Consider the following 57,671-nt stretch of genomic DNA (forward strand, 5'->3'; position numbering starts at 1 on the left):
ACTTTTCTTTTCCCATATCAGGTAAATTTTAAAACATTCATTTTTGTTTACATGACACAGTTTGTTGAACACTCTCCTTTTTTGTGTTAGGAAACTCAAAAACGGCTCTTTCTACCAACTTTAATTGGTAAATGGGTTTACCAGAGCGGTAAATGACCTTACCAGACAGGTAAATGTGTCTACCAGAGAGGTAAATGAGGCTACCAGAGAGGTAAATGAGGCTACCAGACAGGTAAATGGGTCTACCAGATAGGTAAATGTGTTTACCAGAGCGGTAAATGACCTTACCAGAGGGGTTGGCATGCCTACCAACGAGGTTTTTGACCCAACCAAGCCATTTTGGGCGGAACTGTTCAAAAAGCGGTGTCAGTTGTATCTTTTTTGGCTGAAAATGTGCAAAAAATGGTGTCCATGGTATGGACGTGCGTGTTTTTTGTTTAGAACGAAAATAAAAAGGCGCTTACGGACGCATACATTTTGTAAAGTTTTGTAACTTGATCAGCCAAACCTAAAAAAGAAAAAACCAATGACAGTACTAACCAACGGACACCCACCGCACACAAGCAGCGTTTTAATCAGTAAAAACACATCCAGCTAAAGCGAATATATCCACAAGACTGTGGGTATATAAGTGTTACCTGCAAGGTTGAAAAAGAGAAAGACTGAACTGTAAATTGACTAAAACTAAAACGAATAAAAAACTAATGAGTGCTTCGATTAAGATTTTGTTTTGCCGACGCGCTTTTGCCCTAAGGGGCAATTTAGGAAGCCTACGCACATTGCACACATTTGCAAATCACACAAGCCAACACACAAACCAAAATTTGCAAAAAAGTGCAATTTTTGCCAACGCTAGATTAAGAATATTTTAACAAATATAATGCACAAAATACTAAATAAATATTGCTCAGACAACATTGGAGAAACAGGTTTATTCTTGTTTAATCCACCTACTGGCTCAGGGAAAACATACAAGGTTCTTGAATACATTTTTAATAATTATAAATCTTTTTGTAAGGATGGACGAAAGATATTTTTTATTACAAACCTTAAGAAAAACCTACCATTTGAGGAATTGAGAGATAATTTCTTCAAACCAAACAAGAAACTTGCAGACTTTGATAATCATGTTTTGTTCATTGATTCTAACCAAGATTTTATATTAAAAAACCTACTTGAAATTGAAGATGAAGTTGAAGAATACTTTAACACTTCGGACTTTAGAAACCTAAAACGATTGTGTAGGAGCATTAAAAAACTTGAACAGAATCAAGGAATGCAAGATGTTGTTGATGAATTTAAAAGGCAAATACGAGAAAAGTATGAACCTAACTTCCGAAAACGCATATCGGAATATTTATCGAAGCATTTCCCAAACAAGCAGGATAGAATAAAAGCGATAAAGAATAATAAAAGTCTTAATTGGATTGGGAAATTATACCCAACAGTGTACACAGATAAAAGAAAGATTTACTTTTTAAGCATAGACAAGTTTTTTGCTAAGAATGCAACATTAGTAGAACCATCATATTATTTCCACGAGAATAAAATATCCAAGAGGTCTCTCTTTTTCATTGATGAATTTGATTCGACGAAAAATAACATTCTATCCAATATTATTGATAAGGGAATAAATCAAAAAATTGATTTTATTCAATTGTTTAATGGAATTCATTTGTCTTTACTCAACAATGTTTTCCCACAACAAATTCTTTCTGTTTCAGACAAGTTAGAAAAGAAAATTGAAAGCAATGGAAGAATCTTAACTCCTAAAAATCAACTTGAATCTTTTCAAAAGAAAGCTGATAGCATTTGTGATGAATTCAAACTAAAGGTAAGTTACAAAACAGTTGAATCAGGAGAAAAACAGGACTCCAGAAGTCTTCTTTTTCATGATTTCCGTTATCATGCAGTTTTGAAAGGTGATAAGAAATTTATACGCATTGACACAGAACCTTCTGTCGGGTTAAATAATATTAGGTTTGTTGATGAAAAACCCCCATCAAATCAGAAGTCTATCATTGCATTGCTAAATAGCATTAAGGGGTTTATTAATTACTTTCAAACGGGCATAAAGCATTTAGCAACCAATTATTATGATTTAAAAAAGGAAAATGATTCTGATATCGAATATTCATATGAATCGGCACTTCTTACAATCTTGGAGGAATTCTCGTTGGAGACAAAACATAAAAATTTCCTAGTTGATAATATTCTAGCCGAGAGAAGTTTGGCAAATCATTCAGAAGAAAAATTACATTACGATTTAAGCGTTTATCAAAATGGATTTAGATATTATGATTTTGTAGATAGCGAAGAACATGATACTGTAACAAAAACCTTTATTTATTCATTTCAGAATTCTCCCGAGAAATTTATTCTCAAACTTTCGGAGAAAGGCAAAGTTGTAGGAATTTCAGCTACTTCAACAATTGATACTGTTACAGGGAACTACGATATTAATTACTTGTCAAATCAATTAGGTGAAAAATATTTTTCTTTATCCGATTCAGAAATTGCCAAGCTTAGAAATGACTTTCATTCTCAATATCCAGATTATGATAAAAGAATTAATATAAAGCCAGAATGGATTGAGCTTGAAACAGAATCACAATTAAAAGATTGGACAGTACTTTTTGGAGATGAAGAAATTGCAAAAGAAATTTTTAATAAAATAACTCCAGACTCTTTTTATAAAAACAGAATTTTAAAGGTTGCTATCGTTTTTAAGCAGTTCCTCATTAAAAATGATATTCAATCCTTTTTGTGTCTTTTGAATGCTTTTCCAAAACCTTTCAATTATTCATTTGATGAAAACCATTTGAAAGAAATATTTGAGTTTTTGATTGAAATTACAAAGTCAAAAGAAGATTTTATTTATGATGGAAAGTTTGATGTAAAAAACTCATACTTAATTATAAAAAGTAAAGATTTTGATGCTCAAAAAGAAGGTTTAATTGACAGATTAGAAAGTGGTAAAAAAGTATTTATTATTTCAACATACCAAACTTTGGGTGCAGGCCAGAATTTACAATTTAAAGCCCCCTCAACTAAAGGATTGGTTAAGTTTAAGCAAGGTTCATTAGATTGGAATAAGGACAATAAAACAGATATAAATGCAATATATCTTGACGAACCTACACATTTGCTTATTAATGCCAATAATAGAAACCTGAAAGAGTCCGAATTTGCAACATATCTATTTCAGCTTGAATTTTTACAAGAGCATGGTGATATTTCAATGTATCATCTAAATCAGGAAGTTAAATTTGCTTTTAAGAACCTAATTAGTTCAATTCACTCAAAGACAATTATTCAAAGAAATTTCAAAGTAGACAGTCTGTATCAAAAATACAATTATAGCCAGCATGTTTCAAAAATGGTAATTCAGGCGATAGGTAGATTGTGCCGAACAAATTTAAAAAGTAGGAACATTTATATTTTTGCTGACAAAAAAATATATCCACACATACTAACCGTTGATACTGAAAAGCAGATTTGTTTATGGGAGTTTTTGAAGTTGAAAGAGACAAAACCAAAGCTTCATTCTACAGAAACTAACAATGATTTCATTCAAAATCATGTTAATACAGCAAATACCATAAGCAGAAAAACAACAAATCTTATTCGAAGATTTCTTGATACAAACTGGACAACAAGAAGTATTGAGGAATGGAAAATGCTTAGAGAAATGACTTTGCATTTTCCGACACTAACACAAGAAGAAGCAAAAAAGCATGCACGTTTTTGTCAATTATATGTTCATCTTCCATCAGCGAATAATCAGTATTCCTATGAAAGGGAGGGTGACTTTGAAGACGTTTCTATAGATTTTACAGATAAATCTAAGTATAGTGTTTCAGAACAAAGCTGTAGGTTGAGTGAACTAATGCAGATTCCTGGAGTAAATGATTTATTTACCTCAAATAATTGGGCGACAGCTTTCAAGATTGGTGACTACATGTTAACACCACCACTTTTTAATAATATTTACAAGGGAGCTCTTGGTGAGGAAGTTGGACAGTTTATTTTTAAGAAGCACTTAGGAATTGACTTGAAGGAGATTGAGAATGAAAATTACTTCGAATTTTTTGATTTTGAATTGGGGGATAATGTTTATGTTGATTTTAAACATTGGCAAGAATACTCAAGCTTCCCAGCTGATGAAGCGAAAGAAAAAATTCTGGAAAAGCTTAATAAAATTAATGGAGACAAGGTTTTTGTTGTAAATATTTTATCTGAGCAGGATTATAAAAATGTGATTTCGCATGATGGTCGAATCATTGAAATTCCTTTTTTATTTAATACAAAAACAAAGAAATTCAATAAAACAGCAGTTACAACAATTTTAAGCGAAATAGAATATGCATCCCATAAAAATAAATAGTGTTAGCATTTTATTCAACTATGATAGAATCATTAATGATTTTTCAATCTTCAAGCTAACTACTTCTGAAAAATATATAAAGTTTGGTAGCTTGATATTAGACGAAGCATTGACTGGATTAAAATCTCAATCAGTTGTATTTGAAAAAGGAAGTTGTTTTTATTGTTTATATATTGATGGGGCTTTAAATACAAATAATATTTCCCAAAAACTCAAAAGTGTAAATGATGGTGAAAATTTTTCAATTGAAAAAATGGAATCAATAGATTCATTAAAAAGCATTCCACAACATCTTTTAGCCCAACTATTTCTTAATTCTTTAGCCGCACCTAAAAACTCATTACTTGCTTTCAATAATCTTGCTGGATATTTATTTAGTATAAACTCTCGACTGTTTGTAAAAAGAAAATCCAACAATGGTGAGTTAATCCTAAAAATACCTTCTATAAAAATTAGAATAGACAAAGCGTTGCAATTGCAACTTGAAGTAAAAACATTTTCAAGTCTAGTTTTAATAAAGAAATTAAACTTAACTAAATCAATAAAAGAGTATTCTAAATATTCTATTTCTCATTCAACTCAGAAATTGAGAAGAGTTTTACCTAATGAGAAACTAGCTGCGAGTGATGTATTTATTGAAAAGCAGGAGTTAGGAAAGAAAACATCAATTCCATTTTTAAGTTTTGAAAATCAGGAATCGTTTTCGGTATCAAAGATGGGATTTCTGTATTCTTTGTATAATGAGATTAATAGCAAATTATCTGAGTACATAACATTAAATTTTAAGGATATCATTCCAGAACATAGTTTAAGGTATAACAAGAGACTTCAAATTGAAAAGAATGAGGTAATTGATACTACTGTCTCAAACAACAGTTTTCATATAGTTGACAAAATCAATGACGAGGATTCGGCAGATTTTTGTGAGGATTTAATTAAAAGCTTTAGGGCTGAATATCCTGATGCAAAAATAACTATAGGGAAAAAAGAAAAAACAAAATGCTTCAACCTAATTGTTATTCACAACTCTGACTACTATTCAAGATATAATATTGAAGACCCATATAAAAAGAGTATTAATTCCAATACATCTCAACACATTACAATCGAAGATTTTAAACACTCTATTAAATCTGTTGTGAAAAATACTGTTAAAGAATTATGTATCAAACTAGATATCAAGAAAGGATTTATTTCCCTTATTGATTGGCAAAAATATAACTTTAAAACACATTGGAAATTCGGAATAAAGCACGAATCATTATTTTACTTTCTTGACATTTCGCCCCAAGGGCAATTAACATTCTCAGAATTTGAGAATACTTTATTTACTCAAAATGAATATTCGGAATACTGCGATATTTATGAAAATGTATTAAGTGAAAACAAAAATGAGAATGTTGAAGGTATTATAGTATCAGGGGAGAATGACATTAATGTTATAAAGAGTTCAGGAGAATATACACTTCCAGATTTTATAAGTATTGGACAGACCTTTGATTTAGCAAATCAACCATTTAAAATCAAGCAGACAGAACTTGTACAAATCTTTGAAGATTTTGAAAAACACTTTTCGCATGAAAAAAATGAGGTTTATAAAAATCTCATTAACGAATCTACTGAGTCAGTATTTGACAGAAAATCGATTCTTAAGATTATTAATCATAGAACAATACGTAAGGAATTTACAGAGTTCTTTTTTAATAAAACAGGCAATTTATTGCACTATTATTTCAAAGATTCATTGACTAGATATAAGTTGATGGACTCAAATTTAGATATTAAATATCTGACAAAAGAGAATCAAGGAATTTACTTTGTTGGAACCAAAGGAGAAGGAATACAATCAAACTTTCCACGTGCTTCAAAAATTAGGAAAATAGTTCCGCATAATTCAAGTAAACTGTTATTCGATGAATTATTACCTACAATGAATGTTGACTTTGTTAAACATGAAAATATTACAGTTTTACCGTTCCCTTTTAAATATTTAAGAGAATATGTACACCAATCGCTCAAAGCCAAGCACATTTGCAATTCGCACAAGCCATAACACAGCCCAAAATTGCAAAAGAGCTTGTCTTTCTGCCAAAGCATCTTGCCCGACGCTTAAAACAAAATCGGGACAGTGCTAAAGTTGAAAATGAATTAGTTTTATGAAAGAAATAGAAAACCCAGCAGGTAACATTTTGTATAAGTAATGGTAGGAAAAGTAGCAAATATCAAGGTTTGTAGCCCGCTCAAACTGAGTAGCGGTTTGACAGGAAAGAAGCCCGCAATCTGCCACTACTCATACAATTTACCGTTAACTAAAATCTAAACGTAATGAAAATCAGAATTCTAATGGCCTTATTGTTCGTGCTACATGTTGGATGCCAAAAGGAGGAGGTACAAAATACGGAGGCTTCAATTGTAAGCATGCGTTTTGACTTTGGAGAAGTTAGCTTTGAGGATCGTGAAGGCGTTATTAAAGCACCGGCATCGGTGGAGCTGGAAAAACTGATGCCAACGATCGAGCTGTCGGAAGGGGCCGTAGTCTATCCTCCGTCGAAGGCTATGACCGACTTTACCCAGCCTGTGGATTATACGGTTACTTCCGAAGACGGGGAAAATGTCAATTATTATACGGTTTCTGTTTGGCTTCCCATTGTCAAGTTTACGGTTTATGATTGCACCAACTGGTCTATTGAAAACCCGGTTCCGGAATTGGTATCGAATGCAAAAATCTCCATCTTTCAGGATGAATCCGGAGAGAAAGAATTGCTTGAGGTGCTCACAACCGATGACAATGGAGAAGCTTTTTTATATGGTCATGGCGAAATGGAGTATTGGTACTTAGTCCAAAAGGGTGAGGCCGTCAACTTAATTGATGGATATATTGTAAACGGGGTCTTTCAAAATCAGGAAGATATTGACAATTCTGCCGTGCAACCCCAACCTTCGGCGATTGGCGACCTGAAATTTATGGATGCCGATGGCGATGGACGTGTCAATGAGAATGACAAAGTGGATTACAGAAGAATCTGGAATTTGCCAGAAAATGGAATAAAAGCGTTTACCGTTTACATCGCCAAACCATAAAATGGCTTGCCCGGTGCGACGAATAGAGTGGGGCGGTGGTACACCAGTCGCAGATTTCTGAATCGGAGCTGGCTCAACAAACAATTAAAAAACTCGAACTAAATACCAATAAACGACCAAACTAAAACGATGAAAAGAACAATTCAACTTCTACTGCTTGTTTTAATCCTGACGGCTTGTTCGGCTGTAAAACAGGAAAAAGTCACCAGCCAAACGATAACGATTGAGCGAGGCAGCCTCCTTAAATCAGAAGACTTTCAAAGTCAGTCAACACTATCGTCAGTTGCTTTAAATGACAAGGACGCAGAGGTGAGAAAACAGGCGGTTGAAAAACTGACCCTCCAGTCGACATTGTCCTCGGTGGCATTAAACGATAAGGATGCAGAGGTGAGAGCGTTGGCAGTTCGTAAGTTGACGCTTCAGTCTTCGCTCTCTACCATAGCACTGAATGATAAGGACAGCGAAGTTCGAAAACTGGCAGTTGAAAAACTGAACCTCCAGTCGACACTATCCTCGGTGGCATTAAACGATAAGGACGCAGAAGTGAGAGCGTTGGCAGTTCGTAAGTTGACGCTTCAATCTTCGCTCTCGGCCATAGCACTGAATGATAAGGACAGCGAAGTTCGAAAACTGGCAGTTGAAAAACTGACCCTCCAGTCGACATTGTCCTCGGTGGCATTAAACGATAAGGATGCAGAGGTGAGAGCGTTGGCAATTCGTAAGTTGACGCTTCAGTCTTCACTCTCTGCCATAGCACTGAATGATAAGGACAGCGAAGTTCGAAAACTGGCAGTTGAAAAACTGAACCTCCAGTCGACACTGTCCTCGGTGGCTTTAAACGATAAGGATGCAGAGGTGAGAGCGTTGGCAATTCGTAAGTTGACGCTTCAGTCTTCACTCTCTGCCATAGCCATGAATGATAAGGACAGCGAAGTTCGAAAACTGGCAGTTGAAAAACTGACCCTTCAGTCGACACTATCCTCGGTGGCATTAAATGATAAGGACGCAAAAGTGAGAGCGTTGGCAGTTCGTAAGTTGACGCTACAGTCCACGCTCTCAGACGTGGCATTGAATGACAGGGACCGGGAGGTTCGAAAGTCAGCCGTTGATAAAGTAACGATTCAATCCACTTTAAAATCAGTAGCCCTCAATGACGAGGATGCTGAAATCAGGAAACTAGCCTTAAAAAGATTGGAGTAAGGAAATAATTGATGCGATTTCCTTTATGCTGATACAGGATAATCAAACTGAAAAATAGAGACTATGCGAATTGTGAATGATACGATGCTATTGCTTGGCGTTTTCTTTTTCTGGAGTTCCTGCCAGCAACTGGAAACGCCGGAACCGGTGCAGACTCAGGTTTTATGGAGCCAGGCCGACAGCAGTCACAACAACTACCGCATTCCTGCGCTGGTGGTCAGTACGAAACAAACGCTACTGGCCTTTGCCGAGGGACGCGAAAGCGGAGATTCGGGCGATATTGACATTTTATTGCGCCGCTCAACCGACCAGGGGCGCAGCTGGGACGAGCAGCAGGTGGTGTGGGACGATGGCCCCAATACCTGCGGCAACCCGTGTCCGGTAGTTGATCAGACCAGCGGGCGTATTTATCTGTTTATGACCTGGAATCTGGGCAGCGATTCGGAAGACGCTATTATCCGCAAGCAAAGCCAGGATACGCGAATTCCTTATTTCTGCTATTCGGATGATGATGGCCTGAGCTGGTCGGAGCCTGTTTCGCTGGCTGAAAGCGGCAAAGTACCCGACTGGGGCTGGTATGCCACCGGACCGGGAGTGGGGATTCAGCTGCAAGCGGAGCCCTACAAAAACCGGCTGGTTATTCCTTGCAACAACAGCTATACGGTGGAGCAGGAGGGCGAGGCAGTTAAAGGCGCTTATGGCTATGGTGCGCATGTGCTGCTGAGTGATGATGGCGGTCAAAGCTGGCGAATGAGTGAGCTGATCAGTCCGAAAGTGAACGAGAGCCAGGTGGTTGAGCTGGCTGATGGAAGCCTGATGATGAATATGCGTTCGTATCAGGGCAAAGCTTGTCGCGCGGTGTCTTTCAGTCGGGATGGTGGCAAGAGTTGGTCGGAGCCGGAACCTGCACCTCAGTTGGTGGAATCGGTTTGCCAGGGAAGCATTATCCGGCTGGAAGGGCATGCGGAGCGTCCCCTGCTTTTTTCCAATCCGGCTGTTCCGGTTGGCCGCACGCACATGACTGTTCGGTGTAGTTTTGACGAGGCAAAAAGCTGGTCTAATTCAAAATTGATTTATGCGGGGCCTTCGGCCTATTCGTGTCTGGCAGCTTTGCCGGGTGGTCGTATTGGTCTGTTTTTCGAGGCCGGAGAGCACCATCCGTACGAAAAAATGGTCTTTATTTCTTTTGCTCCGGAAGAGCTGTTTTCTTTTAACCTGTTAGCAAATGATAAGCTGTCAGAAAGCAATTTGTCAGGGTTTTTGCCTTAAAATACAATAGTTTATACGTTTTTTGTAACGACCGGACCTCAATAGCGTCAGAATCATATAACATTTAAACCAAAAACTTATTTGTATATGAAGTATTTAATTGCCGTACTTACTGTCGCTATTTTGACAAGCTGTTCTGTTAAAAACAACAGGACAACAGAAAATATTCTCGACTCCTCGTTTAGGATTTACCAAATATCGGGATACCAAGGCCCCAAAATCAACATCAAAAAAGATAGTCTTGCTCAATTCCTGACTGCTTTGCATTACAGGATTCCGCTTTCTGAAATTGAAAATGCATTGAATTGGAGTCCTGAGACAAGGCAGAAAAATATCAATACTCTTATTAAAAATAAAGTGCTTAAAAAAGAGGGAGAGTATTATCAACCAACCCTTGGAATACTCACATTGGAACGTGGGCATTTATTAGAAGAAAAAGCCCAAAAGGTGGCTAATGAAATTGCCGACAGTATATGCAACTGGCTGTCGGAAATAAAAGAAATACATGACGAAACGAATATTTCAGAGCAACATGATTTTCGAGAATTGTCTCTCTTTTATCTGAGCAATGTCGTGCTCGATAATTTTCAAATCGAACGGATGGAAGAAGAGTTTTTAAACCAAAAGCGGCCTTTAAGAAATGGAAGCCGGTATTATCTGGCCATTGTTGAAGATGATCCTGCCAACACAACTGAACCTTTCGGAATTTACGGTAACCGGGGGCTGCTTTGGAATGACTCTATTGGCATTTGCGTATATGGTAATAAGCGAATTAAGTCAAATGTTGGTTGGGAAAATTATAAAGACAAGAAAATTCATGTCTTTGATGAAAATGATACAGAGTTGATAACCCAAAAAATGCCTGATCTATTTTTTCCATGCCTACTCGATATCTTGAACAGAAACAAACCCTATTTTCAAACGATTTATAACGAACTGAATTTTGACAAAGAGGTTTCTTTTGAAGAATTCTTTATCTTTTGGTACCATTTTATTTATACCGAAACGACCGATATTCTCATTGCAAAAAACATTGTTCAGAAACCGCAAGACGAAATGTTTTATTATCAGGTTGCGGTAAATTTTTAAACAAAAGAGGATCAAATTATGGGAAAAGGTACACTGGATATGCAACCAAACCCGGTACTTGCCCCCAAAGTCACTTTAACAAGTGAAACCGTCATTGGGAATGAAACGAAGCAATCTGTTATTCAGGAGATTGCTTCCGTCGTTCCTCCTTCGCAAGGACGAAGCATTATACTTTTAGATACCTTCTTTTAATCTTCCATTTCTTTCAGAATGTTCTCTACTTCCTCTTCGGTTTTGTGCAATTTGTCTTTGCACAGTTTAATCAGACTTGAAACCCGTTTGACTTGGGTCGACAGCTGATCAACGTCCAATTCTTCGTTTTCAATTTTTGCCAGAATTTCATCAATCTCATTGACTGCTTCCTGGTAGCTTGGTTTCTTTGTTGCCATTATCTGTTCGTTTATTTTTTGATCAATTTACTTCTTACTTTTCCGTCAGCCAGCTGGGTTACCAGCTCGTCATCCGGCTTCAGTTGCCCAACCGACTTAATTAACTGGCCGTTTTGGTAGGTGAGGCTGTAGCCTCGTTTTAGCACCTTCTCCGGATCAACCAGTCGCATTTGTCCTTCAAAATGACGCAATTTATTGTGCTGAACTTTCAGGCTGTTGTGAAGCCTGATTTTCAGTTCCTGCTGCGACTGGTTCAGCAGGTTGCGCTTGATGCGAAACTGACGTTGCATGAAAAAATGCAGGTTGTCCAGTTTGCGATCCAGCTGATGTTTTTGCTCGCTCAGTTGGCTGGTGCCCAGCTTTTCTATTTGGTAGCGGTGTTGTTTCAGCGCTTGTTTTTTGCTTGACAGAAAGGCCGGAACGGCTCGCTCCAGTTTCAGGCTGGTCAGTTCGAAATACTTGCTTTCTTCGCGCACCAGCTCCCGAACATCTTGCTTAAAGTTCTGAAGTACGCGTTGCAGGTATTCTTTTTCGGTCTGCAAGCGCTTTTCAACTTCTTCCACAAACTGCTCTTTTCGTTCATCCAGAAGTTGCTCAAAAGTTGCCGCACCACTAATCAGGAACTCGGCCACCGCGGTGGGGGTTTTCAGTTTGGTGTGTGCCACCAGGTCCACGGCAGTTTCATCCTTGTCGTGTCCAATGCCGGTAAGCACCGGAATGGGCAGCTGGGTGATGTGATAGGCTAATTCGTAATGATCGAAACTGGCCAGGTCAACCTGGGCGCCTCCCCCTCGTATGATGACCACCACATCAAAAAAATCTTCGTAGTGAAAAACCTGCTCCAGCGCCTGCATGATGGAGGTAGCTGCATCTTTCCCTTGCATGATAGCCGGAAATAGCTTGGTGTAAAAACGGATGTCGTACTCGTTGTTGAGCAGCTGGTTCTGAAAATCCTGCAAGCCTGCTGCGGTGGGCGACGAAATGATGGCCACCCGTTGCGGAACGAGTGGAAGGGGCAGTTCCTTGTTCATGTCGAGTACCCCGTCGGCTTCCAGTTGCAGAATAATCTCACGGCGCTTGCGTGCCATGTCGCCCATGGTATAGCTGGGGTCAATATCCCGGATGTTGAGGCTCAGCCCGTAAACCGGATGATATTCAACTTTGGCCTGCACCAGCACTTTCAGACCTTCGGAAAACGCTTGTCCGGTGGTGGTTTCAAAATAGGGTTTCAACATGCGGAACGAGTAGCTCCAGATTGTAGCACGGCAGCGGGCAACGACCTCTTTGGTGGCTTCGTCAATTTCCACCAGCTCCAGGTAGCAATGGCCGGTCCGGTTGCTGTTCAGCTCACTGATTTCAGCTTTGATCCACAGCATGCCCGGAAAAGCATCGTCCAGCTGTGCTTTGATCTGCTTGGTCAGTTCCGATAGTGAAAGTTGCGAGATTCCCATCTTGTTTGATTTACGGTGCGCTTGTCCTCGTTTTTAAGTCTTTTGTACTTGCCGGTTTTATTGGCGAAGCATCTTGTTTTTGATCATGTATTGCAAGGGATCATCCATGAACTTCTCCGGATCGATCAGTTTATCTTTGTTTTGTTCCAGTTCCTGAAACTGAATTTGCTGGATGCTGTCCAGAACCTGCGGATTGGTTAAGCTGCCCATGTCGTAGTGTAGGCTGTGCGAAAAACTTCCATCCGGATTCGAATAGTTCCATTGGCCGTGGCGCAGGCCTTTCACATAGAAGGCATCGAGCTCCAGCTGGCCGTTTTCGAAATAAACCTGACAGGCTCCGTCGCGTGTTCCATCCTTCATCATACATTCCATATAGGGTTTGCCGTTTTTGAAGTAAGCGCGGTAGATGCCATTTTTGACATCATCTTTCCAATTGATTTCTTCAAACAGCTCTCCGCTGGGATAGTAGGTTTTTGAGATGCCTTGCTTGCGATTTTGCTCAAACTGCTCTTCTGAAACCAGCTGACCTTGTTGAAAGAAAAGCCATAAGCCGGTTTTCTGTTGATTCAGGTACCGGCCTTTGGCCATTAATTTTCCACGGGTGTCAAACAGTTCAGCCGGAATGGTATCCGTGCCTTGCTCATAAACCAGCCGCGCCTTTAGAAGCCCGTTGGTATGATAGCGTTTGAATTCACCAACAGGCTTATCGTTGACAAAATGCCCCTCGTAGGCCAGGTTGCCATTGGCTTGTTTCTTTTGCCAGAATCCTTGTTTTAGGCCGTCTTGATCTGTTTGGTTGAGCTGTTCTTGCGCATGAGTTGTGTGCAGAGTCAGCACCAACAGAAAGAGGAATAAATATCTGATCATCGTATCTTTTTTTCTGAGGCCCAAAACTATTATTTTTTCCTGAAAAGAAGGAGCCAGGCTAACGGCTTAGTTTTTTCCCAGCTCTTTTAACAGGTTACGCACACTTTTTACGGACTCTACTTTGTAGGCGGCTTCTGTTTTTTTCATGCCCACCTTAATGGTATAAGCCGACTTGGGCAGTTCCCGGAACATGTACTCATCAGTCCAGTCATCGCCCAGGGCAATGATGGAGTCGTATTGGGTGTCGCTGAGAAAACGCATGGCAGCAACGCCTTTGTTGATTCCTCCGGCTTTGACTTCAATCACCTTGTTACCCTCCATAATTTCGAGGTTGTGGTTGGCCGTCATTTCGCGGAGCTCATCTTTCAGCTCATTGGCCCGCAGCTCGCCTTGTTCCGGTTCCGAATTGCGGTAATGCCATACCAGCGAGTAGTTTTTTTCTTCGATGAAGGTTCCGGGTGTCCGGTCTACAAAGCTTTCCAGAATGGGGCGAATAGTGGGTTTCCACGAGCTTGAAATATTGTGAAGCATTTGCCAGTCTTCGCCAATCTTTTTCAGCCACACGCCGTGCTCTACAATCAGGTTGACTTTGTGATCACCCAGCCAGCGCTCAAGAGTTTCGCGGTCACGTCCGCTAATGATGGTAACCGTGTTTTTTTCGTTCTTTTCAAGGGCTGTAATGAGTTTATGCAGCTCGGCATCGGGGCTTGCAGCCTGCGGATCGTTTTTGAAATCGACCAGCGTACCATCATAATCCAGGAAGATTGCCCGCTTTTTGGCTTTTGAAAAGTGCTCGACCAACTCGCGACTAACAGTCGGGGTGATCCGTTTGGCCAGCAGGTTGTGCTGAAGCTTTTCAACCTTTTTCATGCCTTTAATGAATTCACGCGACCATTTAAACACATCGTAGCGTCGTATGCGGTCTTGCAGGTAGCGCATCCGGCGTTTTTGTTCTTCCATCGACATGGTTAAAGCCTGGTGAATGCTGTCGGCAATTTCGGCTTCGTTGTTCGGGTTGATGATAATGGCTTCGCCCATTTCTTTGACGGCTCCGGCCATTTCGCTAATAATAAGCACACCACTTTGGTTGATGCGGGAAGCAATGTATTCTTTGGCAACCAGGTTCATCCCGTCGCGCACCGGGGTGATCAGGGCCACATCGGAGGTGCTGTAAAGCTCAATGAGGTTTTCGAAAGGCAGCGAACGGTAGAAATACCAAACCGGCGTGTAGTTTACTCCGCCATATTGGCCATTGATGCGTCCAACCAGTTCGTCCACTTCACTTTTCAATAGCTTGTATTGTTCCACTTCGTCGCGCGACGGAACCACCAGCATGATGAGTGACACCTTGTTGCGAAATTCCGGGTACTTGATCAGGAATTTCTCGAAAGCATGCAGCCGGTTCGGAATTCCTTTGGTATAGTCGAGCCGGTCAATGGACAGGATCAGTTTCCGATCGGGCGACACCAGGAAGTACTTCTCCAGCTCGCGGTGAAGGTCAGAGCGTTCGCTTAGCGGTTTGTGCGCAATTTCCTTGGCCATGTTTTCAAACTTGTCGTAGTCAATTCCCATGGGGAACGCATCAGCCAAAATAATCCGGTCTTCGAGGTGGATTTCGTTGAACGAGATTTCGTAACCGAGCAAACGTCTGACAGAACTGAAAAAGTGACGCTCATAGTCGTAGGTGTGGAAGCCAATGAGGTCGGCTCCGAGCATGCCTTTAATCAGCTCATTGCGCCAAGGCAGGATGCGGAATACTTCGAATGAAGGGAAAGGAATATGCAGGAAAAAACCGATGGTTACATTGGGCTTGACCGACTTGATCAGCTCCGGAACCAGCAGGAGTTGGTAGTCGTGAATCCAGACAATGTCGCCATCATCAACAACTTCCAGAACTTTTTGCGCAAACTTGTGGTTGACCTTTTTGTAGGCTTCCCAGTAGTCGTGGTTATAGTCAATAAACTGGGCAAAGTAGTGAAACAAAGGCCAGATGACATTGTTGCTAAAGCCTTCGTAGTACAGGTTGATTTCCTCCTTGCTTAAATGAACGGCCAGGCAATCTTCATCAACCAGCTTGTCGTCAATCTCAAGAATTTCGTCTTCGGTTAAATCATCCTTGGCTAGTCCCGGCCATCCAATCCATTTTCCGCCATACTCTTTATAGATTGAACGCATTCCGGTAGCTAAGCCACCAACGCTGGGGGCCAGACTGAATGAATTTTCTTCTTGTTGTATACTTAAGGGTAATCGGTTGGAAACAATATGGATTTTGCTCATAACTAGTTGTATTTTAGCCTATTTGTATTTTGAGTTATTGGGGTGTTTCTCCTTGTACAACACCCTCTTGATTGAATTGTTGATCAAGGAGAGTTTTGCGTTGATCAATTCCGGTAATGTGTTGTTTTCTTTAAATATACTTCATATTGAAAGTTTATTGGTTCATTATTGAAGTTTCAGGGCAATTATTTGTTGTTTTGGACTTCAGTATAACTTGTTTAATTTTCTAAAATTACCAAAAATATAGCGGATTAAAAGTCCCTTGGTTTAAAAGATGTTTAAGATTGGTATATGAAGAATTTGAATTATGGAATAATTGGGAATTGCCGAAGTGCGGCATTGGTGTCGGAAACCGGCGCAATTGACTGGTTGTGTTTGCCACAATTTAACAGTTCGTCGGTGTTTGCCAGCTTGCTGGATGAACAAAAAGGAGGAAGTTTTAAAATTATTCCGGAACACCTGAAGAAGATTACGCAGAGCTATATTCCGCGAACCAATATTTTGAAGACTCGTTTTGAGTGCGAGGATGGCACGTTTGAGGTTCAGGATTTTATGCCTCGATACAAAAATCCGGACAACGGGGGCTATTACATCCCGCCGGATGTGGTTCGCTATTTTAAGTGGATTGAAGGCCAGCCCGAACTGCGTATCAGCTACGAGCCAAAGCTGGAGTATGCCAAGCATGAAACAGCTAGTTTTATGGAGCAAGGTTGTTTCACCAATGTGGAGCAAGGCTGCTACATCAAGTCCAATACGAAAGCGGGACCTTACGATTCGCTGTACTTGTATTCCAGCTTCGACTACAATGATATTCTGGAAAGCAATGTCCTGGTGTTGACCCAAGATGAGTTTTGCCTGCTGAGTTACAACCAGAAACTGTTGCCACAAGATACCCGTCGTTCCAAGCTGAAACTGGAACGCACCAAAGTCTATTGGCTGAATTGGGCGGAACGAACCACTGCCTATAAAGTATACAACGAAGAAATTATCCGAAGTGCCTTAACCCTGAAAATGCTAAGCTTTGATAAGAGCGGCGCTATTTTAGCGGCACTAACCACTTCGCTTCCCGAAACCATTGGCGAAGAGCGGAACTGGGATTACCGCTTCTGCTGGATTCGTGACGCCTCGATGGTGGTGAAAATTATGACATCGCTGGGGCACTACCGGATGGCCAAAAAGTACCTGAGCTTCATCCTCGATATTTTGCCCGATAAGGATGAGAAGATGCAGATTATGTATGGCATCAATGGGGAAAAGAAACTGAAAGAAATAGAGCTTTCGCATTTGTCTGGTTATGAAAATTCGACTCCGGTGCGTATTGGTAACGCGGCTTACAAGCAAAAGCAGAACGACATTTACGGAATTCTGCTGGATGTGATTTACCAGCAGTTGGAGATTTATGACATCAGCCTGGAATACAGCGAAGAGCTCTGGACCATTGTCCGGAACATCATTAAGGTGGTGGAAAATAACTGGAAAAAGCCTGATCGGGGTATCTGGGAAATTCGGAACGAAAACAAGCACTTCACCTTTAGCAAGGTTTTGTGCTGGACTGCTGTGGACCGGGCAGTGAAAATTGCCAAGCTGTTGCAGCGGGACATTTATACTGAAAAGTGGACCAAACTTCGGGATAAAATTCATCGGGACATTCATAAGCATGCCTGGTCGGAGAAAAAGCAGGCTTTTACTCAGGCTTATGGCTCCGAAGATTTGGATGCTTCCGTATTGCTGATGGAATCCTATGGATTCATTAATGCCACCGATCAGAAATATGTGAATACGGTGCTGGCCATTCAGCAAGACCTGGAGCAGGATGGACTGATGTTTCGTTACAAAAACAAGGACGATTTTGGCATTCCGCAGTCGGCCTTTACCATTTGCTCGTTTTGGCTTACCAATGCCTTGTTTAAAATTGGGCGCAAGGAAGAAGCCATCCAGAAGTTTCATCAATTGATGAGCTACTCGAACCATTTGGGTCTTTTTAGCGAAGATCTGGATTTTAAAACCAAACGCATGTTGGGGAACTTCCCGCAAGCCTATTCGCATTTGGCCTTAATTGAAACAGCGATCAATGTGTCCGAGTCACAGTTATCGGAAGAAGAACTTTTAATGGATTATATTCACGAAAAAAAGGGACTGTACTAGTCCCTTTTTTTGATTTTTGGTTCTTTCCCTTAGCTGAGGAATGTCTTTAGCATCCAGATTTGTTTTTCGGTTTCTCCAATCATATCGCTGAATAGCGTTGTACTTGCCTCGTCGTCGATTGTTGCAGCTGTATCTTTCAGTGCATTCATCTTTTTGAGCAGAATTTCTGATTGTTGAATGACAAGCTCAACGGCTTTTCGGCCTTCATGTACATCGGTTACTTCCGGAATATCGGCCACTGCAAGGTATTGACTGAATGCGTGCAACGGCTGTCCTCCTATGGTTAGAATGCGTTCTGCCACTTCATCGGCACGTTCTGAAACTTCATTGTAGTACTCTTCAAATTTGGCATGCAAGACAAAAAACAAGCTGCCTTTAACATTCCAGTGAAAACCTCTAAGGTTTTGATAGTAGATCTGCAGGTCAGCTAAAAATTCGTTCATGTCTTTTACCAATACATCGTTGGATACTTGTGTTTTTTCCAGTGTTTTCATTGTGTCTATTTTTTAGTTTGTTTTTCCTTGTTTTTTTATTCTGATTCAAAGATACTATTAGTGATATTTATTAATTTTATACCACCATAAGAATAGGTTATGAATATCAATCAACTCAAGTATTTTGTGAGCTTGTATCGGCTTCGGAATTTTTCGAAAGCAGCCAGCGAACTTCAGATTAGTCAACCAGCCCTGAGTCTACAGATTCAGAAGTTGGAGGAGGAGTTTGGCTATCATTTGGTGGAGCGCCATGTAAAACCTTTGGGAATTACGCCGGAAGGTGAGTTGTTTTTTGAGAAGGCCGTACAGATTATTCAGATGGTGAATGAGCTGGATCAGTTGAGTCTGGAGCTGGAAGAGGAAATTGAAGGGCAAATCCGGATTGGGATCATTCCAACTTTATCGCCCTATCTGACGCCTTTGGTCATTCAGCAGGCGCAACAACAATACCCAGGGCTGAAAATTGAAATTGTGGAGCTGGTTACCGAGGACATTCTTAAAAAGCTAACCTTTAATGAATTGGATGCCGGTATTGTTTCTACGCCAATCAAGGCCAGCAATGTTGGATTCAAGCCCTTGTTTTACGAGCAATTCTATTTATATGTGGCCGAAAATCATCCGCTGTACTCGCAAGCCCGAATTAAGCAGCATGAAGTTCCAGCAGACCAGTTGTGGTACCTTACAGAAGGAAACTGTTTTCAGAATCAGGTGAATTCACTTTGTACCATTCCTTCTTTTGATGCGGTGTCGTACCCGTTTCGGTATGTCTCCAGTTCCATCGAATCCCTGAAACGAATTGTAGAAAGTCAGGGGGGACTGACTTTTATTCCGGAACTGGCTACCTTGAATGTCCCTTCGGAATACGAAGATTTGGTCAAGCGACTGGAAGCACCCGTTCCGTACCGTGAGATTAGTCTGGTTTATTTGAAGTCAACCGGGGAGAAGAAATTGGTTAAGGCTTTTACGGAGGTTATTTTAGACACTATTCCCAAGCGCATGAAAAAGAAACCGTCAGTAACGGCTCCGCTTGATACGAAACTATAGGGCAAAAAAAATCCCCGAAGCTTGTGCTCCGGGGATTTTTATATCATGAGGGTGAAGCTTACTTCACTTCTTCAAAGTCTACATCAGTTACTTCGCCGTCTTGGCCAGCTGACTGCGTATCTCCACCTTGAGCTCCTCCTGCATTCGCATTAGGACCGGCTTGCTCACCGCCTGCCTGGGCCTGTGCGTTATACATTTCCTGAGAAGCTGCCTGGAATACTTGGTTCAACTCAGCTGTTGCTGCGTCAATGGCATCCAAGTCTTCTGCTTTGTGGGCTTCTTTCAGCTTGTTTAAAGCAGCTTCAATCGGACCTTTTTTGTCAGCTGGAAGTTTATCGCCAAACTCTTTCAGTTGTTTTTCAGTTTGGAAGATTAATCCGTCAGCCTGGTTCATCTTGTCTACTTTCTCACGAGCTTTTTGGTCCGCATCAGCATTGGCTTCTGCTTCCGTTTTCATCTTTTGGATTTCATCATCGCTCAAGCCCGAAGATGCTTCAATTCGAATGGATTGTGATTTTCCAGTCGCTTTATCCTTGGCATGAACGTGAAGGATACCGTTGGCATCAATGTCGAATGATACTTCAATTTGAGGTACTCCGCGTGGTGCTGGTGGTATTCCGTCCAGGTGGAACCGTCCGATGGTTTTGTTGCCATTGGCCATTGGGCGCTCGCCTTGCAGAACATGAATCTCAACAGATGGCTGGTTGTCAGCAGCTGTTGTAAATGTTTCTGCTTTTTTGGTTGGAATGGTTGTGTTGGATTCAATCAGTTTGGTCATCACACCACCCATGGTTTCAATACCCAATGAAAGCGGAGTTACGTCAAGAAGCAATACATCTTTAACTTCTCCTGTCAGTACTCCACCCTGAATGGCAGCACCTACAGCAACAACTTCATCAGGATTCACCCCTTTTGAAGGCGCTTTGCCAAAGAACTGCTGTACTTTTTCCTGAATGGCAGGAATACGTGTTGATCCACCAACCAATAGAATTTCATCAATATCGGATGCTGCCAAGCCAGCGTTTTTCAAGGCTTTTTTACAAGGCTCGATTGTGGCATTGATCAGGCTGTCAGCTAATTGTTCGAATTTGGCACGTGTCAGTGTTTTTACCAAGTGTTTTGGCACACCGTCAACCGGCATAATGTAAGGCAGGTTGATTTCTGTTTGTGTTGAACTTGACAACTCAATTTTAGCTTTTTCTGCTGCTTCTTTTAAGCGTTGCAGAGCCATTGGGTCTTTGCGAAGGTCAATGCCTTCATTGCTTTTGAAGTCTTCTGCCAGCCAGTCAATCAAAACCTGGTCGAAGTCATCACCTCCAAGGTGAGTGTCACCATCGGTTGATTTTACTTCAAAAACACCGTCACCCAATTCCAGGATAGAGATATCGAACGTACCACCACCCAAGTCAAAAACGGCTACTTTCATGTCACGGTCCATTTTGTCTAAACCGTAAGCCAAAGAGGCAGCTGTAGGCTCGTTGATGATCCGGCGTACTTGCAGACCTGCAATTTCTCCGGCTTCTTTGGTAGCCTGGCGCTGAGCGTCGTTAAAATAAGCAGGAACAGTAATTACTGCTTCTGTTACTTCTTGTCCTAAGTAATCTTCAGCTGTTTTCTTCATTTTTTGAAGAACCATTGCTGAAATTTCCTGTGGCGAATATTTACGGTCATCAATCTGTACCCGTGGTGTATTGTTGTCTCCTTTAACTACTTTATAAGGAACGCGTGCCACTTCTTTGCTCAAGTTGTCATAGCCTTCACCCATGAATCGTTTGATGGATGAAATGGTTTTTTCAGGGTTGGTAATGGCCTGACGTTTGGCAGGATCACCAATTTTGCGCTCACCGTTTTCTACAAAAGCAACGGTTGATGGGGTTGTTCTTTTTCCTTCGCTGTTAGGAATAACAACAGGCTCGTTTCCTTCCATTACAGAAACGCATGAGTTTGTTGTTCCTAAGTCAATTCCAATTATTTTTCCCATGGTAATTGTATTTTTATTTTTAATGATTTCAAGTTGAATTTAAAATTCACGATCAAGAGGAATCAATGATTATGCCAAGAGAAAATCTTCTTGTTGAAATGCAATAATGGCACAAAGGATGGCCTGAGAAAAAATCATGCTGACATATTTGGTGACAAAAAGACAGCGGTTGTGGTTTTTTTTCTATTTTAGGCTTCAAATCAATTAAACGTAATTTATCAATGAAATCAAACGCGATCAGAACGGGTAAGAAAGAGCGACTGCTTTCGCTTGATGCCCTGAGGGGATTTGACATGTTTTGGATTACCGGCGGAAGCATGTTAGCTGTTTTTTTTGCAGAAGTAACCGGTTTTGACTGGTTGTCGAACCAAATGCATCATGTTGAGTGGGCTGGCCTGCGCATGTATGATTTAATTTTCCCCTTGTTCATGTTTATTTCGGGGGTGGCCATTCCGTATGCCCTGATTTCGAAACTTGAAAAAAATGTTCCTCAAAAAACATTACTGGCCAAAGTCACCAAGCGTATGGTTACTTTGGTGGTGCTTGGAGTTATTTACAATGGTGCCTTGCAGGGCAACCTGACCAATATTCGTTTTGCCAGTGTGCTGGGACAAATCGGTCTGGCTTATTTTTTCGCAGCCGTTATTGTTATTTATACCAAATCATTTGCAAGCCGTTTGTATTGGCTGGCGGGTATGCTGGTGGGCTATGCCTTCATTCAGCTTTTTGTTCCTGTTCCGGGATTTGGTGCCGGGGTGCTAACACCGGAAGGATGCATCAATGGGTATATTGATCGTTTGTTTCTTCCCGGACGTTTGCACGGAAAGGTGTTTGATCCTGAAGGCTTATTGTGCATTATTTCGGCTGCCGGCATCACCTTGATGGGCTCAGTGGCTGGTCACTTTTTACGTGAGCAAAGCCGGACACCATGGCAGAAAATTACGATCCTTTCCGGTATTGGTGCAGGCTTGCTTGTACTGGGACTGGCTTTACATCCGGTTTACCCAATTATTAAATCGGCATGGACTACTTCTTTTAACCTGGCAGCAGGTGGAATCAGCTTTTTGCTGATGGCCTTTTTCTACCTGATTATCGATGTGCTGAAATGGCAAAAATGGTCTTTCTACTTCCGAGTCATTGGAATGAACTCCATTTTTGTGTATTTATTTGTCCGGTTTATTGATGTGTCAACATTAACCGGCTTCTTGTTTGGTTGGTCGCCTGAGCTTCTGGGAGACTTTGGTCAACTGATCTGGATTATTGGTTATCTGGGGATTATCTGGTCGGTGTTGTATTACATGTATCGCAAACAAATTTTCTTACGAGTATAAACAACAAAGGGCTGCAATTGGCAGCCCTTTGTTGTTATTTAGAAGATGGCATAGCTAAAGCCAAGGTTAAGGGAAAGTCGGATGCTGTTATCCTGGGTAAGATAGGATGTGCGCATGGGTTTGTCGGAGTAATAAGCCTGAAGCTGGCCGTTAATTTGAAGCTGTGGCGATAGGTAGTAAGAAATGCTGCCATTCAGTGCCAGCGTATTTTTCCAATATTTCTGCTCCTCCTCAGTCGCAGAATACTTCGGTTCTTCAATTCCATAATATCCTACCCCAAACCTGGCAATTGTTCTGAAATTGGGGGTGTAATTCCATCCAATGGAGGAAGATAGATTGAGTATATTGGATGGATAGCCCAAGTCCTCATCGCTTAGACGTATTTTCTCGGATAAGTTTAGGTTGAAGATTCGATCCCAATAAAGATTGATGGGCCGTACACAGCGATAATTTAATTGTGCGATTAACAGTGTGAGGTCATTTTCCCATTGATCAGTGTCATTGTTTTTTTGCATGTTGTGCGAGTAGTGGGGACTTACAGTTGCTGTCAGCTTTCTTCCGGCATAGCGATCAGGAACAGAAGCAAAACTCCAGTAATCATTCATGGTCGTAAAGTAGGAGATTGTACTTTCGGTAACCAATTCTTGCTTGTGTAGCAAAGAGTCTAGTGCTTCCAGTTCGGCAATTTTGCGAATGCGATAGTCGAAAAAGCGCTTGTTTTTAAGCTTGGTGGCTGTTTGGGCAAATTCAAAAATATCATCATCGGTTAATTCCCGGTTGAGCAATCCATCTTTTTCAAGCGACTGTAAAATGTAATACGCCTGCCAGTAGTCACTGATGGGTTCGATACGCCCATAACCTCCGCCCAGACCCAGCTGTAAGACGTAATTGTTGTTTGTGGTCTTATTGGTATTTGAATTGGAAGTCAGCTTATCTTTATGGGTGCTATAGAAAATGGATGGAGCTACCGTTAAAAAGAATTTGTCTTCCTGTAGGTAGTAGTCCTGATTTCCGCTAAACTGAAGGTGTAGCTGAGCATCGGTTGACTTCGTTGTATTGGGGCCTTCTTTATCCTTTTTGGATTGGTAGTTGGGCGTGAGTGTGGCCGAAATGAACGTGACTTTCTTTCGCGAGTTAAAATTAAACTGATATTGCAATTCAGCTGCTGTGTGGAATTGGGATTTTTCAAAATCCACGGCATCCAGCCAAAGGTTTCCGGAGGCTTCCTGTTGTTCAAAAGTAGAACGACTTCCTGATAAACTGAAGGTGCTGGTTAATTCGTGACGTTTGTATTCGGGTGTTTTGTACCTGGAAAGATCAAAATTCTTATCCTGTGCAGGGAGTGTAAACGTAGCAAGCAGGAAAAGGCTAAGTAACAGGTTTGTTTTCATGGAGTTATTTTTAGCGTTTCGCTTAAAAATACAAAATGTTTTTAATATAAAAAATGTTAATAGTTACTGTATGTCTTGCAGGATACCTTATCTGAGAAATCAGTCTGGATAGGTTTTTTACAAAGCTTAAAAGCAACTTATAAATTTGTACTTTTGTAGTTTAATAGAATTTGAAAAGTTATGTCAGTACATAAAGAAGTTAAACGAGTAACAACTCATGTCCTTTCAGAAATGAAATTGAAAGGCGAAAAAATATCCATGCTGACCAGCTATGATTATAGTATGGCCAAGCTGGTGGATGAAGCCGGCATTGATGTTATTTTGGTGGGTGATTCAGCCTCCAATGTGATGTCGGGAAATGAAACAACGCTTCCGATTACTTTGGACCAGATGATTTACCACGGAACCTCGGTCGTGAAAGCTGCCAACCGTGCCTTGGTTGTTGTTGATCTTCCTTTTGGAACCTATCAGGGTAACAGCAAGGAAGCTTTAAGTTCGGCTATTCGAATTATGAAAGAAACGGCTGCTGATGCCGTGAAGCTGGAAGGCGGTCGCGAAGTTATTGAGTCGGTGACTCGTATTTTATCGGCTGGCATCCCAGTTATGGGGCACTTGGGCTTAATGCCACAGTCTATTCATAAGTACGGTACTTATACGGTGCGTGCCAAGCAAGAAGAAGAAGCCGAAAAACTGATTGAAGATGCCAAGTTGTTGGAAGAAGCCGGCTGTTTCGCTATCGTGCTGGAAAAAATTCCGGCTGCGTTGGGAACAAAGGTTGCTGAATCCGTTAAGATCCCGATCATCGGAATTGGTGCTGGTAGCGGTGTAGATGGTCAGGTGCTGGTGATTCACGATATGTTGGGAATTACCCAGGAATTTTCGCCACGTTTCTTGCGTCGTTATCACAACTTGGCAACCGAGATAAAAGGTGCCGTTGGCAGTTATATTGAAGATGTTAAATCGGTCAATTTCCCGAATGAGCGGGAACAATATTAAGCGGAGTATTGGAAGACAATAGTCCGTGAAAGGGGCTGCAAGCAAATGGTAGCGTTTGTTTGCAGCCCCACAAGTATCAAACTATAGCAACTCTTTTTTCAGTTATTTAATTCCCAAATCATGCAAGTTATCTACGAAGACAACCACATTATTGCAGTCAATAAAGCCTGTGGCGAAATTGTGCAAGGCGATAAGACCGGAGATGAAACATTGATTGATCAGGTGAAAGCCTACATCAAGAAAAAGTACAACAAGCCCGGTGATGTTTTCCTGGGGTCGCCTCACCGGCTGGACCGCCCAACCAGTGGTGTGGTTTTGTTTGCGCGAACCAGTAAAGCGTTAACCCGGCTGAGTGACATGTTTCAGGATAAAGAAGCCATTAAGAAAACTTACTGGGCGGTAGTAGACGTGTTGCCTGAGGAGATGGAAGACACGCTTGAGCATTATCTTTGGAAAGATGAAGGCAAAAATAAAAGTTATGCCTCAGCTACTCCAAAGCCTAAGAAAGGCGCTCGTTTTTGCAGCCTGAGTTATAAGCATCGGGCCAGTCTGAATCGTTTTCACTTGCTGGAAGTTGACTTGCAAACCGGTCGTCATCATCAGATTCGGGTGCAGTTGGCCAAAATTGGATGCCACATTAAAGGCGATTTGAAATACGGAGCTGCCCGAAGCAACCAAAATGGAGGAATTCATTTGCATGCCCGCAAGTTGGAATTCATTCACCCGGTAAGTAAGAAGGCATTGAAGATTGTGGCTCAGCCGCCTAAGGGAGATCCGATTTGGAACGAGTTGATTCAAATTAAAGAATTACAGGATTAGCCTGTCAGACAATCGACTTCAGCGAATTGCCATTAAAGCTTAAGGGCAATAAGCCATTGACATTGTCAAGCACTTCGATTTTGTTGGAACTATCCAGGATAATTCGCATGGGTTTTTTAAACCGGTGCTGGCTTTCCAGCATCACTTGCCGGCAGGCTCCGCAGGGGCTGACATTGGCAGCTGGCTGGCCGTTTTGGTCAATGGCCGTAACAACAAGGGTTTCAATAGCCAAACCCGGGTAGTTTCCATTGGCCCAAAAAATGGCGGCCCGTTCGGCGCAGGTTCCCAGTGGGCTGGATGCATTCTCCTGATTGTTTCCTGTTACAATTGTTCCATCTTCAAGACGAAGCGAACTGCCAACAAGGTAGTTGGAGTAGGGGGCATAAGCCTGCAAAGCCGAAGCGCGTGCCTGCAGGATCAATTCCTGATCTGAAGTCGACAATTCTTCCAGTTTTTCAAACTCGGAGATACTAATTATAATTTCTTTCGTTTTCATAGGGAGGCTTTGTTCAAAATTACATTTTTTTGTTTAGTTATGCCAATGCTTTAAAAACAGCCTGCTTTTTTTATTTTTGCTAAAAATCTTTGGTTTATGATCCGAAAAGTTTTGTTCAGTATTTGTTTCTTGTTGGTTGCTTTGGTTGGTTTTAGCCAGCGCAAGTACACCCGGGAAGAGTACATTGAGAAATATGCCGAACTGGCCGTTAGTGAAATGATGCGAAGTGGGATTCCGGCAAGTATTACCTTAGCACAAGCTTGTTTGGAATCAGGTAATGGAAACTCCATGCTGAGTGTGAAAAGTAACAATCATTTTGGTATCAAATGTAAGAGTAGTTGGAGTGGGAAACGGGTTTATCACGATGATGATGAAAAGGGAGAATGCTTTCGGCGCTATAACTCGGTTGAAGAATCCTTTCTGGATCATTCCGATTTTCTGATGCTGAATCCGCGTTATGCATCGCTGTTTAAGCTTAAAATTACGGATTATAAAGGTTGGGCCAGAGGATTGAAAAAGGCCGGTTATGCTACCAATCCACATTATGCCAATCATTTGATTCGAATTATTGAAGATCACAAACTTTACCTTTACGATGAAGGTTTAAAGAAATCGCAAATTGCCAGAATCCGACACCGTCATCGGCCGGCTGATGGAAAAAATCTTATAAATCCTTATCAAACCCGCAAGGTAGTTATGCGCAACGGATTGAAATCCATTGTGGTAAAAGAAGGGGATACTTTTCAGCGCATAGCCCAGGAATTTGGCATGAAAGAATGGGAGGTTTATACCTACAACGATTATCCCAGAGGGCATAAGCCTCAGGTAAATGAAATCTTATACATTGAACCCAAACAACGCAAAGCAGCCAAAAAGCATCGGACACATCATTTTGAAGCAGATGATACGATGCACTTCATTGCGCAACGCTATGGGATCAAACTGAAACGGCTCTATCGGTTGAATCGTCTGAAGCCCAGCGAGCGGCCTGAGACAGGAGCTACCATTTACTTACGAAGCAAAAAGCCTAAAAATTAATTGAACGATTATAGACCGTGGTGTATTTCTTTCGGGCAAGTACAAAAAAAAGATAGTCTCTAATCCAGGACTATCTTTTTTTTGTGGCTTTTAATTTGTTTTAAGCTTGTTGATGCCGTGGTAGCCGCGCAAAAAATCTTCTGTTTTCATCCGCTTTTTACCCGACAGTTGAAGGTCGGTAATGTGAAGCCAGCTATCGGCTGATGCAATTTTTAAGTATGTTTTTTCATCCGACTCAATGGTTCCCGGAATAAGCTTGTCTGCTTTTTCAAGCTCTGCAAAGAAAATTTTCAAGGTTAGTGGTTGGCCTTTTTCATCGAGCAGTTCGGTCCATGCGGCCGGATAGGGGGATAGTCCGCGAATCAGGTTGCGGATTTGCTCACCTTCTTGGGACCAGTTGATTCGACAATCCTCTTTAAAAATTTTAGGGGCAGGCTTTAGTTTTGTGGTTTGAATTTTATCCTGTGCGATGGCACTGTAATTTCCTTCGCCCAAAGCATCCACGGTTTTCACCACCAGTTGAGCTCCAATGCCCATTAAGCGGTCGTGAATATCGCCTACGGTATCGTTTTCCTGAATCGGTGTTTTTTCATGAAAAAGAATGGCTCCGGTGTCAATTTCATGGGACAACAGGAAGGTGGTGACTCCGGTTTCCTTTTCACCATTAATAACTGCCCAGTTTAAAGGGGCGGCCCCACGGTATTGCGGCAGCAACGAACCATGCAGGTTAAACGTTCCCAGGCGCGGCATGCGCCATACAACTTCCGGCAACATCCGAAAAGCCACAACAACTTGCAAATCGGCTTTCAGGCTTTCCAATTCTTCAATGAAGGCCGGATTTTTGAGTTTTTCGGGTTGTAAAAGGCGCAAGCCTTTTTCTGAAGCATACTTCTTTACGGCTGATTCCTGGAGTCTCCGCCCTCTGCCTGCAGGTTTATCCGGGGCAGTAATGACACCAACAACCTGGTAGCCATTTTCAACTAAAGCCGCTAAGCTGGCAACAGCAAAATCGGGGGTTCCCATAAAAACGATGCGTAAATCTTTTCCGGTCATATGTTTTCTGATTTTGTACAAAGATACCTTTTAAGCCGAAGAAATTCCAAGTTCCAGCGGCAGTTTTCAGGCATGAAAAAAGCCGGCTGTAAGCAGCCGGCTAGTATTTATATTTTCGAGCCACATCGGGCCTGAGTTTGCGATTTCCCTTTTGGGCTTTGGGATCGTAAGGGCAATGCCGGCATCCGTTGGCACAACAATAGCCCCTTTTTACCAGGAAGCTTTCCGTCATTACCCGATAGCCTTCTTTGCTCAGGTAATAGTCTTCTCCTTCCACGCTGTCGTCATATCCGTCGGAAAACAGGTGATCAAACATTCCCATGGCGGCTGGCTAGTCGTATTTAAACTTTTGCAGGTAATGGCCCATGCGGTCGCGTTTGGTTTTCAGGTACCGCTGGTTGTACTCGTTTGGAGCAACTTCAACCGGAATGGTTTCGGTAACCGTTAGACCGTACCCTTCAATTCCAACCCGTTTGACAGGATTGTTGGTTAACAGCTTCATTTTGTGAACGCCAACTTTACGCAGGATTTGTGCTCCAACCCCGTAGTCGCGTTCGTCAGCCTGAAATCCCAAATGAATATTCGCATCAATGGTGTCTAAGCCTTCATCCTGAAGTTTGTAAGCTGCAATTTTATTCATCAGTCCAATGCCACGACCTTCTTGCATCATATAAACAATGACTCCTTTTCCGGCTTTTTCAATCATCTCCATCGATTTATGCAGCTGCTCGCCACATTCGCATCGCATGGATCCGAAGATATCACCGGTCATGCAGGAAGAATGCATTCGTACCAGGATCTCCTCGTTTTCTTCCCAGCTTCCTTTAATTAAGGCCACATGCTCTGCTCCGTTTGATTTTTGGCGGAAAGGAATAATCCGGAAATCGCCGTATTTAGTTGGCATGCTTACTTCTTCTCCCTGATCAATCAGGCTTTCTGTTTTTAGCAGGTAAGCAATGAGGTCTTCAATCGAAATAATTTTAAGATCGAATTTTTGAGCCACTTCCATCAATTCGGGCAGGCGGGCCATGGTTCCATCTTCGTTCATAATTTCAACCAGCACACCTGCAGGTTTCAATCCGGCCAAACGAGCCAGGTCAACGGCTGCTTCGGTGTGTCCGGTACGACGAAGAACACCACGATCTTTTGCTTTTAGCGGGAAAATATGTCCCGGGCGTCCGAGTTCTTCCGGATCGGTATCTTCGTTGGCCAGGGCTTGTATGGTTTTGGCGCGGTCGCTGGCCGAAATGCCTGTAGTGCATCCGTGCCCAATTAAATCAACCGATACGGTAAAAGGGGTTTGATGCGATGAGGTATTTTTGCCCACCATGAGTTCCAGTTCCAGTTCTTCACATCGGCTTTCAGTCAGTGGCACGCAAATTAATCCCCGGCCATGGGTGGCCATAAAGTTCACTTTTTCAGGAGTAATCAGTTCTGCTGCAGCAATAAAGTCCCCTTCGTTCTCACGATCTTCATCGTCAATAACGATGATCAGATCACCTTTCCTGATGGCCTCAATAGCCTCCGGTATCGTATTTAATTTGAACTCGCTCATTATAATTATCTGGTTTTCAAAATGCAGGTGCAAAATTAAGGAAAAATATCGGTTTATAGATGATAAAATTACACCTTCGAACGTTTTGCCTTTTCCCAAAGGGGAGATTGCCTGCCCCTGAAATAGCGAATGATGCCCAGAATGGACGCCAGATTCATGGCAACAAAGTAGTAAGGGATAAATAGGGCTTTATGGTGAATTCGCCGGTTTTCAAGCAAAAAGCCGACCAAGGCCAAGAGGTAGAGAATGGCTTGAGTACAAAAGAATAAGACGTAGAAGTTGATGCCGGAGCTGGATGGACTTTCGGATAAAATTAAAAAATTGATAAAAAAGAGCAGGAAAAGGGCAAAGGGAGCTATGGTCCAGCGCAAAACCTTGTGCGAGAAATACTGAAAGCTCAACCAGCCAAAGCGAAAGGGATTGAGCAGTTGAGGAAACCGGAAAAGGGATTGAATGCCCCCGGCCGCAATTCTTGTTTTGCGTTTTAGTTCTTCTTTGACGCTGGCTGAGGCGGTTTCCAGCGCATAGGCTTCCGAAGTGTAAGCGACTTTATAATCTTGGGCTGCAATACGAATTGAAATCATAAAATCATCAAGCAGGGTGTCGTTGGGCAGTTTGTGGTATAGTGAAGTGCGAATGGCAAAAAGCTCACCGGCTGCACCTACCGTTGAGTTGAACCGGGCGTCCATTTGTTTGATGAAAGACTCCAGTTTCCAGTAGAAGCCCTCGCCAGAGGCTGCCGCATTGTCCTGTTCTTTTTCGCAAATGCGTTTTTCTCCTGCTACACAGCCGACTTGGGGATCCTGAAATGCAAGCACGATTTTGCGAATGGCTTCTTGGTTGAGCAGGGTATTGCTGTCGGAAAAGATGACAAAAGGAGCTTCTACAAACTGCATTCCCCGGTTCATGGCATGTATTTTTCCCCGTCTTTCCGGCAAGTGCTCCACCTGAATTTCAGGATAATTTTTTAGCTGCTCTTTTGTTCCGTCATTGGAGCCGTCGGTTAACCACAGATACTGAATTTTTTCTTTGGGATAATTGAGCTTGAGGGAGTTTTGCACTTTAAGGTCGACCATGTCTGCCTCGTTGTACGCTGTTACGAACAGGCAAATTTCGGGGCAGGTCTTGGGAGGCGGCTCCTGAGTTTTAGCCGACTTTCGAAAGCTCTGCTTCAGGGTTGCCAGCACCCAGATTACAAGGGCATAGCCAATGTAGGTGTACGCCACAATGAAAAGTGCGGTCCAAAAGAGAATGTTAGCCATGAAGGTGTTGCTTGTAAAAGTCGGTTAAAGACTCGGCAATGGCTAAGTTATCAAATTTTTCGTGAATAAAGTCGATGGCATTTTTACACAGCTGATCGTAATCGATTCGGTTGTCGATAAGCTGACTGATGGCCTCAATAAACTCATTGGCATCGTTGACCAGCAAGAGGTGTTTGCCTTTTTCCACGGCTATTCCTTCAGCACCAATGGTGGTTGACACAATGGCTTTACCCAGGGCGAGCCCCTCAATCACTTTCACACGCATGCCGCTTCCCGACAGCAAGGGAACCACCATAATTGCTTTGGAATTCATAAACGCATAAGCATCTTCAACTTCACCCAGAAAAACAACATTCTTGCGGTTCAGTTTTGCTTGCAGCCATTCTGGAGCATTTCGCCCGGCAACATAGAATTTGAGGGTGGGATATTTCTTTCGAAGCTTTTTCCAAGCATGTTTCATAAACCACAGCAAACCTTCCTGGTTGGGTGCCCAGTCCAGGGCTCCAAGGTGAAAAAGAGACGGGTATTCCAGCTGGCCGGCTTTAGGAACCAGGGTGGCCAGGTCAATTCCTGTCTGTGTCGTGTGTTTGGGTTTGGTATTGCCCAGTTTATCCAAAAAATCACCATCCCGATCGGTTATCGGAACCAGTAAATCATATTTGTTTAATTGGTTGCGCTCAAACTGTTTAATACGCTGGGCTAGTATTTTCAGGTAAATGCGTTTGATCCCGGGGGTTACCATTGCCGTACGCTCCCATATTTCGTGCTCTACATTATGAGCCCGGTAGGCAATCAGTGCCTTGGAATGTTCACGGATGGTTGGGATGTAAGAACAAAGATAAAGTCCTTCAAGCTGAACCAGATCGAACTCATTGTTTTTAAGAATTCGGACTAACTGCCTGTTGAAGTCTGCTTCGATAAAACGTGTTGCCTGGTAGGGAAGCTTTGAAAAAAGTAAATTGGAAACAGCACCGAACAGGGTGATTTTTGCAGGCACATTGGCCAGTTCAAAATGCATCTTCTCTTTCAGGTCATCCGGAATTTCGTCCAGCCGGGTCTGATGCTTGCGGGTGTTCATGGCCAGCACATGAACATCGTGACCTAAAAGCGAAAATCCTTTTGCCATCGTAAGCATGGCAATTGCGCCCCCATCCTTGGGAGGCCATGGGCTTTTATGACATAACTGAAGTATTCTCATGCCTTCACGAGCTTGCTGGGTGTTCGGGGCATTCTTTTTTGAATGATCGGGCTTGTATGGTTTTGTTCGTATGTCAGTATTGTCATGGTTGATTCAGTTCTAATTCTTTTCGGGTTTTTCTTTCTTTTTGAACAGGAAGCTAAACAGGCGTTTTAAATTGTGTTGATAAGTTTCCAGGTTTAACAGCGCCGAGTCGTTAGCCGATTTGTAGGTCAGGAAAATACCTAAAGGCAAAAACAGGAAAGTCGAAAACCACATGCCATTGGTCATATTCCACATGTCTTCGCGGGCAAACTTTTCGCCTGAGATAGAAACCATGTAGTAGGTAATAAACATCAGTATGGAGACCACAACGGGCATTCCGAGTCCTCCTTTTCGAATGATTGCGCCAAGGGGAGCTCCAATAAAAAAGAAGATAAGACAAGCTACCGACCAGGTAAACTTGCGGTGTTTTTCCATTGTGACTTTGTTGATGAAATTTTTTCGACTATAAAGTTCATTCAGGTTTTGGTTGATGGTTTGCTGGTTGGAGCGTGCCACCCCAAGTGCTGTGCTTATGAGTTCGCTTTGCGCGTGCGAATCCAGCGATTGGAACAGATCCTCGAAGTTGGCCAGGGTATCGGCCTGAACCCGATAGTCTCTTTTGAGCGAATCAATGGGTTGTGTCATGCTGAGAACTGCTTTGGACAGTGTCTGCGGATAATTCATTGAAACGGCAAATCGTCTAACCCGAGAGCTGTATTCATTATACAAGGAATCTTCCTGGTTGTTGAGTTGCGACAGGTTCATCATTTTGTAGGCACTTCTTAGGCGGTTTTCGTCCGTTCGTTGAAAGTCAAACCCTTCAAGTGGTATGGTCACAACCTCTTTCCCAAAGCTCTCCCTACGGAAAGCGTAGGTACGGTTTTTTCCTCGTTTGTTAGGTTCCAAGTCTGTTGCCGACTGCCCCGAATACAAGGTCATAACCATGTATTTTTTATCTTCTGAAATTTTCATGGACCCGGAATCAGCAATGGTTACCTTGATGTTGCCTTTGTTCTCCTTGTGGTCATAAATCATCAAGCCATAAAGCATGTTGGTCTTGTTGTTTTTCTTGTCAACCTTAATGCTATAGCCGTCAATTTCATTGGTAAATACGCCTTCCGGAATAATCATCTCCGGTTTTTGCTTTTTTACACTGACCAATAAGGCTCCGAACTTGAGGTTGGTTTTCGGGAGGACATTATTGGAGAAATAAAAGGCAAATAAACTTAAGGCTACCGCAACAACTATTAAAGGGCGCATGATGCGAAACAAAGAAATGCCGGAAGCTTTTATGGCAACCAATTCGTAGTTTTCGCCCAAGTTACCAAAGGTCATGATGGAGGCCAGAAGCATGGCTAAAGGGAATGCCATGGGAATGAGCGCAAAAGAGGCATATAGCAAGAGCTCGGCCACAATGTTCCACTCCAATCCTTTACCAACCATGTCATCAATGTACTTCCACAGGAATTGCATCAACAGGACAAATACAACGATGAAAAAAGTCATCAGGAAAGGCCCGAAAAAGGTCCTTAAAATAAATAAGTGCAGTCGTTTCATATTCTATTCTTGGAAACGAATACAAAGCTAAGGTATTTTAGAGAAATTGAAAGTTAAAAAAATGCTTAACAGCCCAGGATGTGTTTTAGGTCTGCAATCTGAGAATTCCAGAGGTTTGCAGTTTCTTCTGTTTCGTCCTCATCGGAAAAATCAATGACAATAAGGGAAACATCTCCTGTAAGTTCATCTTTGGAAATCCGAAATTCAAAGTAGCTGTCTTCTTCATCAACCCAGTTGAAGCGAACAAGTCGGTCTTCCTTGTGTTGCGTTTTTTCAGCTTGCTGCTCAGCGCCTTCCCAAATAAAAGTGAAAAAGTTGCCTTTTACCTTAACATCATCAGCAAACCATTCAGTCAGCCCTGAAGCTGAACTTAACCGATTGAATAACACCTTGGGAGAACAGTTTATCGGGAACTCTAGCCGTATTTTCGTTTTTTCAGTCATTGGGTTTTCGTTTTTTGCAATATAGGTATTATGGCTCAATATAACAATCAGTTAAACATGGAAGAACTAAAAATCGTTCTTGCCCGGTCTGTTTTTCGAACCATTGAAAAAACAGCACAATTTTTTCGATAGGTTTAATACATTGAATAGCTGAGTTAAACAGCATAGTTTGGGCTTTTGTTTGAAATTTCATGTAAAAAAAAGTTGCATTGTGTTTACGGCGACAGAAAATAAATACTATATTTGCAACCGCTAAAACGGAATGGCGAGGTAGCTCAGCTGGTTAGAGCGCATGATTCATAATCATGAGGTCGGCGGTTCAAGCCCGCCTCTCGCTACGGAAGCAAGGCAGTTAAGAGATTCTCTTAACTGCCTTTTTTTATTTTCCTACGTACCATTTGCATACAGAATGGCTTGTGCTAATTCCTGCTTTTTTAGAGTAATTTTCACCTTGTTCGAAAATTAAACCAAAGCTTTATTGGATAGTTTTCATCTCCTTTGTGTCCTGCAAATCTGCCTTTTTGACTCTTGGGGCCCAATTGTTCTGCTTGTTTGAATTTGGTGCCAATGGCAGGAATTTCATACAAAAAGGAAATATCTCCTTTCGGAAATGGTGGAAATGTTCCGCCGGCAACGTGTTTGGGGCGGGCTGGGGTAAACAGTTGGAAAAACAAGTTGGGTGTTTCTGAAACTACGGTAAAATCTGTTTCTGTTGTTTCCAGTGTAGCCCAATACAAATTCCCGTGATATCCTTTAAATTCAGGGTAGATGAGCTTGTTAAAGCTTTCACCGGTAATGGTGTTGTTATAGCTTTTCTCCCATACTCCCAAATTGCTTCCTTTTAGTCGGTTTTTCCAAACACGATAAGGCCCGCGCCCCATCCATTTTACACCGGTACATTTTTCTTCGGGATAGTTGAATGAAATGCCCAGAAAGTCAATGTTGTTTAAGCGACTTGCAGGAGGGCTGGCTTGTAGCATCAACAGTCCGTTTTTCTGTAGCTCCCACGTCACTTTTTCAGGATAAGATTCGGAATGGATTTCAAACACGAAATTGCCATCTGCATTCTTGGCCCATTGGGTTGATTTTACACTTGTGTTAGTTCCTGCCGGAAGAGGCCCGCCGGAAAGGGAAAGCGTTCCTTTTTTGTTTTTTACCGAAAGCAGGTGCCCGTTTTGTTTGTTGAAGGAGATTTCAATCTCTTGAGTCAAGGCGGTAACGGTTTTTTCGGTTTCTGTAATGCGGATCTCTTCGTTGATGGAAGGGCGGGAGTGAATCAGGTCTGTTGCTTTTTCGTTGGGCTGGATGACTGGCCAGGTCCAGGTATAGAGTTGATAGCCTTGGTGGTCAATGGCTGTAAACTCAAAGATATCGGCTGTTAATAAGGCCTCTTGGCAGTCTATTTGTATTCTGGCTGTCTCACCCGGTAATGCGTCAGGACTTGGCATGATACCACTACCGGTAATTTCTTTTTGAGTACTTCCAATCGGTATTTTGTACGCTTCCCATCTAAAAACACAGTTCTTGAGATTGGTGTAGGTGAATTTGTTTTTCAGAAATAGTATCCCATTCCATTGGCGATTGATGGTTACTGGTTCTGGTTGAACCGGTGACCAGATTTCTTTGATGGTGTAAAAGCTCCCTTCTTTTTCGCGGTGAGGTCCCAGAATTCCGTCGGGAGCATGGTTGCCATCGCTATCGTAGGTGGTGCCAGGAAGGTCAGTTCGAAGCACTGCTTCATCAGCCAGCACCCACAAAAAGGCACCGGCATGGAGGGGGGACGATTCGTAACTGCGCCAATATTCCTCCAACCCTGCACCATGACCACCGTCGTATAGTCCATGGAGTAGCTCGGTGGGCATAAACGGATCGTTTCCATAGGTGAACCGGCCAGAGGCATATTCAAACTCCGGGTAGTGGTGGGTGTCTGCACCATTGCGCAACAGCCATGGATAAAGTACCGGCCGCTGTTGAATGTCGTAGGTATGGAAGTTTTTTTCGTTGGCAAAATCCCAGCCGCCCTCATTGCCGTGGTTCCAGATCACAACGCTGGGATGATTGTGGTCGCGCAGTACGGTTTCTTTTACCAGTTTGGGGCCAACGATGGTGTCATAGCTGTCTTGCCAGCCGGTAACTTCATTTAGAACGAACAGGCCGATGGAATCGCACAACTCCAGAAAACGTTTGTCTGGGACGTAGTGTGAACAGCGCACGGCATTCATATTCATTTCTTTCATCAGCCGAATGTCGGTGAGGTGATTCTCTTCGCTGAGGGCACGACCTGTTTCGGGCCAGAACGAATGGCGGTTCACGCCTTTGAAGACCACTTTTTCGTCGTTGATGTAGAATCCATCATGCTTGCGAAGTTCCACCGTGCGAAATCCAATGCGCTCGGTTACTTCGTGCACAATGGACTGATCCCTTTTTAGTGTGATCTTCATGTCGTATAAAGTCGGCCATTCCGGATTCCATGCGCGGATGTTTTCAAATTTTCCGGAAATAACCATTTCGCTCATTCCCTTTCGAATTTCAGAGGGGGCAATTGCACCAACTTTGTTTCCTTCAATATCAAGAAGTTCTGCGGAAACAGAATCGTTGGTTTTAACATGATTTAGTTCTATTAATGCGCTGAAGGTTCCGTCGGCTCTGGCATCAATGGCTGCTCGTTGAATGTGGGTTTTGGGAAGCACTTCGAGAAAAACGGGACGGAAGATTCCGCCAAAAATCCAAAAGTCAGCCTGGCGTTCGGCGCGGTTTACCGACTCATTGTCGGAGTGTTTCGCGACATCGACTTCCAGAAGATTCGTGGTGCCGAATTTTAACAATTGGCTAATATCATATTTAAACCGGTAGAACGCGCCTTGGTGCATCGCTCCGGCTGATTTTCCATTGATTTTCACACGGGTGTCGGTCATTGAGCCATCGAAAACCAGGTTGATGGTTTTGCCCTTCCATGTTGCCGGCACTTCAAATTCGTGTTTGTAAAGTCCGTGTTCTTTACCGAGCTTAAGGTCCTTGTTCCGCCAGTCGTGTCCGTAGTTATAGGTTCCAAAGCCTTGCAACTCCCAATTGGAGGGGACTGGAATTTGTGTCCACTTACCGCAGTTCTGGCCGTCGGTGCAGTAAAAATCCCAGTCAACAGTATTGGCGGCATCGGTTCCGGAGAGGTAGATTATTTCAGTGGTTTGAGAAAAAGCGCTTAGCGAAAGTCCAGCAATGATAAGGACAAGAAGTGATCGAAGGAGGTGCATATGTTTGAATGTTTAGATTAGGTTAACGAATTGTTTCGCTTTGTAATTTAGTGATTTTTTTAGATAGGGGATCGTGAGTGGTTTTCTCCCAGATACTTCGGGGTGAAAAGAACAAGGGAAGGAGAAGGATCAAGCGTGGATGGAAAACCTTATGCCTTGGGACTGTGTTTGGATGGGTGTGCGCTTGGGCTGCTGTTCCATTGGGGCTTGTGGCAGAGAATACCGTTAAATGATTTTTGGTGCTGTTGTTTGTGTGTTGATATCGTGTAGCTTATGTGGCTGTGTGAATTGGCAGCGGTAAAGAGGATGTTGATAAAATGATCAATGCGCTTTTCAATCTTGTAAAAGTCGTTATGAAATAGTAAAAGCGGTAGGGGTTTTAGGCAAAAACAAACCAATTTCATACCTTTGTGCGCCTGAAATTAAACAAATTCAAAGAAAATAATCACTAAAAATAAAGAATTGATATGGCATTAATTAATGAGCATTATCTGAAATTGCAAGCGGGCTATTTGTTTCCCGAAATTGGACGACGTGTGAGCGAGTTTGTGGCGGCCAATCCCGACAAGAAAATTATAAAAATGGGAATCGGGGATGTTACGCGTCCTTTGGTTCCGACCGTGCTGAAAGCTTTTCATGAAGGAGTTGATGAGCAAGGAAAAGCAGCGTCGTTTAAAGGTTACGGACCCGAGCAAGGCTATGAATTTTTGCGCAAAGCCATTGCTGAGCATGCCTATCAGGCCAATGGAATTAATATTCCGGCTGATGATATTATTGTTTCGGATGGTTCGAAGTGTGATACCGGAAATATCCAGGAAATTTTTGGTGCCAGCAATAAGATTGCGATCTGCGATCCGGTTTATCCGGTTTATGCCGATACCACAGTGATGTCGGGCAAAACCGGAGTTTGCCAGGATAATGGCTACTACGAGGGAGTCATTTACATGCCTTGTACTGAAGAAAACGGATTTACTCCTGATTTGCCGACAGAGCGTCCGGATTTGATTTTCTTGTGCTATCCGAACAACCCAACCGGAACGGTTGCCAGCAAAGAAGAATTGGCGAAGTGGGTGAACTATGCCCGCGAAAACAAGTGTGTCATTTTATTTGATGCTGCTTATGAGGCCTTTATTACCGATCCGGCTATCCCGCGTTCGATTTATGAAATTGAAGGAGCGAAAGAAGTAGCCATTGAGTTCCGCAGCTTTTCAAAAACGGCTGGTTTTACCGGAACGCGTTGTGCATTCACTGTAATTCCTGAAGAACTGAAAGCTTACGACAGCGAAGGAAATGCACACTCGGTAAAGAAATTGTGGTTGCGTCGTCATTCCACTAAGTTCAACGGAGTTTCTTATCCGGTTCAAAAAGCAGCAGCAGCAGTTTTTACACCTGAAGGAAAAAAAGAGGTGGAAGAAGTGATTGCTTATTACCTGGAAAATGCCCGGATTATGCGCGAAAGCCTTGAAGAAATTGGTTACTCGGTATATGGTGGAGTTAATGCGCCTTATGTTTGGGTAAAAACCAAGGGAGGAATGACTTCCTGGGAGTTTTTCGATAAGGTGTTGAGCGAAGCCAATGTGGTTGGTACTCCCGGTTCCGGGTTTGGACCTGCCGGTGAAGGCTATTTCCGCTTTTCGGCCTTTGCTGATCGTGATAGTGTGCTTGAAGCCATGACGCGCATCAAGAATTTGAGCTAATTACATCGTATAGCATAACGAAGAGCCTTGGTAATGCATTTATCAAGGCTCTTTTTTTTGCTGATTTTGAAGGACCAGCAAACATGCAGGAAGAGTGACTTGTTTGAAGGAAGACATAAAGACTGTTAAAAGCCGTTAAGCTTTGTTGGATTGCACGTATAAGTAAATGTAAAGTGTTAAATTTGTTTTTACCATGAGAAAACTGATTATCCTTCTTCCATTTTTGCTGAGCCTGTTCGCTGTCCGGGGTACAGCACAAGACCTGGCCGATATTGATCCGATTCTAATTCAGCTAAAAGGTCAGGTGTTGAATCGTGACGATGGTTTACCCGTTCCGTACGTGCATGTGGTAAATTTGCGTACTCACGGCGGAACAACCACCAACTCGGAGGGGAAGTTTGTCATGGATATGTTGAATATCGATAGCCTGGCCATTTCAGCCATGGGCTTTATGAAAGAATATGTGCAAGTGCCACCCAAACACCATCCGGACAGCTTGTTTGTCATTTGGGTGCGTCCCCTTCGGTTTGCCATTGGGGAAGTGGAAGTAAAAGGAAAATCGAACAAGGTGAATATGGAAGGAATATCAACCGGGAAGCCCGTTGATATTGATCCGGAGTTGCGTGGCGACGCTTTCAACACCAAGCCTCCCTGGTATGCTGCGGTTTTTTCACCAGCCTCATTTATTCAGTATCATGTCAGCCGGAAAGAGAAGCAAAAGCGACAAGTGCGCAGTGCTATAGTTTCAGAAAAGCGCTGGGAATACCTTTCGCAATACTACAGTAAAGAGATTGTTATGGAGCTGACCGGCCTGGATGAGGCGGAAGCTGATTCTTTCATGATTTATTTCAATTCCAAAGGAATCCTCAATGAGGTAAACAATAATTACCAGGTGCGGGAAGCAATTCTGAATCAATATGAATTGTATAAGCAGGAGCAGGAATAAGACATCCGGTTTTGGTTTTCAGCCTTCAATTTTCAGAATCGGTTTTGGTTTGAACAAACTTAATGGTTCAATCTTACCCTGCGGTGTGTCAATCTGAATTCTTTTTCCGAACTTTGCAGCGATTTAAAACAAGTTATGACAAAGAAATTTAAGTCTGAAGGACACCAGTTTTCGAAAATGAACAAGTCGAATGAGGAACAACAGTTTTCTGAAAAAAGAAAAATAAGTCTTGTTAAAAAGTCCGATCGGGAGATCCGACTGAATAAGTTTATTGCCAATGCAGGTATTTGCTCGCGTCGCGAAGCCGATCAGTTGATTGAAAAAGGAGAGGTGCAGGTTAATGGAGAAGTGATTACTAGCCTGGGTTATAAAGTAACCTCTAAAGATGAGGTGGTTTATAAAGGAAAAGCCATTAGTGCCGAGAAAAAAGTGTATGTGCTTTTAAATAAGCCCAAAGGGTTTGTAACCACCATGGATGATCCGCATGCTGAAAAGATGGTTATTTCGTTGGTGAAAAATGCCTGTAAGGAACGCATTTACCCCGTGGGGCGGCTGGATAAAGACACTACTGGACTGTTGTTGTTTACCAACGATGGCGAGATGACAACCAAATTGACACATCCCAGCTACGAGAAGAAAAAAATCTATCATGTATTTCTGGATAAAGAATTTACTCAGGCCGATATGGATCAGGTGAAAACCGGTATTGAACTGGAAGACGGCTTTATTGCTGCTGATGCCATTAGTTTTGTAGATGAGACAGATAAGCGCCAAGTTGGTATTGAAATTCATTCCGGAAAAAACCGGATTGTTCGTCGGATTTTTGCTCATTTGGGCTATCGCGTATTAAAACTCGACCGGGTAATGTTTGCTGGGTTGACCAAGAAAAGACTGCCTCGTGGCACCTGGCGTTTTTTAACCGAGAAGGAGATTGGCTTTTTAAAAATGAGTTAGTGTAATTTATTCGGGAAGTCCAGACTAATAGCATTGCTTTGGAAAAGGAATTTGTCAAGATCATATCACAAAATCAAGGGATCATCCATAAGGTATGTTCCATTTATTGTGATTCTGAAGAAGATCGTCGCGATTTGTTTCAGGAGATTCTGGCGCAATTGTGGAAGTCTTTTCCTTCTTTTCGAAGCGAAGCCAAATTTTCAACCTGGATGTACCGGGTTGCCCTGAATACTGCCATCACGAGTTTCAAGAAGAATAAACGCCAGCCAGATAAAAGTGCCATTGAAATCGGCAATTTCCAACTGGCTGAGGAAGAGTATGATCATGAAATGGAGGAGCAAATTAAACTTTTGCATCAGGCCATTGCTAACCTCAGCGGCGTCGAAAAGTCCATCGTACTGCTGTATCTTGAGAACAAAAAGTACGAAGAGATTGCTGAAATAACCGGTATTACCCAGAATTATGTGCGCGTGAAAATGAACCGGATTAAAAAGAAGTTGAAAAAATACATGAATAACTGAATTCAGAGTAATGGAACTGAAAGATTTAAAATCGGCATGGAGTAAATTCTCGTCTGATGATGCCAACAAGCATCAGCTGGGGGAACAGGCCATTTATGACTTGCTGAAAAAACGCACGAAAAATTTGATTGAGCGGATCGAGCGTAATATCCGGATCGGTTTTGGTGTGCTCCTTTTCCTGACCTTGTTTTTTGCTTTTGATGACTTCTTTTTCACATCCAATTTTGTGGCAGAATACGAGTTAACTCCACTTTGGATTCAATTGATGGAAGGAATTGGTGTTTTGTGCATTGCAGCTTCATTTGTGTATTTCTGGCTGAGTTATCGGGCGGCAACTAAAAACTACTCGCAAAGCAATGATTTGGCGAAAGTGTTGAAATCCATTATTCACATTCTGTATGCTTATCGCAAGCTTTTTCACCTGGCCTTGGGTATTCTTTTGTTGGTGTTAAGTATCAGTTTCATTACTGGCTTATACAAAGGCATGACCATCAAGGCCCATGAGTTGAGCACAAGCTTGTCAGAGGTGAGCAGCTCGCCTGAAATGATCCAGCGTCTGGTACTGGGGATTGTTATATTATTGCTGGCTGTGTCCCTGTTGTTTTTATTGTTTCACTGGGGCTTCCGAAAACTTTACGGGAATTATATCTTCAAACTAAAAGAAACACAGAAAGAGCTGGATGAAATTGACTAGTTATGCCATGAAAAAAATTGCTTTTTTTTTGACATTGCTTGTTTTTGGCAGCCAGCTGGTTGCTCAAACCTTTACCATTCGGGTTGTTGATGCGGATACCTCGCGTCCGCTTCCTTTTGTCAATGTTCTTTTTGATACCCAAAACCGGGGAACCACAACCAATATCGATGGTTTTTTCAATATGGATGCCCAGGAGACTGACTCTATTGAGTTGAGTTATGTGGGGTATTCCCGAAAGAAGCTGGCGGTGCAGCATCTGCAGGATGGCGACCGGATTGCTTTAGAGACCGCAGCCATTGCGCTGGAGCAGGTGGAAGTAGTTCCGGGTGAAAATCCGGTGGATCGGATTATGAAAAAGGTCGTGGAAAACCGTGAGCTTCATCGTCCCAAAAACCTCGATTCGTATTATTATCAATCGTATAATAAGATGACGTTCTCTTTAACCGATGAGACCCGAACCCGGTTTTTGGAGTCATTGGGAGAGAACCCCGACTCGAGTCAGTTGAAGTTAAAACGCTTTGTCGACCAGCAAGATCTTTTCTTGTTGGAGTCGGTTAGCGAAAAAGCCTATCGGAAACCGCAAAAGGAAAAGGAAGTGATTATTGCCAGCCGGGTTTCAGGCCTGGAAGACCCGTCTTTTTTTCTGCTGGCCACTCAACTGCAATCCTTCACCTTTTACCAGGATTACATCAAACTGTTTGAAAAACAATTTTTGAGTCCGGTATCTCCCAATTCATGGAACAAGTACCTGTTTATTTTAGAAGAAACCTTGTTTACGCCCAACGGGGACAGTTTGTTTGTTATTCGTTTTTATCCTCGGAAAAACAAAAATTTTGAAGGGCTGAAAGGGGTGCTGAAGATCAGTTCTGATGGCTACGCTATTGAGTCATTGCGGGTGCAAGCAGCTGATCAAATGAACAAACGGATGGTACTTTCGATCGAACAAGTCTATGATCAGCTGCCTTCCGGGCATTGGTTCCCGAAAGCACTGAACTCTGAAATTTCGTTTGCTCAGTTGAATCTTCCAGGAATCAACTTTCCGGACAATTCACTTACGGTGCGGGCTTTGGGAAAAACCTATTTTAGTAAACGGGTGGTCAATGTTCCGTTGGAAAAGGAAAAGCTGCAAGGACCGCAATTAAGTGTTTCTCCTTCGGCCACGCAGCAGTCGGATTCCAACTGGGAAGCATTGCGGTCGGTGCCTTTGTCGCACAAGGACTCGCTCATCTACCAGTTTGTGGATAGCTTAGGGCAGCAAGTTCACTTTGATGCCAAGATGAATGCCATTGAGTCGCTGGCTGGTTGGCGCGTGCCGCTTTGGCCGGTCGATCTTCTGCTGGACCGGGTGGCTGGGTTTAATCACTTGGAAGGCTTGCATTTGGGGCTGGCTCTGGAAACCAACCCCAGCTTCAGCGAACGCTTACTGTTGGGGGGCTACTGGCGATACGGGTTGAAGGATAAGGTCAATAAGTATGGTGCCAACCTGGGATTTAAGGTGGATAAAGAAAGTGCGACCAAATTGTTTGTGCTTTATGAAAATGATTTGCGGGAGAATGGGGCCATTCAATTTTTGGAGCAAAAGGAGCCATTTATTTCCAGGCAATTGGAGGCCTGGTACCGGACGAACTTCTCTTACCATCAGCTTTATCAGGCGGGGGTGGAAGGACGGTTATTTCCTTCATTGCTAGCCAGGGCGTATTGGAAAAATTACCAAATCATGGATCCGTGGTTGATTGACGGAAACCAAAGTTTGCAGGCATTGACCTATAACAAATTAGGCGTTCAGTTTCGCTTAACTTTTAAGGAACGCCTGTTTCGACGACGGGGTGAAATATACTCTTTGGGAGGCCGTTACCCGGTATTGCACTTTAACTACGAACGGGCGGTGCGAACCAGCTCCGATCGAGCCTATAGTGCCATCGAATTTAAACTATCTGATTCGTACCAGTTACGAAATTTGGGCGAAAGCGAATTTACCTTGCTCGGATCGTTGCGCGAGGCGGGGGGCGTGGTGAATTTGCTGAGTAGTCCGCCAGCGTCGCGACCGCAGCTGTTTTCATTCTACAGTAAAAGTTCTTTTTCAACCATGCGCATCAACGAATTTTTTACCGATGAGCTGCTCGCTTTTTTTTGGCGGCATAATTTCGGCTCTTTACTCTTTCGGTACAAAAAAGTGCGCCCCGACATTTTACTGGCCTTCAACGCAGGCATTGGAAGCACAGCTTATGACTTTCAGGATGGTTTTGCTTCGCGTTATCCATCTATTAACAAAGGGTATTACGAAGGTGGGATATTGGTTTCGAAATTAGTTAAATTTGGATTCTTCACCTTCGGAACCGGTGCTTTTTATCGGTTTGGACCCTATCGACTGGATTCGTTCCAAAAGAACTTAGCGTTAAAATTTACGATTGATTTAGCAATTTAATCAAAATTAAAGGCTTGATTTATAACTGCTAAAAGGATATTGTTATCTTTGCCCAGCTTTTTAAAATGGAGATCACATAAATGACACATAAATCAGGATTTGTAAATATTATTGGGAACCCGAATGTCGGGAAATCAACCATCATGAATGCCTTGGTCGGCGAGCGTTTGTCAATCATTACCAAAAAGATGCAGACCACGCGTCACCGGATTAAAGGGATTGTGAGCGGAGAAGATTTTCAGATTGTGTATTCCGACACCCCTGGAATTCTAAAACCCAATTACAAGCTTCAGGAATCGATGATGAAGTTTGTCAACACCGCTTTGATTGATGCTGATGTCATTTTGTATGTGACAGACGTGGTGGAAAAGGCGGATAAAAATGAGGAATACCTTGAAAAAATCCGGAAATCGAATGCTCCGGTGATTGTGTTGATTAATAAAATTGACTTGTCGAACCAGGGAGAGGTGATGAAGCAGTACGAGTACTGGAAAGATTTGCTGCCAGCTGCTGATGTATTTGCTATTTCAGCCACGGAGCGATTTAATATCGGACCTATTTTTGACCGTATTCTGGAGTTGTTGCCCGAGGCACCTCCTTACTTCCCAAAAGATGAATTAACTGACCGGAACGATCGCTTCTTTGTGTCGGAAATCATCCGGGAGAAAATATTGCTTTACTATCAGAAAGAGGTTCCTTACTCAGTAGAGGTTGAGGTTGAGGAGTTTAAGGAGGATGAGAAGCTGCTAAGCTTGCGTTGTGTGATCAACGTGGCGCGCGACAGCCAAAAAGGAATCATTATTGGCCATCAGGGAGCTGCCTTGAAGAAGGTGGGGACCCAGGCTCGAAAAGATCTGGAAGAGTTCTTTCAGAAAAAGGTATTTATGCAATTGTATGTAAAAGTTGCAAAAGACTGGCGTGATAAGGACCGGATGTTGGGGAACTTCGGATATGATTTCCAATAGTCGAATTTGCCCCATCGAAATTGAAAAAGAAATCCGGGTTGCCGGAACAGAAAAAGGAATTGAATAGAAATGAGTAATATAGTTGCTATTGTAGGAAGGCCCAATGTTGGGAAATCAACCTTGTTTAATCGTTTGGTTGAAAGAAGAAAAGCCATTGTTGATGGGGTTTCAGGGGTAACCCGTGACCGGAATTATGGAAAATCAACCTGGAATGGGAAAGATTTTTCGGTGATTGATACGGGAGGTTACGTCAAAAACTCGGATGATATTTTTGAAGAAGAAATCCGGAAACAAGTTCATCTGGCCATTGACGAGGCCGATGTCATCGTTTTTGCTGTCGATGTAGAAGGAGGAATTACGGATTTGGACGAAGAGGTGGCTCACATCTTACGTCGTTCTGAAAAACCGGTTTTCCTGGCCGTCAACAAAGTGGATAATAACGAGCGTATTTTGGATGCCCAGGAGTTTTATGGCCTTGGCCTTGGTGAATTGTACTGTATTTCGGCCATGACCGGAAGTGGAACCGGTGATCTGCTGGATGCTGTGGTGAGTAGTTTTAGCAAAGATACAGTGATAGAAACTGAAGATGGCGTTCCACGTTTTGCGGTGGTTGGTCGTCCGAATGTGGGCAAATCATCGTTTATTAATGCGCTAACCGGAGTTGACCGGAATATTGTTACAGATGTAGCCGGAACAACGCGTGATTCTATCAATACGCGTTACACCAAGTATGGGCATGATTTTTACCTGGTGGATACGGCTGGTTTGCGTAAAAAAGCCAAAGTACATGAAGACCTGGAGTTTTACTCGGTTCTTCGGTCAGTTCGTTCGATCGAGGATTCGGATGTGTGCATGTTATTGATTGATGCAACACGAGGAGTCGAAAGCCAGGATGTTAATATCTTCAACCTGATGATTCGCAATAAAAAGGGTGTGGTCATTTTGGTGAATAAGTGGGATTTAATTGAGAAGGACAATGCCTCGGTGAAGAAATTTACCGAGCAGATTCACGAGCGTATTGCTCCTTTTGTTGATGTGCCGATTGTGTTTATGTCTGCCCTGACCAAACAGCGTATTTTCAAAGCACTGGAACTGGCTATTGAGGTTTACGAAAATCGTCAGCAGAAACTGAAAACATCGAAGTTGAATGAAGTATTGCTGGAAGCCATTGAGCGGTATCCGCCGCCATCCATCAAAGGGAAATACATTAAGATTAAATATGTGACGCAGTTGCCAAGTCCAACGCCATCGTTTGCCTTGTTTGCCAACTTGCCACAGTACATTAAAGATCCTTACCGGCGCTACATTGAAAACCAGCTTCGCGAGAATTTTAACTTTTCAGGAGTGCCACTTCAGATTTTCTTCAGAAAGAAATAAGAAGTTACCGCATCAAAAAAAGCGCCTGTTCATTGATTTTGAACAGGCGCTTTTTCTTTATGAGTTACTGAAATGGTTACTTCGAATCATTTTTGTAATTTCCGGTCAGTACGCCGGCAACACTCCAGTGGCTAAAGCTGCTGCCTTCATCTGCCCCCTGGTCAATAACCACTTTTATGGTGTGTTTGCCAGGAGCAAAGTTTGGTAAAGGAATCAGATCGGGCGGGGTTAAAGTTGCCGGGCACCAGTTTGATCGGCTCAAGTCGCTTGATGATAGTCCATTGCCGAAGTTCCCTGAGGCTGGGTTCAAGAAGCGGTAAGTGGCACAATCGGTCCGCCATGGCACGACGTTGTAAATGGGTTCGTCATCAATAAAAACCTCATTGAGTTTGGGGTTGAACTCATCGCCACCGCCCCAGCCACCGTGACCGGTACTGGTGTAAAGCAGTTGCACGTTTTCTACATTTTCGGGAACTTCAAACTCCACGGTAAGTGTGTCGTTTCGGAACAAGCGACCATAGTTTTGCCCCGACATTTCCATGATATTCACCGAGTAAAATAAGGGCTGAATGTATTTTTTTGCTGGTGCTTCTTTTTCAAATCCCGGATAAAAATCCAGTTCCAGGTCGACCTTGTGTCCACCCTTATCGTAGTTGCCGATAAACACACCGACCCAAATCTCCTCATCGTCATTCGGAATTAGCGGAGTCACTTCTTGTTTGTAGGTCGCTTTAAAGGCCCACGGGTAGTTGTTAATTTCCCGCAGTTTGTTAAAATGACCGACGCCAAATGACGTGAAGAAACGCATGATTTCAACGGGGCTGTCGTAATTTGTTGTGCTGGTGATGCCTTGGTATTCCGCTCCATTGTTGTCGGTGAAAACCGGAAGTTCATCCAGACCATTTTGCAAGGCAGCCAGAATGGTCTTTTTGTTGTGCGAAGCCGGCAATACAAAAATAGAGCCGGTGCGGTCATAGGCATCCCCGTTGGACCAGCTGGTCAGCTTGGCAAAAAACTGGCCTCCGGCTTTCCAGCTTTCAGGAAGCGTAACTTTCTTCATAATCACACTGCCTTTTGAGAAGCGGTACGTGCGATTCGACTCCAGCGTTTGCCCTTCATAGGTTTCTGGCAGGTTTTCAAAATTGATGATTTCATCTTCAAATACGGGGAGCACGGTATAGCGCGATTTAATTTTCAATTCTTCCAGCTCAGCAACTGTTACTTCTGTTGCTTCTTCCAACGGATAGGCTGGAATGGAGTCGGCAGCCAGCTTGTCAATAGACTTGGCCACTAAGGTCCGGTTGCCATTGATGGTTACTTTCAGTACCAACGAATTGCTGTCGGGCAAATAGCCTTGGTAAGGCGAGCCTTTTGCCCCGGTTTGGTCTGTATACCAAAGTTCAATGGTATTTGAAAATGAAGACAGTTTGGCGTACTGGCACTTATAGCCGAGTATGGTCTCTTCTTTGTCTCCCAATTGGGGTTGCGGAAGGGCATCAAAAGCAGTTAAGGTTTTAAAGAGTTCATCTTCGTAGTTGAGGATGGTTACTGTTTGCTGTGTGCCATAGTCGATATAGCTGCGAATTTTATCGCCATTTTCTGAAAGGTAAGCGACTTGATTGGCGTATTTCACCTTCATGCTTCTTCCCGGAACTTCTGCTCCGTTGCGAATGGAGACGTAATTAATGCTGTAGGCAGCTTCTTTTTTGTGCTTTCTTCCGTAGCTGGGAGGTGCAACAAAAAGAAGCAAAACAAAAACGGATGTAATCAATGATCTCATTGGTGTTGAATGACTTTAGTTAAGAAATAAAAGAAAGCCGATGCACATATTGGGCCAGGCATCGGCTGGTAGCAGGGCATTTTTTTGCCCGCAAGCCTCAAAAATAATCAATCTCTGCAAGCTGACCTTGTTTATTTCAGAGATTTGGGGCTGAGATCTTCAGAAATTTAATCTTGCAAGAACTGGTTTAAAAGTCCACCGGATTCTTTGCGTTGATTTCCTCCTCGAGGCGACAACTCAGCAATAAGTTTGCGGATGGGCATGGATTGCAACCAGACTTTTCCGGTTCCTCTCAGGGTAGCCAGAAAAAGCCCTTCGCCACCGAAAACCATCGAGCGTAAGCCGCCGGATTGTTCTACGCTGAAATCGATGGAGGGTTCGTAAGCAACAATACAGCCGGTGTCAACACGCAAAACTTCGTTGTTTAGTTGCCGTTCAATAACTGTACCTCCGGCATGGATGAACGCGTTACCGTCACCATGCAGTTCCTGCATGATAAATCCTTCACCTCCAAAGAAACCGGCACCTAGCCGTCGGTTAAAGGTGATGCTGATTTTGGTGCCTAAGGCGGCACATAAAAAGGCATCTTTTTGTACAATGATCCGACCACCCATTTGCCCCAGTTTCAAGGGAATGATGGTTCCCGGATAAGGAGCCGAAAAGGCAACGTGTTTTTTGCCCCAACCTTGGTTTGAAAAGTGAGTCAGGAAAAGAGATTCGCCGGTGATAATGCGTGATCCGGCAGATAGAATTTTATCGAAAAATCCGGCCCGGGGATTTGAACCATCTCCAAGTTTGGCTTCGAAGCTAATGCCGTCTTCCATGTAAATCATCGCGCCGGCTTCGGCAATGACTGTTTCTCCCGGATCAAGTTCAACTTCAACTAACTGGACATCGTGACCAATAATTTTGTAATCAATTTCGTGTGACTGCATAGGAGTAGGAAATTTTAATTATTCAGAAACCTAAAATTACAAATTGCCGCGAAAGCGTCAGCAGCTTTTCGATAAAATGGCGATTTTTCAGGGTAAACTAATCTTCCTGTGCTTTCTGGTGTGCCTCGTTTATGCTGGCATTCAGCTCAAAGCCGATGAGCAGAATAAGCGACATGAGGTAGAAGAGCAGCAGGAGAACCAACAGGGTGCCAATGGAGCCATACAGTTTGTTGTATTGCCCGAAGTTGGTAATGTAGTAGCTGAACCCAACCATGGTAATGATGCTTAGTATAGTGGCCAGCGTGCCTCCGGGAGAGATAAAGCGCCAGCGGGTTTTCTTGGCCGGCGCAAAATAATAGAGAAAGGCGAAGGTAAAGAAAAACAGAACCACGGTAATGATCCATTTCCCGAAAGTAAGCAGGTAATAGGTGAAATTATCACGCAGCAAGTCGTGATCAGCCAAGTAGTTAATGGCAAACTGCCCGCCGGTAATCAGGGCAATGCTGAGCGTAATGAGGATGGACAGGATAAAAAGCAACAAAATGGCGATGAGCCGCTGCCCAAGCCAGCTTCGGCGCTTGAAGGTATGTAAAGAAGCATCAAATGCACTCATCATACTGGCCAAGCCATTGGTTGAGAAAATGAGCGCCATGAAGAAACCCAAAGAAAGCAAGTCTCCCCGTTGACGGGTTAAGATGTCCTGAATGGTTTTTTCAACCATCGCAAATGCTTCTGGTGGAAGAAGTTCCTGGATTAATAGGAACAGCTCGACCTGAAAGTTTTTGATGGGGATGTAAGGAATCAGGGTAAACAAGAAAATGATGGCTGGAAAAAGCGCCAGAAAAAAGCTGAACGCAATGGCTGAGGCCCGGGTGGTAATCGATCCCTGAACGATGCTTTTGTAAAAAAACAGACCAACATCGTAGATTGCGACCTCGTCAAAGCCGGGAAAACTAATTTTTCTTGCCCAAATTAATAATTTTAGGGAGAAACGCTTAATCTTATGGCTTCGTTTGCTGAGTACCATTCAGCTTACTGTTTTTCAATTCGTAACTGGTGAATATAGGCTTTCTGACCTTTTTCCTTCAATAAAAAATAAACTCGAAAAACGCCTTGTTTAGTCGTCAGGTTACCAATGGCATAACGTGCACCTTCTTTACCTCCCTGATGAATAATGGCAAAACGCTGGGGCGTATTGGTACTGAAAAAAGAGGCCACAATTTGTTTCGCCTGCTCTTTGCTGTATACATTATCCTTATCCAGAACCACCAATTCAATATTTTGATTGAAATAGTTGGATAAGGTAGAGGCATCTCCGGTTTTGAGGCTTAAGATAACTTCATCCGGAACCTGTGCCATACTTCCGATGGAGATAAAGAAAAATACGAGTGCCGAAATTAAGGTTTTAATCCTTTGATTTTTCATCTTTTAGTTGTTTAAAAACCCTGTTAGTCTGCATAAATTATACCAAAAAACAATAAGTATGCAACAGGATACATAACTTTGTAAAGTTAACAATTTTCAGTTTACAACCTTTGATTGCGTTAAGGATGATTTTTAGCTCCTGAAAAGGTACTTACTTTTCAGATAGAATGCTGATATTTATCGTTAACAATTCAAGATAGTTATAAAATAACGTAAGCTAGTTTGCGTTACCTAAATTTTTGGCGGTGAAGATAAAATTGCTTGTGATAGGAAAAACAGATCAAAAGTATTTGCAGGAGGGACTGGCGGATTACCACAAACGCATTCCGCACTACCTCCCCTTTGAATTCACGGTTATTCCGGATTTGAAAAACACGCGGAAGCTTTCCGAAGATCAGCAAAAGGAGAAAGAAGGAGAATTGATTTTGGCGCAGGTAAAGGCTGGCGATGAGCTGGTTTTGCTGGATGAACGGGGGCAAACGTTTCGGTCGACAGAATTTGCACGGTTTTTGGAGAAGAAGATGCTCGGTGGTTTAAAGAACCTGATTTTTGTTATTGGAGGGCCTTATGGCTTTTCCGAAGCCGTTTACCAGCGGGCAACAGGCAAGGTGAGTTTGTCGAAAATGACTTTTTCGCACCAGTTGATTCGGCTGATTTTTAGTGAGCAGCTTTACCGGGCCTTAACTATTTTGAAGGGCGAACCTTACCACCACGAATAATAGACCTTAATCCAATGTATGGAAGAATTCAAAAAATACGGTTTACTAATCCTTTCTTTGTGCTTATTTGTTTTTGCATTTCTGCTTGAGAACCATACGTTGAAAGACCGTCCGGAAGTCGGCTTGGTTGAAACTTTTGAAGTGCAGTTGTTGGAGCAAAAGCAAGCTTTAAACGGGCTGCTTGATGAAATTGAGCAGCGCATGACCGAGGCTGATTTTGATGAAAACTTTGTTGCTGAATTTTTTCCTTACTCTAGCTTATATCGGGATCAGGGATTGGGGTTTGTGCTGTTGGATGGCAATGAAATTCTTTATTGGTCGCACAATCACTTTGCGTTTTCCAGTCGCTTTTCAAGCAAAATGGCGGCTCAGGAACTGTTGGCCTTGCCCAACGGTACCTACTTTGGTCTTAACCGGAAAGTGGATTCGCTAAACCTGATTGGGTTAATTCATATTAAAGATATCTACAGCATAGAGAACCAGTTTATTCGGAATGAATTTGTTGAGCCTTTTGTGCTGCCGGATAACTTTGTGATTCAGCGTGAAAAATCGGCTTACAACCTTTCGGTGCGGGACGAAGAAGGCAATTATTTATTTTCAATTTTACCCACCGGCAAATTTAAGTGCACCAAGGCACAGCTTTATGCGCCTGCGGCCGTGTTTATTGTGGCATTTTTAATCCTTCTGGGTTTTATCCGGCAGCGGGTGAGGCACTACCGGTATGAGAATTTTCTAACGCGGGTTATTGTGCTGGGGCTTTCTCTGCTGGGTTTTTACTGGTTTCATGTGTTGTTCCGTTTGCCGCAGTTGGCTTACGCTTTCGACTTGTTTGGACCGGCGCTTTATGCCTATTCCTTTTGGCTTCCTTCGTTGGGCGACTTGTTGTTACTGGCGGTTTTATTCTTCTTTTGGTGTTTCAATTATGTGAAAGATTTTGCTTATTCCAAAGGGGCTGGTAAAGGAGAGCTTTGGGGAGCTTACCTGTTTAGCTTGCTGGTTTACCTGTTGGCCAACTATTTCATTGGAAACCTGATTCGAAACAGCAGTATTTCCTTTCAGCTAAACCGAATTGATGACATTGATTTTTACAGTGTCGTTGGTTTTGTCATTATTGCCCTGTTTTTTTTCTCTGCTTTTCTCATCAACTTGAAGACGGTTGAGTTGAGCGAGCGTTACCTTTCCAGGAAGCGATTCCTGAAAAGCCATTTGGTGCTGATTCTGATTTTTGGAGGACTTGCCATTGTGGTGAAAAATAGCTACTTGTACATGGTATGCTTGTTTTTGCTGACAAATTTTTCGGTTTTTGCCCTACAGAACACCCAGTTTAAAAGGCATTCTCTATCGTACATCATCTACTTTGTGTCGCTATTTGCCCTTTTTACTTTAGTTGATATCCAGTACTATAACCAACTCAGGACAGTCGAAAGTCAAAAGCTGATGACGGTGACCCTGAACTCGGAACATGATCCGGCTGCAGAGATTTTCCTGACGGATATTCAACGCGAACTCAGTGTCGATTCGGTTATTCCGTATTTATTGTCCACCACTTATCAGGAGCTGGAAAGCTACCTGGAACGGCAGTATTTTGGTGGCTATTTTCGGAAGTACGATTTGAAAATTATTCTCTGTAGCGGTTCCGACAGCCTGCTGGTTGAGCCGGATAACCGTTGGGTGCCTTGCTTTCCGTTTTTTGAAGAGATGATTGATGAATCGGGAACCCAAATTCCGGGGACCAACTTTTACTTTATGGATAACTTGAATGGCCGAATTTCTTACATGGGACGAATTTTTTATCCGCTCTCAGCCGATTCATTAGGGACCTCGGTCTTTTTTGAGCTGAATTCGCGTCTGTTGCCGGAAGGCTCAGGTTTTCCCGAGTTATTGCTCGACCAGTCGATGGCTAAACCCAAGCGCTATCAGCATTTTTCGTATGCCAAGTATTTTGACAACGAGTTGGTTACCTTAAGTGGTGACTATCAGTATAATTACTACATCGACTCCTACAATATTCAGAATGACAGCGCTGAGTTTCTGCTTGAACGTTGGGATGGGTACGATCATTTAATTCACATCTTGGGGCACAACAATTACATCATTGCCAGTAGTAAGTCCTTTCGAATGAAGGATTATCTGATTTCATTCCCTTACCTCTTTGTGTTCTATTTCGTTTTTATTTTGGTAATTGTTTTTGCCGGCAATCCGCAGTACCGGAAAAAGGCCATGTTTTATGACTTGAAGTTTAAAATACAGGCGGCCATTATTGCGGTGGTACTCAGTTCACTTTTCTTTGTGGCTGCCGGTACCATTTATTACAACATTCAGGAGTATGAAAACAGGCACCAGGATGACCTGAATGAAAAAATGAACTCCATTGCCGAGGAAGTTAAGATGCGGATGGGCGATGTAAATGAGCTCACACCCGATTTGATCGATTGGCTTTGGAATGAACTGAATAAGCTATCCATTGTTTTTCGAACGGATATTAATATTTTCGGACTGGATGGCGAGTTGATCGCTTCTTCGCGCCCGGAAATCTTTTTAAGAGGGATTATTTCGAATCGGATGAATTCTGAGGCTTATTACGAGTTGATTGAAAATTACCAGGTGAGTTATTCACAACCCGAGCGGATTGGCGAGCTGTCTTACTTGTCGGTTTATGAGCCCATCATCAACGATATGGGCGATTATCTGGGGTTCATTAACTTACCGTACTTTACGCGTGGGGATGAACTGAAGCAAGAGATTTCCACGTTTATCGTGGCTTTTATCAACCTGTATGTCTTTCTGTTTCTGGCCAGTGTGATTGTGGCCGTCTTGCTGGCCAATCAAATAACCCGGCCCTTAAGTTTGGTTAGGGAGAAGTTGAAGGGAATTCAGCTGGTTAAAAAGAATGAGCAAATCAGCTATCAGCGCGATGATGAAATTGGCGCCTTAATTAAAGAATATAACCGCAAGGTGGAAGAGCTGGCCGAAAGTGCCGAGCTGTTAGCCCGTACGGAGCGGGAACTAGCCTGGCGTGAAATGGCGAAGCAGGTAGCCCATGAAATTAAAAATCCGCTAACTCCCATGAAGCTCAATATTCAATACTTGCAGCGGGCCAAAAAGGAAAAGGCGGATCACTTTGATGATTACTTCGACCGGGTTACGCGAACGTTGATTGAACAGATTGACACCTTGTCGGAGATAGCCACCGAATTCTCCAACTTTGCCAAAATTCCGAAAGCCCGAAATGAGGTGTTTAACCTGGCGAGCCAGCTAACAAAAGTTGTAGAACTGTTTGAGTCGAGTACACACATGGAGTTGACGGTGAACCTGAATGGGCAGGAAGAGTTGTTGGTTCACGCTGATCATGAGCAAATTTCACGGGCTTTTGTTAATCTGATTAAGAATGCCATTCAATCCATTCCACAAAACCGAAGTGGCAAGGTGCAGGTGGTATTAACAGAAAAGGATGGATTTGCCCGCGTGGCTGTGAAAGATAACGGAACCGGAATTCCGGAAGCTATTCGTCAGCAAATGTTTCAACCGAATTTTACTACGAAAAGCAGCGGAATGGGCTTGGGACTGGCTATTGTGAAAAAGATTATTGAAAATGCACGAGGCAGCATCTGGTTTGAAACGGAGATGGATCAAGGCACGACATTTTATGTTGAGCTTCCTGTTTATAAGTAAAACATAGGTGCTCGTTTTAATGTTGAAGGACTTGCTGTTAAAGCGTTGGTCGGATTAATAATCCGAGTCGCTCTAACTTTTCAGAAGCTGCCATGCCATTGGGGTTGCAGCCGGGTAAACCTTCCGGAATGTCCATGCTGAGTTTTTCGTAATGCGCTACCCATGCCGGACTAAAAGTGCTGGTTGCAGGATTTTTGAACGTCATTGGATTTAACACAAAAATGCTGTCTTCTTCAAAACCCCGGTAGATAAACTCAGAGCAATAATGACTGGTGTCTGAAAGTACGTAGCTGAAGTTGTATGGCTTGCCCAGCAGGTTTTTTGCTTTGGCAATGGCAGGTGCAATAGCTTTCTGAAATGCCGGCTTTAGACGGTAAACGGTAACTTGGGTCGAATCTCCATTCGGATGTAAAAACTGATCCAATGTAACCTGGCAGGTACCTCCCTCGGCACTGGCATGGAGCACATACACCGCGTCATTTTCAAGGATAGCCATTCCCACATGCGAGAAGTGGGTTTGTTTATGCGTTTGGGTGACTTGATCGATGGCTTCTGACAGGCGGCCTGAAACCGGTTCGGAGAATAGTAGATCGCCATTTTGCAGTTTTCCTGCATCGATTTGCTGCGCGTTTAAACTCAGTCCAAGCATAAAAAAAGCCATGAGTAGTCGGTATTTTTTTCGAGTGAATTTCATGTGTTTGTCTATTAGAAATCAATTTTGCCGCGTCGCTTTTTCTTTTCGCCCATTTGTTTTTTGGCTGTTATGCGTTTCTCTACTGAGCTTCGTGTCGGACGGGTTGGCCTTCGTTTTTTCACCGGCTGAAGGGTTTTTTGGAGCAGGGCATAAAATTTTTCTACCGTAATTTCCTTGTTTCGGATCTGCGAGCGTTCTTCTTGACTAACAATCAGTAAGTCTCCTTCCGAAGTTAACTTGTTGGCCAGTTTTTGAAGGAGAAGCTCTTTTTGCCGCTCGCTTAATAGCTGCGAGGCAGGAACATTAAAGCGCAGTTCAACCCGCGAATCCACTTTGTTCACATGTTGTCCGCCAGCTCCACTGCTGCGCGAAGTTCGAAACGCAAACTCGCTGCTTAAATCTGGAATATGAACGGATGCTTTGTTCATGGATTGGACTTTAAAAAGAGCTTATGCAGGATGCCTTGTTACAGGTAAACGTTGGATTTATTTACCCATCTTAAAGAGCAGTTCCTTTTCTTCTTTGGTCAATGAGTCGTAGCCGGATTTGCTTATCTTTTCCAGAACCCGGTTAATTTCTTCCTGCTTCAGGTTGCGCTGCCGGTTGTATTCCACATCGTCAGTTGCTGATTTTTTGTAAGTGACTTTGATTTTTGGACGTGGCTTGAGAAGCTTTTGTCCTTTGTCCAGCAAATTTGAAACCCACTTGGTTAGGTCTTTGTTTTTGCGGTATTGAAGCACGAAAATCATCCCCATAAATGCACCGCCCAAGTGGGCCAG

Annotated in this window: 46 protein-coding genes and 1 tRNA gene (1 of these 47 running past the window's edge); 24 read left to right on the forward strand and 23 right to left on the reverse strand. The window is 42.8% G+C overall.

Translation table 11 applies throughout. The features are described 5' to 3' along the window. The first annotated feature begins 880 nt into the window (after nt 1–880). From ACRD6K_RS17130 to ACRD6K_RS17160, 7 genes are all read left to right on the forward strand, one after another. Entirely contained in the window at nt 881–4,387 is a 3,507-nt protein-coding gene (locus ACRD6K_RS17130) for a hypothetical protein (protein ID WP_430974277.1), read from the forward strand. Further along, entirely contained in the window at nt 4,365–6,440 is a 2,076-nt protein-coding gene (locus tag ACRD6K_RS17135) for a hypothetical protein (RefSeq protein ID WP_430974278.1), read from the forward strand. Before ACRD6K_RS17130 ends, ACRD6K_RS17135 begins: the two co-directional genes overlap by 23 nt. 272 nt (nt 6,441–6,712) lie before the next feature. Further along, nucleotides 6,713–7,468 (forward strand): hypothetical protein, encoded by a 756-nt coding sequence (locus tag ACRD6K_RS17140; RefSeq protein ID WP_430974279.1) that lies wholly within the window; start codon nt 6,713–6,715, stop codon nt 7,466–7,468. A 129-nt stretch (nt 7,469–7,597) separates the two neighbouring features. Further along, nucleotides 7,598–8,668, forward strand: a complete 1,071-nt coding sequence (locus ACRD6K_RS17145; RefSeq protein WP_430974280.1) for a hypothetical protein — start codon at nt 7,598–7,600, stop codon at nt 8,666–8,668. Between the two features lie 63 nt (nt 8,669–8,731). After that, nucleotides 8,732–9,937 carry a sialidase family protein gene (locus ACRD6K_RS17150; protein ID WP_430974281.1) on the forward strand — a complete coding sequence of 402 codons (1,206 nt, stop codon included), beginning with the start codon at nt 8,732–8,734 and terminating at the stop codon, nt 9,935–9,937. A gap of 87 nt (nt 9,938–10,024) precedes the next feature. After that, nucleotides 10,025–11,026: a hypothetical protein gene (locus ACRD6K_RS17155; RefSeq protein ID WP_430974283.1), complete on the forward strand. Its 1,002-nt coding sequence runs from the start codon at nt 10,025–10,027 to the stop codon at nt 11,024–11,026. 18 nt (nt 11,027–11,044) lie between these two features. Next, entirely contained in the window at nt 11,045–11,218 is a 174-nt protein-coding gene (locus ACRD6K_RS17160; RefSeq protein ID WP_430974284.1) for a hypothetical protein, read from the forward strand. Here ACRD6K_RS17160 and xseB read toward each other — a convergent pair. From xseB to ACRD6K_RS17180, 4 genes are all read right to left on the reverse strand, one after another. After that, complete coding sequence (xseB, locus tag ACRD6K_RS17165) at nt 11,215–11,415, reverse strand: exodeoxyribonuclease VII small subunit (protein ID WP_299583326.1); 201 nt, start codon at nt 11,413–11,415, stop codon at nt 11,215–11,217. The two genes, ACRD6K_RS17160 and xseB, sit on opposite strands and share 4 nt — an antisense overlap. Nucleotides 11,416–11,426: 11 nt before the next feature. Further along, nucleotides 11,427–12,866, reverse strand: coding sequence for an exodeoxyribonuclease VII large subunit (xseA, locus tag ACRD6K_RS17170; RefSeq protein WP_430974285.1), 1,440 nt, complete (start codon nt 12,864–12,866; stop codon nt 11,427–11,429). 57 nt (nt 12,867–12,923) lie between these two features. Continuing rightward, nucleotides 12,924–13,733 (reverse strand): toxin-antitoxin system YwqK family antitoxin, encoded by an 810-nt coding sequence (locus ACRD6K_RS17175; RefSeq protein WP_430974286.1) that lies wholly within the window; start codon nt 13,731–13,733, stop codon nt 12,924–12,926. Between the two features lie 66 nt (nt 13,734–13,799). Then, the gene (locus tag ACRD6K_RS17180; protein WP_299583317.1) at nt 13,800–16,010 is read right to left on the reverse strand and encodes a bifunctional alpha,alpha-trehalose-phosphate synthase (UDP-forming)/trehalose-phosphatase; all 2,211 of its coding nucleotides are present in this window, start codon (nt 16,008–16,010) and stop codon (nt 13,800–13,802) included. Nucleotides 16,011–16,301: 291 nt separating this feature from the next. Between ACRD6K_RS17180 and ACRD6K_RS17185 the strand changes: the two genes are divergently transcribed. Beyond that, nucleotides 16,302–18,155: a glycoside hydrolase family 15 protein gene (locus ACRD6K_RS17185; RefSeq protein WP_430974287.1), complete on the forward strand. Its 1,854-nt coding sequence runs from the start codon at nt 16,302–16,304 to the stop codon at nt 18,153–18,155. Nucleotides 18,156–18,184: 29 nt separating this feature from the next. Here the strand turns inward: ACRD6K_RS17185 and ACRD6K_RS17190 are convergent, their stop codons facing one another. Further along, entirely contained in the window at nt 18,185–18,649 is a 465-nt protein-coding gene (locus ACRD6K_RS17190) for a Dps family protein (RefSeq protein WP_430974288.1), read from the reverse strand. A gap of 99 nt (nt 18,650–18,748) precedes the next feature. Between ACRD6K_RS17190 and ACRD6K_RS17195 the strand changes: the two genes are divergently transcribed. Then, the gene (locus ACRD6K_RS17195) at nt 18,749–19,693 is read left to right on the forward strand and encodes a hydrogen peroxide-inducible genes activator (protein WP_430974289.1); all 945 of its coding nucleotides are present in this window, start codon (nt 18,749–18,751) and stop codon (nt 19,691–19,693) included. A 58-nt stretch (nt 19,694–19,751) separates the two neighbouring features. Here the strand turns inward: ACRD6K_RS17195 and dnaK are convergent, their stop codons facing one another. Further along, a complete protein-coding gene (dnaK, locus tag ACRD6K_RS17200) occupies nt 19,752–21,674 on the reverse strand; it encodes a molecular chaperone DnaK (RefSeq protein WP_299583305.1) in 1,923 nt (640 codons plus the stop codon). Between the two features lie 221 nt (nt 21,675–21,895). On the opposite strand from dnaK, the gene ACRD6K_RS17205 reads away from it, so the two are divergent. Beyond that, complete coding sequence (locus tag ACRD6K_RS17205) at nt 21,896–23,005, forward strand: acyltransferase family protein (RefSeq protein WP_430974290.1); 1,110 nt, start codon at nt 21,896–21,898, stop codon at nt 23,003–23,005. A gap of 38 nt (nt 23,006–23,043) precedes the next feature. On the opposite strand, the gene ACRD6K_RS17210 is transcribed toward ACRD6K_RS17205, so the two are convergent. After that, complete coding sequence (locus tag ACRD6K_RS17210) at nt 23,044–24,396, reverse strand: hypothetical protein (RefSeq protein WP_430974291.1); 1,353 nt, start codon at nt 24,394–24,396, stop codon at nt 23,044–23,046. Nucleotides 24,397–24,576: 180 nt separating this feature from the next. Between ACRD6K_RS17210 and panB the strand changes: the two genes are divergently transcribed. Together panB and ACRD6K_RS17220 are read left to right on the forward strand one after the other, a co-directional pair. Then, nucleotides 24,577–25,392 carry a 3-methyl-2-oxobutanoate hydroxymethyltransferase gene (panB, locus tag ACRD6K_RS17215; RefSeq protein ID WP_299583296.1) on the forward strand — a complete coding sequence of 272 codons (816 nt, stop codon included), beginning with the start codon at nt 24,577–24,579 and terminating at the stop codon, nt 25,390–25,392. 120 nt (nt 25,393–25,512) lie between these two features. Further along, nucleotides 25,513–26,211 (forward strand): RluA family pseudouridine synthase, encoded by a 699-nt coding sequence (locus ACRD6K_RS17220; RefSeq protein ID WP_299583293.1) that lies wholly within the window; start codon nt 25,513–25,515, stop codon nt 26,209–26,211. Nucleotides 26,212–26,215: 4 nt separating this feature from the next. Here the strand turns inward: ACRD6K_RS17220 and ACRD6K_RS17225 are convergent, their stop codons facing one another. Next, a complete protein-coding gene (locus ACRD6K_RS17225) occupies nt 26,216–26,707 on the reverse strand; it encodes a cytidine deaminase (RefSeq protein ID WP_299583289.1) in 492 nt (163 codons plus the stop codon). Between the two features lie 96 nt (nt 26,708–26,803). On the opposite strand from ACRD6K_RS17225, the gene ACRD6K_RS17230 reads away from it, so the two are divergent. Then, on the forward strand, nt 26,804–27,745 hold the full coding sequence (locus ACRD6K_RS17230) for a glucosaminidase domain-containing protein (protein ID WP_430974292.1): 942 nt from the start codon (nt 26,804–26,806) through the stop codon (nt 27,743–27,745). Nucleotides 27,746–27,835: 90 nt separating this feature from the next. Here the strand turns inward: ACRD6K_RS17230 and fmt are convergent, their stop codons facing one another. From fmt to ACRD6K_RS17265, 7 genes are all read right to left on the reverse strand, one after another. Further along, entirely contained in the window at nt 27,836–28,798 is a 963-nt protein-coding gene (gene fmt / locus ACRD6K_RS17235; RefSeq protein WP_299583283.1) for a methionyl-tRNA formyltransferase, read from the reverse strand. 100 nt (nt 28,799–28,898) lie between these two features. After that, nucleotides 28,899–29,120: a C1orf53 family protein gene (locus tag ACRD6K_RS17240; protein ID WP_299583280.1), complete on the reverse strand. Its 222-nt coding sequence runs from the start codon at nt 29,118–29,120 to the stop codon at nt 28,899–28,901. 9 nt (nt 29,121–29,129) lie between these two features. Then, nucleotides 29,130–30,353 (reverse strand): bifunctional 3,4-dihydroxy-2-butanone-4-phosphate synthase/GTP cyclohydrolase II, encoded by a 1,224-nt coding sequence (locus ACRD6K_RS17245; protein ID WP_299583277.1) that lies wholly within the window; start codon nt 30,351–30,353, stop codon nt 29,130–29,132. A gap of 68 nt (nt 30,354–30,421) precedes the next feature. Continuing rightward, a complete protein-coding gene (locus ACRD6K_RS17250; protein ID WP_430974293.1) occupies nt 30,422–31,615 on the reverse strand; it encodes a glycosyltransferase family 2 protein in 1,194 nt (397 codons plus the stop codon). Continuing rightward, nucleotides 31,608–32,813 carry a glycosyltransferase family 4 protein gene (locus tag ACRD6K_RS17255; protein WP_430974294.1) on the reverse strand — a complete coding sequence of 402 codons (1,206 nt, stop codon included), beginning with the start codon at nt 32,811–32,813 and terminating at the stop codon, nt 31,608–31,610. The genes ACRD6K_RS17250 and ACRD6K_RS17255 overlap by 8 nt, the downstream gene beginning before the upstream one ends. A 99-nt stretch (nt 32,814–32,912) precedes the next feature. Then, nucleotides 32,913–34,394 (reverse strand): LptF/LptG family permease, encoded by a 1,482-nt coding sequence (locus ACRD6K_RS17260; protein WP_430974295.1) that lies wholly within the window; start codon nt 34,392–34,394, stop codon nt 32,913–32,915. A gap of 65 nt (nt 34,395–34,459) precedes the next feature. Further along, nucleotides 34,460–34,837 (reverse strand): START-like domain-containing protein, encoded by a 378-nt coding sequence (locus tag ACRD6K_RS17265; protein ID WP_430974296.1) that lies wholly within the window; start codon nt 34,835–34,837, stop codon nt 34,460–34,462. A gap of 264 nt (nt 34,838–35,101) precedes the next feature. On the opposite strand from ACRD6K_RS17265, the gene ACRD6K_RS17270 reads away from it, so the two are divergent. Next, nucleotides 35,102–35,175, forward strand: a tRNA-Met gene (locus ACRD6K_RS17270). Nucleotides 35,176–35,283: 108 nt separating this feature from the next. Here the strand turns inward: ACRD6K_RS17270 and ACRD6K_RS17275 are convergent. Next, nucleotides 35,284–38,088 (reverse strand): glycoside hydrolase family 2 protein, encoded by a 2,805-nt coding sequence (locus tag ACRD6K_RS17275; RefSeq protein ID WP_430974297.1) that lies wholly within the window; start codon nt 38,086–38,088, stop codon nt 35,284–35,286. A 467-nt stretch (nt 38,089–38,555) separates the two neighbouring features. On the opposite strand from ACRD6K_RS17275, the gene ACRD6K_RS17280 reads away from it, so the two are divergent. From ACRD6K_RS17280 to der, 8 genes are all read left to right on the forward strand, one after another. Continuing rightward, complete coding sequence (locus tag ACRD6K_RS17280; protein WP_430974298.1) at nt 38,556–39,785, forward strand: LL-diaminopimelate aminotransferase; 1,230 nt, start codon at nt 38,556–38,558, stop codon at nt 39,783–39,785. 193 nt (nt 39,786–39,978) lie between these two features. After that, the gene (locus ACRD6K_RS17285; protein WP_299583256.1) at nt 39,979–40,731 is read left to right on the forward strand and encodes a carboxypeptidase-like regulatory domain-containing protein; all 753 of its coding nucleotides are present in this window, start codon (nt 39,979–39,981) and stop codon (nt 40,729–40,731) included. Nucleotides 40,732–40,866: 135 nt separating this feature from the next. Next, complete coding sequence (locus tag ACRD6K_RS17290) at nt 40,867–41,685, forward strand: pseudouridine synthase (protein ID WP_299583253.1); 819 nt, start codon at nt 40,867–40,869, stop codon at nt 41,683–41,685. Nucleotides 41,686–41,723: 38 nt separating this feature from the next. Further along, nucleotides 41,724–42,206, forward strand: a complete 483-nt coding sequence (locus ACRD6K_RS17295; RefSeq protein WP_299583249.1) for an RNA polymerase sigma factor — start codon at nt 41,724–41,726, stop codon at nt 42,204–42,206. 10 nt (nt 42,207–42,216) lie between these two features. Continuing rightward, the gene (locus tag ACRD6K_RS17300; RefSeq protein ID WP_430974299.1) at nt 42,217–42,900 is read left to right on the forward strand and encodes a hypothetical protein; all 684 of its coding nucleotides are present in this window, start codon (nt 42,217–42,219) and stop codon (nt 42,898–42,900) included. Next, nucleotides 42,887–45,325 carry a DUF5686 family protein gene (locus ACRD6K_RS17305; protein ID WP_430974300.1) on the forward strand — a complete coding sequence of 813 codons (2,439 nt, stop codon included), beginning with the start codon at nt 42,887–42,889 and terminating at the stop codon, nt 45,323–45,325. Before ACRD6K_RS17300 ends, ACRD6K_RS17305 begins: the two co-directional genes overlap by 14 nt. Nucleotides 45,326–45,405: 80 nt before the next feature. Continuing rightward, nucleotides 45,406–46,290, forward strand: coding sequence for a GTPase Era (era, locus tag ACRD6K_RS17310; protein ID WP_430974301.1), 885 nt, complete (start codon nt 45,406–45,408; stop codon nt 46,288–46,290). 69 nt (nt 46,291–46,359) lie between these two features. After that, complete coding sequence (gene der / locus ACRD6K_RS17315) at nt 46,360–47,667, forward strand: ribosome biogenesis GTPase Der (RefSeq protein ID WP_299583237.1); 1,308 nt, start codon at nt 46,360–46,362, stop codon at nt 47,665–47,667. A gap of 76 nt (nt 47,668–47,743) precedes the next feature. Here the strand turns inward: der and ACRD6K_RS17320 are convergent, their stop codons facing one another. The 4 genes from ACRD6K_RS17320 to ACRD6K_RS17335 all read right to left on the reverse strand — a co-directional run bounded on the left by ACRD6K_RS17320 (nt 47,744) and on the right by ACRD6K_RS17335 (nt 51,807). Further along, the gene (locus ACRD6K_RS17320; protein ID WP_430974302.1) at nt 47,744–49,447 is read right to left on the reverse strand and encodes a PNGase F N-terminal domain-containing protein; all 1,704 of its coding nucleotides are present in this window, start codon (nt 49,445–49,447) and stop codon (nt 47,744–47,746) included. Nucleotides 49,448–49,614: 167 nt separating this feature from the next. After that, a complete protein-coding gene (locus ACRD6K_RS17325) occupies nt 49,615–50,382 on the reverse strand; it encodes a TIGR00266 family protein (RefSeq protein WP_299583231.1) in 768 nt (255 codons plus the stop codon). Between the two features lie 97 nt (nt 50,383–50,479). Further along, entirely contained in the window at nt 50,480–51,409 is a 930-nt protein-coding gene (locus ACRD6K_RS17330) for a YihY/virulence factor BrkB family protein (protein WP_299583228.1), read from the reverse strand. 5 nt (nt 51,410–51,414) lie between these two features. Then, nucleotides 51,415–51,807 carry a DUF4783 domain-containing protein gene (locus ACRD6K_RS17335; protein WP_299583225.1) on the reverse strand — a complete coding sequence of 131 codons (393 nt, stop codon included), beginning with the start codon at nt 51,805–51,807 and terminating at the stop codon, nt 51,415–51,417. A gap of 245 nt (nt 51,808–52,052) precedes the next feature. Between ACRD6K_RS17335 and rlmH the strand changes: the two genes are divergently transcribed. Both rlmH and ACRD6K_RS17345 read left to right on the forward strand, forming a co-directional pair. Continuing rightward, nucleotides 52,053–52,526: a 23S rRNA (pseudouridine(1915)-N(3))-methyltransferase RlmH gene (rlmH, locus tag ACRD6K_RS17340; RefSeq protein ID WP_430974303.1), complete on the forward strand. Its 474-nt coding sequence runs from the start codon at nt 52,053–52,055 to the stop codon at nt 52,524–52,526. A gap of 18 nt (nt 52,527–52,544) precedes the next feature. Further along, the gene (locus tag ACRD6K_RS17345) at nt 52,545–56,198 is read left to right on the forward strand and encodes a sensor histidine kinase (RefSeq protein ID WP_430974304.1); all 3,654 of its coding nucleotides are present in this window, start codon (nt 52,545–52,547) and stop codon (nt 56,196–56,198) included. 37 nt (nt 56,199–56,235) lie between these two features. On the opposite strand, the gene ACRD6K_RS17350 is transcribed toward ACRD6K_RS17345, so the two are convergent. The 3 genes in view from ACRD6K_RS17350 to ACRD6K_RS17360 are tightly spaced (at most 57 nt apart) and all read right to left on the reverse strand, a layout consistent with a single transcriptional unit that may run on beyond the window. Beyond that, nucleotides 56,236–56,892 (reverse strand): YiiX/YebB-like N1pC/P60 family cysteine hydrolase, encoded by a 657-nt coding sequence (locus tag ACRD6K_RS17350; protein WP_430974305.1) that lies wholly within the window; start codon nt 56,890–56,892, stop codon nt 56,236–56,238. Between the two features lie 11 nt (nt 56,893–56,903). Next, nucleotides 56,904–57,320, reverse strand: coding sequence for an alternative ribosome rescue aminoacyl-tRNA hydrolase ArfB (gene arfB / locus ACRD6K_RS17355; protein ID WP_299583213.1), 417 nt, complete (start codon nt 57,318–57,320; stop codon nt 56,904–56,906). A 57-nt stretch (nt 57,321–57,377) separates the two neighbouring features. Continuing rightward, a protein-coding gene (locus ACRD6K_RS17360) for a rhomboid family intramembrane serine protease (protein ID WP_430974306.1) crosses the window boundary here: on the reverse strand, nt 57,378–57,671 show its 3' portion. It continues 579 nt past the right edge of the window; 294 of the gene's 873 nt are visible here — the last part of the coding sequence; the start codon falls outside the window, past its right edge — the gene reads right to left on this strand; the stop codon is at nt 57,378–57,380.

The organism is Sunxiuqinia rutila (assembly GCF_050589705.1).
GTDB classification, from domain to species: Bacteria; Bacteroidota; Bacteroidia; order Bacteroidales; family Prolixibacteraceae; genus Sunxiuqinia; species Sunxiuqinia rutila.

What these genes read in the sequence shown, in the direction of transcription:
- ACRD6K_RS17175 (WP_430974286.1), bottom strand. Translation starts at nt 13,733, where the DNA reads ATGATCAGATATTTATTCCTCTTTCTGTTGGTGCTGACTCTGCACACA.
- ACRD6K_RS17210 (WP_430974291.1), bottom strand. Translation starts at nt 24,396, where the DNA reads ATGAAAACAAACCTGTTACTTAGCCTTTTCCTGCTTGCTACGTTTACA.
- dnaK (WP_299583305.1), bottom strand. Translation starts at nt 21,674, where the DNA reads ATGGGAAAAATAATTGGAATTGACTTAGGAACAACAAACTCATGCGTT.
- ACRD6K_RS17265 (WP_430974296.1), bottom strand. Translation starts at nt 34,837, where the DNA reads ATGACTGAAAAAACGAAAATACGGCTAGAGTTCCCGATAAACTGTTCT.
- fmt (WP_299583283.1), bottom strand. Translation starts at nt 28,798, where the DNA reads ATGACCGGAAAAGATTTACGCATCGTTTTTATGGGAACCCCCGATTTT.
- ACRD6K_RS17320 (WP_430974302.1), bottom strand. Translation starts at nt 49,447, where the DNA reads ATGAGATCATTGATTACATCCGTTTTTGTTTTGCTTCTTTTTGTTGCA.
- xseA (WP_430974285.1), bottom strand. Translation starts at nt 12,866, where the DNA reads ATGGGAATCTCGCAACTTTCACTATCGGAACTGACCAAGCAGATCAAA.
- ACRD6K_RS17155 (WP_430974283.1), top strand. Translation starts at nt 10,025, where the DNA reads ATGAAGTATTTAATTGCCGTACTTACTGTCGCTATTTTGACAAGCTGT.
- ACRD6K_RS17220 (WP_299583293.1), top strand. Translation starts at nt 25,513, where the DNA reads ATGCAAGTTATCTACGAAGACAACCACATTATTGCAGTCAATAAAGCC.
- ACRD6K_RS17350 (WP_430974305.1), bottom strand. Translation starts at nt 56,892, where the DNA reads ATGAAATTCACTCGAAAAAAATACCGACTACTCATGGCTTTTTTTATG.
- ACRD6K_RS17130 (WP_430974277.1), top strand. Translation starts at nt 881, where the DNA reads ATGCACAAAATACTAAATAAATATTGCTCAGACAACATTGGAGAAACA.
- ACRD6K_RS17255 (WP_430974294.1), bottom strand. Translation starts at nt 32,813, where the DNA reads ATGAGAATACTTCAGTTATGTCATAAAAGCCCATGGCCTCCCAAGGAT.
- ACRD6K_RS17150 (WP_430974281.1), top strand. Translation starts at nt 8,732, where the DNA reads ATGCGAATTGTGAATGATACGATGCTATTGCTTGGCGTTTTCTTTTTC.
- ACRD6K_RS17280 (WP_430974298.1), top strand. Translation starts at nt 38,556, where the DNA reads ATGGCATTAATTAATGAGCATTATCTGAAATTGCAAGCGGGCTATTTG.
- ACRD6K_RS17140 (WP_430974279.1), top strand. Translation starts at nt 6,713, where the DNA reads ATGAAAATCAGAATTCTAATGGCCTTATTGTTCGTGCTACATGTTGGA.
- ACRD6K_RS17205 (WP_430974290.1), top strand. Translation starts at nt 21,896, where the DNA reads ATGAAATCAAACGCGATCAGAACGGGTAAGAAAGAGCGACTGCTTTCG.
- ACRD6K_RS17305 (WP_430974300.1), top strand. Translation starts at nt 42,887, where the DNA reads ATGAAATTGACTAGTTATGCCATGAAAAAAATTGCTTTTTTTTTGACA.
- ACRD6K_RS17135 (WP_430974278.1), top strand. Translation starts at nt 4,365, where the DNA reads ATGCATCCCATAAAAATAAATAGTGTTAGCATTTTATTCAACTATGAT.
- ACRD6K_RS17290 (WP_299583253.1), top strand. Translation starts at nt 40,867, where the DNA reads ATGACAAAGAAATTTAAGTCTGAAGGACACCAGTTTTCGAAAATGAAC.
- ACRD6K_RS17240 (WP_299583280.1), bottom strand. Translation starts at nt 29,120, where the DNA reads ATGGGAATGTTTGATCACCTGTTTTCCGACGGATATGACGACAGCGTG.
- ACRD6K_RS17250 (WP_430974293.1), bottom strand. Translation starts at nt 31,615, where the DNA reads ATGGCTAACATTCTCTTTTGGACCGCACTTTTCATTGTGGCGTACACC.
- ACRD6K_RS17260 (WP_430974295.1), bottom strand. Translation starts at nt 34,394, where the DNA reads ATGAAACGACTGCACTTATTTATTTTAAGGACCTTTTTCGGGCCTTTC.
- ACRD6K_RS17180 (WP_299583317.1), bottom strand. Translation starts at nt 16,010, where the DNA reads ATGAGCAAAATCCATATTGTTTCCAACCGATTACCCTTAAGTATACAA.
- ACRD6K_RS17345 (WP_430974304.1), top strand. Translation starts at nt 52,545, where the DNA reads ATGGAAGAATTCAAAAAATACGGTTTACTAATCCTTTCTTTGTGCTTA.
- ACRD6K_RS17230 (WP_430974292.1), top strand. Translation starts at nt 26,804, where the DNA reads ATGATCCGAAAAGTTTTGTTCAGTATTTGTTTCTTGTTGGTTGCTTTG.
- era (WP_430974301.1), top strand. Translation starts at nt 45,406, where the DNA reads ATGACACATAAATCAGGATTTGTAAATATTATTGGGAACCCGAATGTC.
- panB (WP_299583296.1), top strand. Translation starts at nt 24,577, where the DNA reads ATGTCAGTACATAAAGAAGTTAAACGAGTAACAACTCATGTCCTTTCA.
- ACRD6K_RS17185 (WP_430974287.1), top strand. Translation starts at nt 16,302, where the DNA reads ATGAAGAATTTGAATTATGGAATAATTGGGAATTGCCGAAGTGCGGCA.
- ACRD6K_RS17335 (WP_299583225.1), bottom strand. Translation starts at nt 51,807, where the DNA reads ATGAAAAATCAAAGGATTAAAACCTTAATTTCGGCACTCGTATTTTTC.
- ACRD6K_RS17225 (WP_299583289.1), bottom strand. Translation starts at nt 26,707, where the DNA reads ATGAAAACGAAAGAAATTATAATTAGTATCTCCGAGTTTGAAAAACTG.
- arfB (WP_299583213.1), bottom strand. Translation starts at nt 57,320, where the DNA reads ATGAACAAAGCATCCGTTCATATTCCAGATTTAAGCAGCGAGTTTGCG.
- ACRD6K_RS17145 (WP_430974280.1), top strand. Translation starts at nt 7,598, where the DNA reads ATGAAAAGAACAATTCAACTTCTACTGCTTGTTTTAATCCTGACGGCT.
- ACRD6K_RS17160 (WP_430974284.1), top strand. Translation starts at nt 11,045, where the DNA reads ATGGGAAAAGGTACACTGGATATGCAACCAAACCCGGTACTTGCCCCC.
- ACRD6K_RS17300 (WP_430974299.1), top strand. Translation starts at nt 42,217, where the DNA reads ATGGAACTGAAAGATTTAAAATCGGCATGGAGTAAATTCTCGTCTGAT.
- ACRD6K_RS17285 (WP_299583256.1), top strand. Translation starts at nt 39,979, where the DNA reads ATGAGAAAACTGATTATCCTTCTTCCATTTTTGCTGAGCCTGTTCGCT.
- xseB (WP_299583326.1), bottom strand. Translation starts at nt 11,415, where the DNA reads ATGGCAACAAAGAAACCAAGCTACCAGGAAGCAGTCAATGAGATTGAT.
- ACRD6K_RS17190 (WP_430974288.1), bottom strand. Translation starts at nt 18,649, where the DNA reads ATGAAAACACTGGAAAAAACACAAGTATCCAACGATGTATTGGTAAAA.
- ACRD6K_RS17195 (WP_430974289.1), top strand. Translation starts at nt 18,749, where the DNA reads ATGAATATCAATCAACTCAAGTATTTTGTGAGCTTGTATCGGCTTCGG.
- ACRD6K_RS17275 (WP_430974297.1), bottom strand. Translation starts at nt 38,088, where the DNA reads ATGCACCTCCTTCGATCACTTCTTGTCCTTATCATTGCTGGACTTTCG.
- ACRD6K_RS17325 (WP_299583231.1), bottom strand. Translation starts at nt 50,382, where the DNA reads ATGCAGTCACACGAAATTGATTACAAAATTATTGGTCACGATGTCCAG.
- ACRD6K_RS17330 (WP_299583228.1), bottom strand. Translation starts at nt 51,409, where the DNA reads ATGGTACTCAGCAAACGAAGCCATAAGATTAAGCGTTTCTCCCTAAAA.
- der (WP_299583237.1), top strand. Translation starts at nt 46,360, where the DNA reads ATGAGTAATATAGTTGCTATTGTAGGAAGGCCCAATGTTGGGAAATCA.
- ACRD6K_RS17245 (WP_299583277.1), bottom strand. Translation starts at nt 30,353, where the DNA reads ATGAGCGAGTTCAAATTAAATACGATACCGGAGGCTATTGAGGCCATC.